Origin of the sequence: Streptomyces sp. NPDC053750 (genome assembly GCF_044544295.1) — a bacterium.
Lineage (GTDB): Bacteria > Actinomycetota > Actinomycetes > Streptomycetales > Streptomycetaceae > Streptomyces.
Genome location: NZ_JBITXB010000014.1, coordinates 57,672 through 115,342 on the forward strand (window position 1 = coordinate 57,672; position 57,671 = coordinate 115,342).

Genomic DNA, 57,671 nt, shown 5'->3' on the forward strand with positions numbered 1-57,671 from the left:
GTGATGAAACTCGTGCTGTCCATGCGGCACGGCGTCCTGCCCAGGACCCTGCACGTCGACGCCCCCTCACCGCACATCGATTGGGAGTCGGGCGACATCCGGCTGCTGACGGACGCCCGGCCCTGGGAACCCGGCGACGGACCGCGCCGCGCCGCGATCTCCTCGTTCGGGATCAGCGGCACCAACGCCCACCTCCTGCTGGAGGAACCCCCGGCGGCCGACCCGCCCGACACGCCCGAGCGGACCACGCCGTCCGCCGTCGTACCGTGGGTGCTGTCCGCCAGGACCGGCCAGGCCCTCGACGAGCAGCTCCAGCGGCTGCGGACCCGGCTCGCCGAACAGCCCGACCTCGATCCCTCCGACGTCGGCTATTCACTGGCCCACGGCAGGTCGGTGTTCGCCCACCGCGCCGTCCTTCTCGACCCCGACGGCACCACCGGACCCGACACCGTACGGGGCGTCGCCGCCGGCGAGGCACGGCCGGTGTTCGTCTTCCCCGGGCAGGGCGGCGAGTGGCCCGCCATGGGACGCGAACTCCTGGCGACCGCACCCGCCTTCCGGGAACAGGCCGAGGCGTGCGACGCGGAGATCCGCGCCCTGACCGGCTGGTCGGTGCTCGACGTGCTGAGCGGCGGCACCGACGTGCCCGGCGACAGCGTCGACGTACAGCAGCCGGTCCTGTTCACCATGATGGTGTCCCTGGCCGCGCTGTGGCGCTCCTACGGCGTGGAACCCGCGGCCGTGGTGGGGCACTCGCAGGGTGAGGTCGCCGCCGCGTACGTCGCGGGAGCCCTGTCCCTGAAGGACGCCGCGCGCATCATCGTCACCCGCAGCGACGCCTGGCTCGCCCTGTCCGGGCACGGCGGAATGACGGCTGTCCTGCTGCCGGCCGACGAGGCGGCGCGCCGTATCGAACCCTGGGGCGACGACCTGTCGGTGGCCGCCGTCAACGGGCCGGGCTCCTGCACGGTCTCCGGCGACCCCGTGGCCTGCGACGAGTTCGCGGCCGCGTGCACCGCCGACGGTGTCCGGGCCCGACGCGTGCCCGGCGTGACCGTGGCCGGGCACTCCGCCCAGGTCGACGCGCTGCGTGAGCGGCTGCTGCGCGACCTCGCGCCGATCACCCCGCAGCAGGGCAGGATCCCGCTGTACTCCACGGTGACCGGGGACACGGTCGACACCGCGACGCTCGACGCCGCCTACTGGTACCGCAACATCCGGGAGACCGTGGAGTTCGAGAGCGCGGTCCGCGCGACGACCCGTGACGGGTACCGCACGTTCATCGAAGTCGCCCCCCACCCGCTGCTGGCGCTCTCGATCCAGGAGACCGTCGAACAGCACGGAGCCGAACCGGTCGTCGTCCCCACGCTGCGCCGGGAGGAAGGCGGACAGCGGCGGTTCCTGACGTCGGCCGCCGAGGCGCATGTGAACGGCGTGACGGTCGACTGGAAGGCCGCGTTCCGCGGTACGGGCGCCCGCCGGGTCGATCTGCCGACGTATCCGTTCCAGCACGAGACCTTCTGGCTCGACACCCCCGTCGCCGGTACGGCCGTGGCCGGCGCGGCCACCTCGGCCGACGAGGCGTTCTGGGCCGCCGTCGAACGGCAGGACCTCACCGCGCTGACCTCGGCCCTCGAGGTCGGGGCCGACTCCGCGCCGGCCGTCCGTGAGGCGCTGCCCGTCCTGGCGGCCTGGCGTCGGAGCATCAGCCGGCGCTCCACCGTGGACTCCTGGACCTACCGGGTGACATGGCAGCCCCTCGCCGCCGCCCCCACGGCGGCGCCGGGCGGCACCTGGCTCGCCGTGGTGCCCGGGGCACGGGCGGAGCACCCCACCGTCACCGCACTCGTGCACGCCGTCGAACGATCCGGCGCCAAGGTCGTACGGATCGACGTCGATGCCGCCGACCTCGACCGGGGTGTCCTGTCGGAACGCCTGCGGGCCGCCGCCGACGGGAATCCGGTCGCGGGCGTGCTGTCCCTGCTGGCACTCGACGGCACCCCGAGCCCCGCCCACCCCGGCGTCGCCGCGGCCACCGTGGGCACCCTGGCCCTGGTCCAGGCGCTCGGCGACGCGGGAACGGCCGGACCGCTGTGGTGCGTCACCAGCGGAGCGGTGTCGGTGGACGACACGGACCCGCTCCGTGACCCGACCGCCGCTCAGGTGTGGGGCCTGGGCCGGGCCGCCGCGCTGGAACAGCCGGAACGCTGGGGCGGGCTGATCGACCTGCCGGAGGACGTGGACCGGCGGGCCCAGGACCGCTTCGTCGAGGCACTCGCCGGCACGGCAGGCCGAGAGGACCAACTGGCCGTCCGCCCCACCGGCGTCCACGCCTGCCGCCTCGTCCGCGCCGCCGCTTCGCCCGGCGCCACCCCGCCCGCCGACACCGCGTGGCGGCCCTCGGGCACCGTGCTCGTCACCGGCGGCACCGGGGCGCTCGGCAGGGACGTGGCCCGGTGGCTCGCGGGCGACGGTGCGGGACACCTCGTCCTCGCCAGCAGGCGGGCCACGAGCGCTCCGGGCGTGGACGAGCTCGTCGCCGAGCTGAGCGGCCTGGGCGCCCGGGTGACCATCGCGGACTGCGACGCGGCGGACCGCACGGCACTGGCGGAACTGCTGGCAACCGTGCCCGACGACGCCCCGCTGACCGCCGTGATGCACGTCGCCGGAGTGGTCGACGACGACCCGGTCGACGCGCTGACCCCGGAACGTCTCGAGCGGGTCTTCGCCTCCAAGGTCACCGCCGTCAACAACCTCCATGAGCTGACCGAACACCTGGACCTCACGGCCTTCGTGATGTTCTCCGCGTTCGGCGGCACCTTCGGCAGCATCGGACAGGCCAACTACGCCGCGGCCAACGCCTATCTGGACGCGTTCGCCCACCACCGCAGGGCGCGGGGGCTGACCGCCACGTCGGTGGCGTGGGGCGCATGGGGCGGCGGCAGCCTCGACTCGCGCGACCAGGCCGAGGCCAGGCTCCGCAGCCGCGGCGTCCGCGCGATGGACCCCCGGCTCGCGATGGACGCGCTCCGGCGTGCCGTACAGCAGGACGAGAGGTTCCTGCTGGTGGGCGACATCGAGTGGGACCGCTTCGCCAGGGGCCTCGCGTCCCTGCGGCCCAGCCCGCTGCTGACCACGGTGCCCGAAGCGCTGGCCGCCATGGAGGAGGCCGGAGCCGGCGACAACACCGACAGCCGGGACACGCTGTCCGCCCTGCGCGACCGGCTGGCCGCGCTCTCCGAACCGGAAGGCGACGACCACGTTCTGGGCCTGGTCCGTGGCGAACTCGCCGCGGTGCTCCGGCACGCCGACCCCGACGCCGTCGACGTGGACGGCCCGCTGACCGGGCTCGGCCTGGACTCGGTGCTGGCGGTCGAACTCCGCAACCGGCTCAGCCGGATCAGCGGACTGCGACTTCCCGTCACGCTCGTCTTCGACCACCCGACGGCACGCGCCGTCACCACTCACCTGCTGGAGCGGATCCGCCAGGACGCGGGCACCCCCGCCACGGGGTTGCTGGAAGAACTCGAAACGCGGTTGCCCGCAATCGCGTCCGACGGCCCGACCCGCGAGGTCGTCACCACCCGGTTGAGATCGCTGCTCGCGCAGCTCACCGACGAACAGCCGGAGCACGCGTCCGTCGAACTGACGGAGGCCACGGACGACGAGCTGATCGAGTACATCGGCAAGGAGCTCGGCATCTCCTGACCGTCCGGCCGACACGTTTTCGTTCTTCAAGGGGCACCCACCACATGGCGGACAAAGAGCGTCTCAGCTACTACCTCAAGCGCGTCACCACCGATCTGCAGGACACCCGCAGGCAGCTGCGGGAGATCCAGGAGGAACGGCGAGAGCCGATAGCGGTCGTCGGCATCGGATGCCGGTTCCCCGGCGGCGTGTCGTCGCCGGAGGACCTGTGGCGGCTGCTCGTGTCCGGCGAGGACGCCGTGGCCGACTTCCCCGCCGACCGGGGCTGGGACCTGGACTCGCTGTTCGACCCCGACCCGGACCGGCCGGGCACCAGCTACACCCGTCGCGGCGCGTTCCTCGCGGACGCCGCCGACTTCGACGCCGAGTTCTTCGGGATCTCCCCGCGCGAGGCGCTGGCGATGGATCCCCAGCAGCGGCATCTGCTGGAGGTCGCCTGGGAGACCCTGGAGCGGGCCGGCATCGACCCCGCGACGCTGCGCGGCAGCAGGACCGGCGTCTTCGCCGGCACGAACGGGCAGGACTACGTCCGCCTGCTGATGACCTCGCTGGAGTCCGAGGCGCTGGAAGGCCACCGCCTCACCGGCAACACCGCCAGCGTGCTCTCCGGCCGCGTGTCGTACACGCTCGGCCTGGAGGGACCCGCCGTCACCGTCGACACCGCCTGCTCGTCGTCGCTGGTGGCCCTGCATCTGGCCGTGCAGTCGCTGCGACAGGGAGAGTGCTCCCTCGCGCTCGCGGGCGGCGCGACGGTCATGTCGACACCGGGCGCCTTCATCGAGTTCAGCAGGCAGCGCGGCATGGCACCCGACGGGCTGTGCAAACCGTTCGCGAACGCGGCGGACGGCACCGGCTGGGGCGAGGGTGTCGGCCTGCTCCTGCTGGAGCGGCTGTCGGACGCGCTCGCCAACGACCACCAGGTACTGGCCGTGGTGCGCGGCAGCGCCGTGAACCAGGACGGGGCCAGCAATGGCCTGACCGCGCCGAACGGGCCGTCGCAGGAACGTGTCATCCGGGACGCCTTGTCCAACGCCGGACTCACCCCCGACGAGATCGACGCCGTCGAGGCGCACGGCACCGGCACCACCCTGGGCGACCCGATCGAGGCCAACGCGGTCCTCGCCACCTACGGCCGCCACCACACGGCGGGGCGGCCGCTGCTCCTGGGCTCGGTGAAGTCCAACCTCGGCCACACGCAGGCCGCCGCGGGCGTCGCCGGAGTCATCAAGGCGATCCTCGCGGTCCGGCACGGAGTGGTGCCGCCCACCCTCCACGTCGACCGGCCGACGCCCCACGTGGACTGGTCGTCCGGTGCCGTTCTGCTGCCGACCGAGCCGACGGACTGGCCCGTCACGGACCGGCCGCGCCGCGTCGGCGTCTCCTCGTTCGGAGTCAGCGGCACCAACGCCCACGTGATCATCGAGCAGCCGTCGGCCGCCGAGCCGGCCCCCGCCGCCACGCCGGCCGGTCCGCTCACCCACGGCACCCTGCCGCTGCTGCTGTCCGGCCACACTTCCCAGGCCCTGCGCGCCCAGGCCACCCGGCTCCTGGCGTGGCTGGACGAGCGCCCGGACGCCGACCTCCCGGACCTCGCGTACTCGCTGGCCACCGGCCGCGCGGCGCTGCCCTTCCGGGCCGCCGTCGTCTGCGACGACCGCGCGTCCGCGCTGCGCGGCCTCGACGCCCTGTCCCAGGGCACGGCCTCCCCGTACCTGTTCGGCGGCGAGACCCGGATCAAGGGCGGACGCACCGCCTTCCTGCTCGGCGGCCAGGGCGCGCAACGGCCCGGCATGGGGCGCGAACTCCACGACCGTGTACCCGGGTTCGCCGCGGCCCTGGACACCGTCGCAGCGACCCTCGACCCGCTCCTGGGCCGGCCGGTCCGCGACGTGATGTTCGGCGACGACGGACTGCTCGAACGCACGCAGTACGCGCAGCCCGCGCTGTTCGCGCTCGAAGTGGCGCTGTGCCGGCTGTGGGAGAGCTGGGGAGTGCGGCCGGACTACCTCCTCGGGCACTCCGTCGGCGAGGTCGCCGCCGCCCACGTGGCCGGCGTGCTGTCCCTGGAGGACGCCTGCGCCCTCGTCACGGCCCGCGGCCGGCTCATGCAGGCGATGGCACCGGGCGTCATGGTGTCCGTGGCCGCGTCCGAGACGGAGGTGACACCGCTGCTCACCGACCGCGTCTCGATCGCGGCGGTCAACGGCCCCGCTTCCGTGGTCCTCTCGGGCGACGAGGACGCGGTGTCGGCCGTGCTGTCGGCGCTGGGAGAGCGCAGGTCGAAGCGGCTGTCCACGAGCCACGCGTTCCACTCGCCGTCCATGGAACCGATGCTGGAGGAATTCCGCTCCGTCGTCGAAGGGCTGACGTTCCACCCGCCGCGGATCCCGGTCGTCTCCAACGTGAGCGGCAGGGTCGCCGCCGCGGACGACATCGCGACCGCCGCGTACTGGGTGCGCCACGTCCGGGAACCCGTCCGTTTCCACGCCGGAATGGAGGACCTGCTCACCCGCGGGGTGACCACGTTCCTCGAACTGGGACCGGGCGGCGTCCTCACCGGGCTGGGCCGCGACAGCGTGCCCGCCGACCGCACCGACGTACTCCTGACGCCCGCACTGCGCCATGGCAAGGACGAGACCGCCACCGCCGTGACCGCGCTGGCCGGCGCCCACGCCAACGGCACCCCCGTCGACTGGCCGGCGGTGTTCGCCGGCAGCGGCGCCGCCCCGACCGATCTGCCGACCTACGCGTTCCAGCGCGAGCGCCACTGGCTGAAGAATCCGTTCTCCGCGACCGGTGACGTGACCCGCGTCGGCGTCGGCACGGCGAACCACCCGCTGCTCGGCGCGGCCGTGGCACTCGCGGACGGCGACGGACTGCTGCTGACCGGCTTGCTGTCCCGGCACAGCCACCCCTGGCTCGCCGACCCGGCCGACGGCGTGCCCCGCCTGGCCGCCACCCTGCTGGAACTGGCGTTGCACGCGGGGGACCAGGTCGGCTGCGGCCGCATCGCCGAGTTCGCCGTGGACGAGCCGCTGACCCTGCCGGAACGGGGCGGCATCGTCGTACAGGTACGGGTGGGCGCGCCGGACGAGTCCGGCGGCCGGACCGTCACCGTCCACGCACGCGAGGACCACGACGACGCCCCGTGGACCCGGCACGGCGTCGGCGTCCTGGACCGAGCGCCGACGCCTCCGCCCGCGACGGACCGCGGCCTGCCGGACGAGGCCGCCGAGAGGATCGACGTCACCGCACTCCGCGCCGAGCGGGGAAGCGGCACGGGAGGCCCGGAGCTGCTCGCCGCGTGGCGCGACGGCGACACCCTGTACGCCGAAGTGGGGCCGCCCGCCGACGCGCCGGCCGACACCGCCCCCTTCGGCCTGCACCCCGCCCTCCTGGCCGCCGTCGTCCAAGCCGCCGGGACCCTGCTGCCGCCGGTGACCGACAACCGGCTCAGCCTGCTGCCCGTCCGGTGGGACGGGGTCGAACTCCACGCACCCGGTGCGACCGCGGCCCGCGCCGAGCTCACCCTGACCGGCGAGCACACCGTGGCCATGGCCCTCACCGACGACGCGGGGCGAACCATCGCCCGGGCGGACTCCGTGACCTTCCAGGAGACGGCCGTACGCGGCCGGCACGGCGACGCCCTGTTCCGGATCGCCTGGGACGAAGTGCCGCTCACGGGCGGGAACGCCCCCGCCGACGGGTGGGCGGTGCTCGGGGACGCCGACACCGACGCCCGGTTCGGCGACGCGGTGCCGTACGCCGACCTCACCGAACTGTCCCGAGCCGTGCGGGCCGGTGCCCCGGCGCCCGCCGTCGTCCTCGCGCCCGTGCCGCCCGGCGGCCACGGTGACCCCGATGCGCTCGGCGAGGACGTGCGCGCCGCGCTCCGGGGTGTTCTCGGACTGGCCCGGCAGTGGCTCGCGGACGACACCTTCGCCGCGTCCCGCCTCGTGGTGGTGACCCAAGGCGCCGTGACCACCGTGCCGGACGCCCAGCCGGACGACCTGGCCACGGCCCCGGTCTGGGGGCTCGTCCGGTCCGCGCAGTCCGAGCACCCCGACCGGTTCCTGCTCCTCGACGTGGACGGCACAGCCGCGTCGTACCGATCGGTCGCCCCGGCCCTGTCCGGCGACGAGCCGCAGCTGGCGCTGCGTGCCGGCACCGCCCACGCACCGCGGCTGGCCCGGCTGCGGCAGCCCGACGGGCCCGCCGCGGTGCGCCTCGACCCCGACGGGACCGTCCTGGTCACCGGCGCCACGAGCGGCGTCGGCCGGCTCGTCGCCCGGCACCTGGCGGAGCGGCACGGCGTACGGCACCTGCTGCTGGTCAGCCGACGCGGAGCGGCCGCCGACGGCGCGGCCTCGTTAAGCGCCGAACTGGCCGAACTGGGCGCCGACGCGACCATCGCCGCCTGCGACGTGGGAGACCGCGACGAGCTGGCGGCATGCCTGGCGGCGGTACCGGCCGCACACCCGCTCACGGCCATCGTGCACAGCGCCGGTGTCGTGCACGACGGACTGATCGGCTCACTGACCGAGGAACAGGTGGACCGCGTGCTGCGGCCCAAGGTCGACGCGGTGCTCCACCTCCACGACCTCACCCGCGACCTCGACCTCGCCGCCTTCGTCGTCTTCTCCTCGGCCGCCGCCACCATCGGCGCCGGAGGCCAGGGCAACTACGCGGCGGCGAACACCTTCCTCGACGCGTTCGCAGCCCACCGCAGGGCGCTGGGCCTGCCGATGACCTCCGTGCAGTGGGGCCTGTGGGCGGAGCGCAGCGGCATGACGCAAGAGCTCGGCGACGCCCACCACACACGGGCCAGGCGCGCCGGCATCATCCCGATGCCCACCGAGCAGGGCCTCGCCCTCTTCGACGCGGCGCTCGACGCCGACCGTCCCGTCGTGGTCGCCGCGCCGGTCGACCTGGCCGCCTGGCGGGCGCGAGCGGCGTCCGGCACCGTGCCGCCGCTTCTGCACGGACTCGTCCCGCCGGCATCGTCAGGCCCGGCGGCGACCGGCCGTCAGGCTTCCGGTGCACGGCTCGACCTGGCCGGCATGTCGGACACGGAACGGTCCAGGACGCTGCTGAACCTGGTCCGCACCCACACCGCCGCCGTGCTCGGGCACGACTCCGCCGAATCGGCCGGAGCCGACCGCCTCTTCAGCGAGCTGGGCATCGACTCCCTCACCGCCGTCGAACTGCGCAACCGTCTCACCCACGCCACCGGGATGCGCCTGCCCACCACACTCGTGTTCGACTATCCGACCCCGGTCGAGCTGGCCCGCTTCCTCGACGAGGGGCTGGCCGACACGGCGCGGCCGGCGACGCGGAAGGAGGCATCGTCCGCCACCGCGACGAGCGGCACGTCGGACGAGCCCATCGCGATCGTCGGCATGGCGTGCCGCTTCCCCGGCGGTGTGCGATCGCCGGAAGACCTCTGGCGGCTCGTCGCGGAGGGACAGGAGGGGATCGGCGCCTTCCCCGCCGACCGCGGCTGGGACCTGGAGCAGCTGCTCGGCGACGGACGATCGAGCGTCCGCAACGGCGGATTCCTGTCCGACGCGGCCGACTTCGACGCGGAGTTCTTCGGGATCTCGCCGCGTGAGGCGCTGGCGATGGACCCGCAGCAGCGGCTGCTGCTGGAGACGAGCTGGGAGGTCTTCGAGCGGGCCGGGATCGACCCGGCCACCCTGCGCGGCAGCGACACCGGCGTCTTCGCCGGCACCAACGGCCAGGACTACGCCCTGCTCCTCCAGGACCTCCCGGAGGAGCTGGAAGGTTTCGTCGGCATCGGCAACGGCGGCGCCGTCTTCTCGGGCCGGCTGTCGTACACGTTCGGCCTCGAGGGCCCCGCGGTGACGGTGGACACGGCGTGTTCGGCCTCGCTGGTGGCGCTGCACCTCGCGGCGCAGTCGCTGCGGCAGGGTGAGTGTTCGCTGGCCCTGGTCGGCGGTGCGACGGTGATGTCGACTCCGATGCAGTTCGTGGAGTTCAGCCGTCAGGGCGGGCTCTCGCCGGATGGGCGGTGCAAGGCGTTCGCGGCCGGTGCCGACGGTACGGGGTGGTCCGAGGGCGTCGGTGTGCTGCTGGTGGAGCGTCTGTCGGATGCCCGGCGCAAGGGGCATCGGGTGCTGGCGGTGGTGCGGGGCTCGGCGGTGAACCAGGACGGTGCCTCGAACGGGCTGACCGCGCCGAACGGCCCCTCCCAGCAGCGGGTGATCCGCCAGGCGTTGGCCAGTGCGCGGCTGACTGCGGCCGAGGTGGACGCGGTGGAGGCGCATGGCACCGGCACGAGGCTGGGTGACCCGATCGAGGCGCAGGCGTTGCTGGCCACGTACGGCCAGGACCGGGACACGGGGCGGCCGTTGCTGCTCGGTTCGGTGAAGTCGAACCTGGGACATACACAGGCGGCTGCGGGTGTGGCGGGTGTCATCAAGATGGTGATGGCGCTGCGGCACGGTGTGCTGCCCGCGACGCTTCATGTGGACGAGCCGTCGCCGCACGTGGACTGGTCTGCGGGTGAGGTGCGTCTGCTGACGGAGCAGACGGCGTGGCCCGAGGTGGACCGCCCGTGGCGGGCGGGTGTGTCGTCCTTCGGTGTCAGCGGGACCAACGCACACGTCATCCTCGAAGCCGCGAACGGCACGGAGACCGAACCCGGAACGGAGGCGGGGGACGACACCGACCCGGTTGTGCCCTGGGTTCTCTCCGCCGCCGACGGCCGGGCCCTGCGCGAGCAGGCGGGCCGGCTGCTGGAGCGGCTCGACGGTGAACCGGCCACCACGCCCGGCGACATGGCGTACTCCCTCGCCACCACCCGGTCGGCGCTGCGCCATCGTGCCGTGCTTGTCCCGCACGACCCCGCGGAACTGCCGGAACTCCTGCGGGCACTGGCCGACGACCGCCCCGCCACGGGAACGGTCCGCGGCACGGCACTCACCCCGCCGCAGATCGCGTTCGTCTTTCCCGGTCAGGGATCGCAGTGGATCGGCATGGCGAGGGAACTGCTCGACTCCGCGCCCGTGTTCGCCGAGCGCATGACCGCCTGCGCGGCTGCGATCGAACCCTTCGTCGACTGGTCGCTCCTGGACGTCGTCCGGGGCGAGCCGAGCGCTCCCGCCCTCGACCGCGTCGACGTGGTCCAGCCGGTGCTGTTCGCCGTCATGGTCTCGCTCGCCGAACTGTGGCGCGCGTACGGCGTCGAACCGGACGCCGTCCTCGGACACAGCCAGGGTGAGATCGCCGCCGCCCATGTCGCGGGTGGACTCTCGCTGCCCGACGCCGCCCGCGTGGTGACCCTCCGCAGTCAGGCCCTGACCGCCCTGTCCGGCCGAGGCGGTATGGTCTGGGTGCCCGAAGCCCCCGACCAGGTCACCGAGCGGCTCCGGAGCTGGGACGGACGACTCGCGATCGCCGCCGTCAACGGCCCCACGGCCGTGGTGGTCTCCGGGGAGAGCACGGCCCTGGACGAGTTCCTGACCACCTGCCTCGCCGCCGATGTACGGGCGAAGCGGATCGACGTCGACTACGCGTCGCACTCCCCGCAGGTCGAGGAGATCCGGGAACGGCTCGCCGACGTCCTCGCGCCGATCCGCCCCCGGTCCGGCCACACCCCGTTCTACTCCGCCGTGACCGGCGAACCGCTGGACACGGCCCGGCTGGACGCGGCCTACTGGTACGACAACCTCCGCCGCACCGTCGACTTCGAGCAAGCGACCCGGCAGGCCGTCGAGCACGGGCACACCGTGTTCATCGAGGTCAGCCCGCACCCCGTGCTCACCCCCGCCGTGCAGGAGACCGTCGAGGCACGGGAGCGGACCGTCTCCGTGCTGGGCACGCTGCACCGGGACGAGGGCGGCATGCCACGCTTCGTGACGGCACTGGCCGAGGCATACGTCCGCGGGGTCGCGGTGGACTGGGGGCCGGTCTTCCCTGCCGCCCGCCCGGTCGACCTGCCGACCTACGCCTTCCAGCGGCGCCGGTTCTGGCCCGACGACTACCTCGCCCGCGCAGGAGACGCCTCGGGCCTCGGCCTGGCCGACGCCGGGCACCCGCTGCTCGGCGCCGTCGTCACGCCGGCCGGGGCCGACACCTGCCTGCTGACCGGACGGCTGTCCACCCGGACCCATCCGTGGCTGACCGACCACCGTGTCCAGGACACGGTCGTCCTGCCCGGCACCGCCTACGTCGACATGGCGATACGCGCCGGCGACGAGGTGGGGTGCCCGCGGATCGAGGAACTCACGCTGCAGGCCCCGCTCGTGGTGCCCACGCACGGAGACGTCCACGTGCAGGTGACCGTCGCCGCCGCGGACGCGGACGGCCGACGCGAGATCACCGTCCATGCGCGGCGGGACGGCGACGCGGACTGGATCAGGCACGCCACCGGCGTCCTCAGCCCGGCGCAGGAGCGGTTTCCCCAGGGACAGCACCCGCAGGAACAGCGCCCGCAGGGACAGCTCCAGGACGGCCTGGCCGAGTGGCCGCCGCCGGGCGCGGTCCCCGTGCCGCTGGACGGCTTCTACCCGCGCTTCGCGGAGTCCGGACTGGACTACGGGCCCGCCTTCCAGGGCCTGCGGGCCGCCTGGCTGGACGGCACAGACGTACTCGCCGAAGTTCGCTTGCCCGAAGAACAGCACCACACGGCAGGCCGGTTCGGCCTCCACCCCGCCCTCCTCGACGCGGCCCTGCACGCGCTCGCCGTCGCGACCGCGCAGCCCGAGGAAGCGGCGCCGCGGCTGCCGTTCTCCTGGTCGGACGTCACCCTGTACGCCACGGGCGCGACTGCCCTGCGGGTCCGGCTCTCCCCGACCGGGACGGACACCGTGGCTCTCCTGGTCACGGACGAGACCGGAACCGCTGTCGCCTCGGTGGGGACCCTGGCGGTCCGGCCGCTCGCCGTGTCCCAGCCCGTCACCCGAAGCCCGCTCCACGGCCTCGACTGGGTCGACGCGCCCGTCCCGGCCACGACGCTCGCCGTCCGAACGGCGTGGATCGGCGACCCCGGACCGGAACCGGTCAGTGAGCACTACCCGGACCTCGCCGCCCTGCTCGCCGCCCTCGACACGGGCGCGGACCTTCCTGACGCCGTGTTCGCCGCCCTCCCGGCCCCGTCGCCCGACGACGACGTCGTCACGGCCGCGCACACGAGCGCGGGGACCACGCTGGACCTGCTGCGCGCCTGGCTCGCCGAGGACCGGCTCGCCGACAGCCGACTGGTGCTGGTGACACACGGCGCCGTCGGCGCGGCACCCACCGGCCCGGCCAATGCCACGGCCTGGGGGCTGGTGCGCTCCGCCCAGTCGGAGCACCCCGGAGTGTTCGGACTCCTCGACACGGACGGAGACACGGACGGAGACACGGACGGACACGCCGTACCGAAGGAGGTCCTCGACCTCGCTGCCGTCGGCGACGAACCCCAACTCGCCTGGCACGGCGGTGGTCTGCGGGTGCCGCGGTTGGCGCGGCTGGGGGCGGGTGCTGTGGGGGAGGGGTCGCGGTTCGGTCCTGAGGGGACGGTGGTGATCACTGGTGGTACGGGTGTGCTGGGGCGGTTGGTGGCGCGGCATCTGGTCGAGGTGCACGGGGTGCGGCGTCTGTTGTTGTTGAGCCGTGGTGGGGGGAGTGTTCCGGAGCTGTCGGCCGAGGTGACGGTGCGGGCGTGTGACGTTGCGGTGCGGGAGGAGTTGGTGGACGCGTTGGCGTCCGTGCCGGCGGAGCATCCGGTGCGGGCGGTGGTCCATGCGGCCGGTGTGCTCGACGACGCCCTGATCGGCTCCCTCACCCCGGACCGTGTGGACGAGGTCCTCCGTCCCAAGGTCGACGCGGCCTGGCACCTGCACGAGCTGACCCGCGACATGGACCTCACCGCGTTCGTCCTGTTCTCCTCGGCGGCCGGCACTCTGGGCAGCGCCGGCCAGGGCAACTACGCGGCGGCCAACGTCTTCCTTGACACACTCGCCGCGTACCGCAGGGCCCGGGGACTGCCGGCGCACTCGCTGGCCTGGGGCCTGTGGGAGGACCGCTCCACCCTCACCGGGCGGCTGGACGGCCACGACCTGGACCGCGTGTCCCGCAGCGGCATCCGCCCGCTGTCCGCGGCCGAGGGCCTGGCGATGTTCGACGACGCCCTCGGGCGCGACGAGCCGCTCGTCCTCCCGGTCGCCTTCACGGCCACCGGTCTCCGCGGCCGCGACCAGGCCGTACCGCCGCTTCTGCGCGGACTGATCCGCACTCCGGAGCGCCGGACGGTCGACACCGCGACCGCGGGCGGAGAGACGCTGCGCGACCGACTCGCCGGTCTCGGGGAGAGGGACCGCCACGAGATCGTCCTGAACCTGGTACGCGCCCATACGGGCGTCGTGCTCGGCCACGGCGCCGCCGACGCGGTCTCCGCCGAACGGGCCTTCACGGACATGGGTTTCAGCTCCCTGTCCGCCGTCGAACTGCGCAACCGGCTCGCTTCGGCCACCGGCCTCAGACTGCCCGCCACGCTGGTCTTCGACTATCCGAACGTGACGGCACTCACCGAGTTCCTGCTGACGAGACTCCTCGGCGAACGGTCCGCGGCTGCTTCGGCGGCCGTCGCCGCCCCCCGCGCCACGGCCGCGGCCGACGAACCCCTCGCGATCGTGGGCATGAGCTGCCGCTACCCGGGCGGTGTCCGGTCCCCCGAGGACCTGTGGCGGGTGGTGTCCGGCGGGCAGGACGTCATCTCCGCCTTCCCGACCGACCGTGGCTGGGACCTGAATCGCCTCTTCGACACGCGCCAGACCGTCAGGTCCTCCGCGCGCGAAGGCGGATTCCTGTACGACGTCGCTGACTTCGACGCGGAGTTCTTCGGGATCTCGCCGCGTGAGGCGCTGGCGATGGACCCGCAGCAGCGGCTGCTGCTGGAGACGTCCTGGGAGGCCGTCGAACGGGCCGGGATCGATCCGGCCACCCTGCGCGGCAGCGACACCGGCGTCTTCGCCGGCGTGATGTACCACGACTACGCGGCACGGCTCCACGATGTCGTCCCCGGTGACCTGGTGGGTTACCTGGGCAACGGCAGCGCGGGCAGCGTCGCCTCCGGTCGTCTGTCGTACACGTTCGGCCTCGAGGGGCCCGCGGTGACGGTGGACACGGCGTGTTCGTCGTCGCTGGTGGCGCTGCACCTCGCGGCGCAGTCGCTGCGGCAGGGTGAGTGTTCGCTGGCCCTGGTCGGGGGAGTGACGGTGATGTCGTCCCCCGCGGCCTTCATCGAGTTCAGCCGTCAGGGCGGGCTCTCGCACGACGGGCGGTGCAAGGCGTTCGCGGCCGGTGCCGACGGTACGGGGTGGTCCGAGGGCGTCGGTGTGCTGCTGGTGGAGCGTCTGTCGGATGCCCGGCGCAACGGTCATCGGGTGCTGGCGGTGGTGCGGGGCTCGGCGGTGAACCAGGACGGTGCGTCGAACGGGCTGACCGCGCCGAACGGCCCCTCCCAGCAGCGGGTGATCCGCCAGGCGTTGGCCAGTGCGCGGCTGACTGCGGCCGAGGTGGACGCGGTGGAGGCCCATGGCACCGGCACCAGGCTGGGTGACCCGATCGAGGCGCAGGCGTTGCTGGCCACGTACGGCCAGGACCGGGACACGGGGCGGCCGTTGCTGCTCGGCTCGGTGAAGTCGAACCTGGGGCACACGCAGGCGGCTGCGGGTGTGGCGGGTGTCATCAAGATGGTGATGGCGCTGCGGCACGGTGTGCTGCCCGCGACGCTCCACGTGGACGAGCCGTCGCCGCACGTCGACTGGTCTGCGGGTGAGGTGCGTCTGCTGACGGAGCAGACGGCGTGGCCCGAGGTGGACCGCCCGTGGCGGGCGGGTGTGTCGTCCTTCGGTGTTAGCGGGACCAACGCACACGTCATCCTCGAAGCCGCGAACGGCACGGAGACCGAACCCGGAACCGCCGCAGGGGAGGGCACCGAACCAGGCGACGGCACCCACCCGGTCGTCCCCTGGCTCCTCTCCGCCCGTGGCCCCGCCGCGCTCCAGGCCCGCGCCGCCCAGTTGGTGGCCCGCACCGAGCAGGACCCGGTGGACGTGGCCTACTCCCTGGCCACCACCCGCACGGCCCTGGAACACCGGGCGGTCGTCGTCGCCCCGGACCCCGAGGGGCGGGCCGCCGCCCTGTCCGCGCTCGCCACCGGTGACCGCGCACCGGGAGTCATCACCGGGACGGTGGTCCCCGACAACCGGCTCGCGTATCTGTTCTCCGGGCAGGGTGCCCAGTACGTCGGCATGGGACGCGCTCTGTACGCCGCGTACCCCGCGTTCGCCCGGGCCTTCGACGCCGTATGCGCGCGGTTCGACGAACACCTGGACGTCTCGCTGCGTGCGGTCGTCTTCGACGGCGCCGCGTCACTCGACGAGACCCTCTGGACCCAGCCGGCCCTGTTCGCCGTGGAGGTCGCGCTCGCCCGCCTCTTCGAGCACTGGGGCATCAGGCCCGACCGGCTGATCGGCCACTCCGTCGGCGAGATCGCCGCGGCCCACATCGCGGGCGTGTTCACACTGGAGGACGCGTGCACGCTGGTCGCCGCGCGCGGCCGCCTCATGCAGGAACTCCCGGCAGGCGGGGCGATGGTGTCGGTGCAGGCCACACCGGACGAGGTGCTGACGTCGCTGTCCGGGTCGGAGCACCTCGTCGGCATCGCCGCCGTGAACGGCCCGTCGGCGACCGTCGTCTCCGGCGACGGCGACACCGTCACCCGTATCGCGGCGTTCTGGGCCGATCAGGGCAGGAAGACCAGGCGACTGGCCGTCAGCCACGCCTTCCACTCGCCCCTGATGGAGCCGGTGCTCCAGGACTTCGCCCAGGTCGTCCGCGGGCTGCGCCCCGCGCCACCGCGGATTCCGATCGTGTCCACGGTGACCGGTGAGATCCTCACCGACGAGCAGGCGTGTTCTGCGGAGCACTGGGTCGACCACGTCCGGTCGACCGTGCGCTTCCTCGACGGTGCGCAGACCCTGCACCGGCTCGGTGTGACGACGTACGTCGAACTGGGGCCCGGCGGCATCCTGACGCCGATGACGCGGGACTGCCTCGCGGACCGGGCCGACGCCGCCGCCGTCGTACCCACCCTGCGCGCCGACCGGGACGACGTCACCGCCGTGCTCTCGGCCGTCGCCGCCCTGTACGTGCGGGGCACGGAAACGGACCACGCGTCGCTGTTCGCCGGTACGGGCGCGCGCCGCGTGGAGCTGCCCACCTATCCGTTCCAGCGCCGGAGGTACTGGCTGGACCCGGCCGAGACGTCCGTACCGGAGGCGGAGGCGGCCGACGCCGAGTTCTGGGCGGCGGTGGACCGCTCGGACGTCGACTCCCTCGCGGAGAAGCTGCTGGTCGACGCGGACACGCTCTCCGGAGTCGTCCCCGCGCTCGGCGCGTGGCGCCGGCACCGGAGCGACCGCTCCGCCGTCGACGCCCTGCGGTACCGGGAGTCCTGGCGCCCCCTGGCCGAACCGGCACCGGCCGTACTGACCGGGACCTGGCTCGTCGTCGCCCCCGCCAACGGCCTCGCCGGACCCGAGGAAGCCGGAATCGCCACGGCGCTGGCGGCTCATGGCGCACGGGTCCGCACCCTGACGCTCGACGGCGGACGGGCACGCGACGACGTCGCGGCGCTGCTGCGCGACGCGGCGGCGGACGGAGGCACGGTCGCCGGAGTGGTGTCGCTGGCCGCGCTCGACGACCGGCCGTCGGCCGGGCATCCGGACGTCCCGGTGGGGGTCGAGGCGACCTTGACGCTGCTCGCCGCTCTCGTCGAGACGGACGTGCGGGCGCCCCTGTGGTGTCTGACCAGGGGAGCCGTGTCCACGCACGCCGCGGACGGTCCGGTCAGCCCCGGACAGGCGCAGCTCTGGGGTCTGGGCCGGGTACTCGCCCTGGAACACCCCGATCGGTGGGGTGGACTCGTCGACCTGCCGGACGAGGTGGACGAGCGCTGCCGCACCCGCCTCGTCGGCGCCCTAGCGAGCCGTGCCGAGGACCAGATCGCGCTGCGGCCCGCCGGCGTCTTCGCCCGCAGGGTGATCCGGGCGCTGCCCCACGTCGGTGAACGCCGCCCGTGGACCCCGAACGGCACCGTGCTGATCACAGGAGGCAGCGGAGCCCTCGCCGGGCACGTCGCACGGCACCTCGCACGACAGGGCGCCGACCACCTCCTGCTGGTCAGCCGCCGCGGCCCGGACGCACCCGGGGCGGAGGCGCTCACGGCCGAACTCACCGCCCTCGGCGCCACGGTGACCACCGTCGCCTGCGACGTACGCGACCGGGACGCGCTCGCCGAAGTGCTGACGGCCGTACCGGCGGAACACCCGCTCACGGCGGTCGTGCACACAGCGGGCGTCAGCGAGGTGCGCGCGGCGGCCGACACGGAACCGGCCGACTACGCCGCCGTCACCTCGGCGAAGGTCGCGGGCGCCGCCCACCTGGACGCGCTGCTCGCCGACCGGCCGCTCGACGCCTTCGTCCTGTTCTCCTCGATAGCCGCCACCTGGGGCGCGGGCGGCCAGGGCGCGTACGCGGCGGGCAACGCCTTCCTCGACGCACTGGCACGGAGCCGGGCGGCGCGCGGGCTCGCCGCGTCCTCGATCGCCTGGGGAGCGTGGGACAGCGACGGAATGGCCGACCCCGACGGCCTGACCCGGCGCGGCGTCCTGCCGATGGACCCGGCCCTCGCCCTCGAAGCCATGACGGAGGCCGTGGAGTCCGCGCGGACCACGGTCACCGTCGCCGACGTCGACTGGTCCCGGCTCGCCCCGCTGTTCGCCGCGGTCCGGCCGGCCCCGCTGCTCGCGGAACTGCCGGACGTCCGCGAGGCGTTGGCCGCGAACGAGGACGAGACGCCGTCTCCGGGCGGGCCGGTGGCCGAACTCGCCGGTCTCGGCGCTCTCGCCGGACCGCAGCGGCGCCGGATCGTGCTCGATCTGGTCCGGGACGCGGCCGGCGAGGTGCTCGGGTACACCGCATCCGACTCCGTCGCGGCGGACCGGGCGTTCCAGGACCTCGGGTTCGACTCGCTGACCGCCATGGAACTGCGGGACCGGCTCGCGACGGCCACCGGACTGCGGCTGCCGGCGACGCTGGTCTTCGACTACCCGTCGCCCGCCGCGCTCGCGGACCACATGGCGGCGCTCCTGGCCGGTGATGCCGAGCCGGACAGCGGCTCGGTCGACCACGGTGTGCCGCAGGCCGCTGCGGCCGCGGACGAGCCCATCGCGATCGTGGGCATGGCCTGCCGCTTCCCCGGCGGCGTGCGCACCCCGGACGACCTGTGGCGGCTGGTGCGCGACGGCGGCGACGCGATCACCGAGTTCCCGGACGACCGCGGCTGGGACCTTGCCGCGCTGCACGCCCCCGACCCCGAGCAGCCGGGTACGTCGTACACGAAGGAGGGCGGATTCCTCACCGGCGCCGGGGACTTCGACGCGGCGTTCTTCCGGATCAGCCCCCGTGAGGCGCTGGCGATGGACCCGCAGCAGCGGCTGCTGCTGGAAACCTCCTGGGAGGCCGTCGAACGCGCGGGCATCGCACCCGACGCGCTGCGCGGCAGCCGTACCGGCGTGTTCGTCGGCACGAACGGCCAGGACTACTCGCTGCTCCTGCACGCCGCGGCCGAGGACCTCGGCGGGTACGTCGGCACCGGCAACAGCGCCGCCGCCGTGTCCGGCCGTATCGCCTACAGCTTCGGCCTCGAAGGCCCCGCGATCACTGTCGACACCGCCTGTTCCTCGTCGCTGGTGTCCCTGCACCTGGCCTGCAGGGCGCTGCTGCGGTCGGAGTGCTCCCTCGCGCTGGCCGGTGGCGCCGCCGTGATGGCGACACCGGCGGCCTTCGTCGAGTTCAGCCGCCAGCGCGCCCTGGCGCCGGACGGCCGCTGCAAGCCGTTCGCCGACGGCGCGGACGGCACCGGCTGGGGCGAGGGCGTCGGCGTGCTCCTCCTGGAACGGCTGTCCGACGCCCGCCGCAACGGCCACCGGGTCCTCGCCGTGGTGCGCGGCACCGCCGTCAACCAGGACGGCGCGAGCAGCGGCTTCTCGGCCCCCAACGGCCCCGCTCAGCAGAGGGTCATCCGGTCGGCGCTGGCCGAAGCCGGGCTCTCGGGGCACGACGTGGACGCCGTGGAGGCCCACGGCACCGGCACGTCGCTCGGCGACCCGATCGAGGCGCAGGCGCTGCTGGCCACGTACGGGCGCGACCGTGACACCGAGCGGCCGCTGCTGCTCGGCTCGGTCAAGTCCAACATCGGGCACACGCAGGCGGCCGCCGGCGTGGCCGGGGTGATCAAGATGGTGGAGTCGATGCGCCACGGCCTGCTGCCCGCCACCCTGCACGTCGACGCGCCCACCACCCACGTCGACTGGTCGACGGGCGCGGTCCGGGTCCTGGCCGACGCGGTCGAGTGGCCCGAGACGGGCCGGGCACGCCGCGCGGCTGTGTCCGCGTTCGGCGTGACCGGGACGAACGCGCACGTCATCCTGGAGCAGACACCCGAACTCGAAGTCGCAGCCGAAGCCGTGTCCGGCGGAGACGACGGCGACGACGGCGAGCCCCGCGCCCTGCCCGTCATCCCCTGGGTGCTCTCGGCACGCACCGAGGACGCACTGCGCGACCAGGCCGGGCGGCTGCTGACCGCCCTGACGGACGGTTCCGCGGACGGCCCCGCCGGCACCCCCGGCGCCGTGGACATCGGCCACACGCTGGCGACGGCCCGGGCGGCCCTGGAGCACCGTGCGGTGCTGCTCGGCACCGATCGGACGGAGCTGCTGCGCGGCCTGGCCGAGGGCGGCGCCGTGACCGGTCGCGCCACGACCGACCCGAGAGCCGTGTTCGTCTTCCCGGGGCAGGGAGCCCAATGGGTGGGCATGGCCGACGCGTTGATGGCCGAGTCGCCGCTCTTCGCCGCCCGGATGCGCGAGTGCGCGGCCGCGCTGAGCCCGTACGTGGAGTGGTCGCTGCTCGAGGTGCTCGGTGACGCCGACGCGCTGGCCCGGGTCGACGTGGTGCAGCCCGCGCTCTTCGCGGTGATGGTGTCGCTGGCGGAGGTGTGGCGCTCGCTCGGCGCCGAACCCACCGCGGTGGTGGGCCATTCGCAGGGCGAGATAGCCGCCGCGTGCGTCGCGGGGGCGCTGTCCCTGCAGGACGCCGCCCGGGTGGTGGCCCTGCGCAGCCGCGCCCTCGTCCGGCTCGCCGGCAGCGGCGGCATGGTGTCGCTGGCCCTGCCCGCCGAGCGCGCCGAAGCGCTGCTGGCCGGCCACGGCGGCCGACTGTCCCTCGCGGCGGTCAACGGTCCGTCCTCGGTGGTCGTCTCGGGCGGCCGGCGGGAACTGGACGAGCTGCTCACCGACGCCGAGCGCCAGGGCGTCCGGGCACGCAGGATCGAGGTGGACTACGCCTCCCACTCGGCCGAGGTCGAAAGCGTCCGGGACGAACTGGTCGACGCACTCAGGGGAATCCGCCCCCGCGCCGCGAGCGTGCCGGTGTACTCCACCGTGACCGGTGAAGCCATGGACACCACGGCCTGGGGGCCCGACTACTGGTATCGCAACCTGCGCGGCACGGTCCGGTTCGACACGGCGGTGCGGACCGCACTGGCCGCGGGTGCCACCTGTTTCGTCGAGGTCAGCCCGCACCCCGTGCTCTCGGCCGGCGTGCAGGAGACCATCGACGACACCGGACGCACCGCGGTCGCCCTCGGCACCCTGCGCCGCGACGAGGGAGACACGCGCCGCCTGCTCACCTCCGTGGCCGAGGCGTTCACGCACGGCGTTCCGGTGCGCTGGCAGAAGCTGTTCGAGGGGACCGGTGCCCGCCGGACCGACCTGCCGACCTACGCGTTCCAGCACGAGCGGTACTGGCTGCGCCCCGCCGCGCAGCCCGCGACCGCCCCGGCGGGGCTCGGCACGGCCGTCCCCGCCCACCCGTTCCTCAGCGCGGCCGTGGAGCTCCCCGGCACGGACGGGTACGTGTGCGTCGGCCGGATCGCACGCCACAGCGCGGCGTGGCTCGCCGACCACGAACTGCGCGGGGACACGGTGCTGCCGGACAGCGCCCTCGTCGAGATCGCCCTCTGCGCGGGCGCCGATGTGGGAGCCGACCACCTGCGGGAGTTCACCGTCGAGGCACCGCCGGTCCTGCCGGACGACGGAGCCGTACGCCTCCAGGTCACCGTCGGAGGCCCGGACGACACCGGCGCCCGCACCGTCACCGTGCACACGCGGCCGGACACGGACTCCGCGGAGTGGACATTGCACGCCCGGGGTCTGCTGGCCACTGCGTCGCACGGTGGCGTCCCCCGGGTGCGGACCCAGCCGCCCGCCGACGCCGTGACCGTCGAACCGGCCGACCTCTACGACCGGTTCGCGTCCCTCGGTGTGGCATACGGGCCCGCGTTCCAGGCCCTGCGGTCGGTGCGGCGGGACGGCGCCGAGGTGTTCGCGGAGGTCGCCCTGCCCGACGACGTCGACGCCGACGCGTCCGGGACGCACCCCGTCCTGCTGGACGCCGCGCTTCAGGCCGTACGGCTCACGGACACCGGCTCCGGCGCCCTGACGCCCGTGTCGTGGCGCGGAGTGACACGCCACGCGGTCGGCGCCTCCGCGCTGCGCGTGCGATGGACGCCCACCGGATCGGACGCGTACGCCCTGGTGGCCGCCGACGAGTCGGGCGACACCGTCCTGACCGTCGAGGAGATCACCCTGCGGCCGCTGCCGGACGCCCGTCCGGACACCGGACGCGCACTGCGGCGCGACGGCCTGTTCCACGTCGAATGGGTCCCCGTGGTCGCGCCCGCCGCGGCCCCGCCCCGCGACTGGGCCGTGCTGGGCGACGACGCCCGTGCCCTCCTGCCGGACTGTGCGGACCTCGTCACCCACCAGGACGTGGCGGCGCTCGGCACGGCTCCCGCCGTACCCGACGTCGTGCTGGCGCCCTGGGAGCCGCACACCGACGTCCACGCGGCCACCGAGCGGGCGCTGGAACTCGTACGGTCCTGGCTGGCCGACGACCGCGCGGCGGGCGCGAAGCTCGTCCTGATCACCCGCGGAGCGGTCGCGGCCGCGCCGGACGAGGAGGTGACGGACCTGGCGGGCGCCGCGGTCTGGGGCCTGGTGCGCTCCGCACAGTCCGAGGATCCCGAACGGATCGTGCTCGTCGACGCCACGGAACCACCGACCCGGGACGTCCTCGCCGCGGCACTCGCCTCCGGAGAGCCCCAGATCGCCGTACGTGACGGTGGTCTGCGGGTGCCGCGGTTGGCGCGGCTGGGGGCGGGTGCTGTGGGGGAGGGGTCGCGGTTCGGTCCTGAGGGGACGGTGGTGATCACTGGTGGTACGGGTGTGCTGGGGCGGTTGGTGGCGCGGCATCTGGTCGAGGTGCACGGGGTGCGGCGTCTGTTGTTGTTGAGCCGTGGTGGGGGGAGTGTTCCGGAGCTGTCGGCCGAGGTGACGGTGCGGGCGTGTGACGTTGCGGTGCGGGAGGAGTTGGTGGACGCGTTGGCGTCCGTGCCGGCGGAGCATCCGGTGCGGGCGGTGGTCCATGCGGCCGGTGTGCTCGACGACGCCCTGATCGGCTCCCTCACCCCGGATCAGCTCACCCGGGTCCTGCGGCCGAAGGTCGACGCGGCCTGGCACCTGCACGAGCTGACCCGCGACATGGACCTCACCGCGTTCGTCCTGTTCTCCGCCGCGGCCGGCACCCTGGGCAACCCGGGCCAGGCCAACTACGCCGCGGCCAACGCCCATCTGGACGCGCTGGCCCGGCACCGCAGGGCGCACGGACTGCCCGCGCAGTCCCTGGCCTGGGGGCTGTGGGCGGAGGCCACCGGCATGACCGGGCACCTCGACGCCGCCGAAGTGCAGCGGATCGCGCGTTCCGGGGTCCTCCCGCTCTCCGCCGAGCAGGGTCTGCGCCTGTTCGACCTGGCCTGTGCGGTCGATGCTCCTGCCGTGGTGCCGATGCTGCTGGACCTGCCCGCGCTGCGGGCCCGGGCACTCCACGAGCCGCTCCACCCGCTGTTCGGCGGCCTCGTCCGCCGGCCCGCCCGGCGCGTGACCGGCCCGGAGCGGTCCCGGAGCGGCGCATCCCTCGCCGAGCGCCTGGCCGAGGTGCCGGAGGAGCAGCGTGACCAGGTCGTGTTCGAGGTCGTACGGTCGGCGACGTCGGCGCTGCTCGGCCACACAGACCCGGAGAAGGTCGAGGGGGACCGCACGTTCGTCGAGCTGGGCATGGACTCGCTCGGCTCGGTACGGCTGCGCAACCACCTGGCGGCGGTCTCCGGCGTACGACTGCCCGCGGGCCTGATCTTCGACCATCCGACGCCGATGGACCTGGCGGTCCACCTGCGTTCGCTGATCATGCCGGCGACCGGCGACGACGTACCCGAGGACGTGGCCACCGCACTCCTGGTGCTGGAGGAGCTGAACAAGTTGCGGGGCACCATCGCGACGCTGCCGGCCGACAGTGCGCCGCGCGTCCGGATCAACACACTGCTACGCACCCTCACGTCCAAGTGGGGGACCGACTGACATGGAGGGAGAACACGTGTCCGCGCAGGAGACGTCCCGGATTCTCGACGTGGCCGGGATCGGCTTCGGCCCGTCCAACCTGGCCCTGGCCATCGCGCTGCGGGAACGGGGCGAGGAGGCGCCGAGCGCGGCCTTCTTCGAACGCAGCACGTCCTTCGGCTGGCATCGCGGGATGCTGATCGACGACGCGACGATGCAGATCTCGTTCCTCAAGGACCTCGTCACGATGCGCGATCCGACGAGCCCGTTCAGCTTCCTGTGCTACCTCCAGGAACGCGGGCGGCTCACGGACTTCATCAACCATCAGATCCTCGTGCCGTCCCGGATCGAGTTCCACGACTACCTCGCCTGGGCGGCGGCCAAGGTCCCCGAGGACGTGAGCTACGGCAGCGAGGTGATCGCCGTCCGCGCCGTGCAGGGCGACGGTGTCATCGACTGCCTCGAACTGCTGATCCGTGATGTCGCCGAGCCGAGCCGTACGCGGACCTGCCTGGCCCGCAACCTCGTGGTGGCCACCGGCCTGCGGCCCGCCGTGCCGGAGGGCGTCGAACTCTCCGAACGTGTCTGGCACAGCTCCGACTTCCTGCACCGGCTCGCCGAACTGCCCTCGGCGCCGGGGCGCACCTTCACGGTGGTGGGAGCCGGGCAGAGCGCGGCGGAGATCACCAACCACCTCCTGGGCAGGTTCCCCGACGCCCGCGTGCACGCGGTCTTCTCGCGCTACGGCTACAGCGTCGCCGACGACAGCCCGTTCGCCAACCGCATCTTCGACCCCGCCGCGGTGGACGACTACTACCTGGCATCGCCCGAGGTGCGGCAGTCCCTGATGCGGTATCACGGCAACGCGAACTACTCGGTCGTCGATCTCGACCTCATCCAGGAGATCTACCGCCGCCAGTACCAGGAGAAGGTGGCCGGCGTCGACCGGCTGCGGATCGCGAACGTGTCCCGGGTCCGCGCGGTCACCCCGTCCGCCGACGCCGTGGAGGTACAGATCGAATTCCTTCCCAACGGCAGGACGGAGTACGTGCATTCCGATGTCGTCATCTTCGCCACGGGCTACCGTCCGGCAGATCCACTGCCGTTGCTCGGAGATGTGAACGACTTCATCGAACTGGACGATGACGGTATGCTGCGAATCGACCGCGACTATCGAGTCAGCACGTCCGAAAAACTCACTTGCGGTATCTATCTGCAGGGCGCGACCGAGCACACCCACGGCATCTCGTCGAGCCTGCTCTCCATGACCGCCGTGCGCTCCGGAGAAATCGCCGAATCCCTGTGCGCGGAGCGCCGGCGCACCACACGACCCTGAAACCCAGAACACGGAAGAACACGGAAGAGGAGACCGACATGCAGTCGGACGAGATGGTTCCCGGCACCAGCCTGCCCCAACTGGACTACTACGAACTGGTCGGCCCGATGCTGCGCCGGGAGTGGGACGACAACTTCCACTTCGCCTACTGGCTCGGGCCGGACGACGACGCCACCGTCGAGGCGGCGACCGACCGGTTCACCGACCTGCTGATACCGAAGCTCGACGTCGGCGCCGGAAAGCGGGTGCTCGACGTGGGCTGCGGTCTCGGAAAGCCCGCCGTACGCGTGGCCAGGGCGACCGGCGCCGCCGTGCTCGGCATCACGATCAGCACCTACCAGATCGGGCTCGCCACGGAGCGGGCGGCTGCCGAAGGGCTCGCCGAGCAGGTGCGGTTCCAGCAGGCGGACGGCACGGACATGCCCTTCGACGAGGGCTCGTTCGACGCCGTGCTCGCCTTCGAGTCGATCGTCCACATGGACCGCCGCCGCGCACTCGCCGAAATGGGCCGGGTCGTCGTGCCGGGTGGCCGAGTGGTGCTGACCGACCTGTTCGACCGGGAGGACATCACGGACCAGGAGGCCGCCGAAAGGGCCGCACAGCCTGGCGCGCTGCCGCGCCTCGCGGACTACCGGGCGCTGCTCGAAGAGGCCGGACTGGTGGCCGACGAGATCACCGACATCTCGGAGAACGTGAGCCCCTCGTTCGCGATGATGAATGACATCACCCTGGCGAACAAGGACGAACTGGCCAAGCTCTTCAATTTCACGCCGGAGCAGTCCGCGGAGGCGGAGAGCATGGTCGGCCAGATGACCGGAGAACTCGGCTGCGTGCTGATCGTGGCCCACCGGAAGTCCTGAATTCCAGTTTGGGCCGAACGGGAAACGGAGCGGGATCAATGACACAACAGGAAAGCCATCGCCTGCGCAGAATATCCATCTTCGACGCCACCTTACGAGACGGTGAACAGGCGCCGGGAAACGCCATGACCACCGAGCAGAAGAGAATGCTCGCGCTGGAGGCCGAGGCATACGGAGCCGACACCATCGAAGCGGGTTTCCCCGGCTCTTCCCCGGAGGACTTCGAGGCCACCCGCCTCATCGCCGAGGCATTGGCCCCCACCACACGGTTCGCCACCTTCAACCGGGCCTCCCGGGACGACGTACGGCTGTCCATGCAGGCGGGGGGAACACGCCCGAACCACCAGGTGCAGATCTGCGGCACCGGCAGTGACCTCCACCTGAAGTACAAGCGCGGCATCACGCGCCAGGAGGCGGTGAGGGAGGCCGGAGACGCGATCCGGTACGCCCACTCCCTCGGGGCGCAGGACATCTCCTTCGGCGTCGAGGACGCCAGCCGTGGCGAGAAGGACCTGATCGAGGCGCTCGTCACCGAGGCGCTGGAGGCCGGTGTCAGCACCGTGATCCTCGCCGACACGACCGGCTGCGCCACCCCGCAGGAGTACGGCGACCTGTGCGCGATGGTCCGCTCCTGGCTCCCGGACGACGTCACGCTCGCCACGCACTGCCACGACGACCTCGGACTGTCGCTGGCCAACGCCCTGGCGGGTGTCCAGGCAGGTGCGAACGAGGTCCAGGCCACACTCGCCGGCATCGGAGAGCGTGCGGGCAACACCCCGCTGGAGGAGATGGCGGCGACGCTGGCGTACAAGGGCGAGCAGTTCGGCGCCACGACCGGCATCCGACTGGACCGCCTCTACGGCGCCTTCCAGCGGCTGTCGACGGCGATCTCCATGGCACCGCCCCGCAACAAGGCGATCTTCGGCGACAACGCCTTCGCCACCGAGGCGGGCATCCACCAGGACGGCATCCTCAAGAACCCGGCGACGTACGAGTTCATCAACCCGTACCGGTTCGCCCGGGAACGCTCGCTGCTGGTCGGCCGCCACTCCGGCCGCGCCGTCTTCCGTCACGTACTGGAGCAGCTCGGCATGGAGCCCGCCGACGACCTGGTGGAGCGGCTGTACCAGGAGTACGTCACGGAACGCCCCGACGGCCGGTGCGACGAACTCGACGTGGTGCGGGAACGGCTGGCCGCCGAATTCGGACCGGCCGGCGGCGAGCACATATCGACGGCGGAGGGCCGATTGCGATGACGGACCCGACGACAGCACCGAGGACCCTGGTCGAGAAGGTCTGGGACCGCCACCGCGTCGGCGGCACCACGGACGGGCCCGACCTGCTCTACATCGACCTGCACCTGGTCCACGAGGCGACCTCCGCTCAGGCGTTCGACGGCCTGCGTCTGGCCCGGCGCCCCGTGCGCAGACCCGATCTGACCCTGGCCGTCGAGGACCACAACGTCCCCACCGACAGCCTCGTCATCACCGACCCGGTCAGCGTGGAACAGGTCACCACCCTGCGGGGCAACTGCGCCGAGCACGGCATCGAACTGTTCCGCCACGGCGACGGGCAGCAGGGCATCGTCCATGTCGTCGGCCCCGAACTCGGCGCCGTGCAACCGGGGATGACCGTGGTGTGCGGCGACAGCCACACCTCGACGCACGGCGCGTTCGGCGCCCTCGCCTTCGGCATCGGCACCAGCGACGTGGAGCACGTGCTCGCCACCCAGACCCTGGCCCTGCAACGGCCCCGGACGATGGCGGTCGAGTTCACCGGCGAGCCCGCACCCGGCGTGACCGCCAAGGACCTCATGCTCACCCTGCTCGCCCGCATCGGCGCCAACGGCGCCAACGGCCACGTCCTGGAGTACCGCGGCGAAGCGGTCCGCCGGCTCTCCATGGAGGGCCGGATGACCATGTGCAACCTCAGCATCGAAGCCGGCGCCCGAGCCGGACTCGTCGCACCGGACGAGACCACCGTCGCCTACCTCGCCGACCGCCCGAGGCGGCCGACCGGCCGGGCATGGCAGAACGCGCTCGCCCACTGGGAGACGCTGCGCTCCGACCCCGGGGCGGTGTTCGACCGCACCGTCACCATCGACGTGGGCGACCTCACGCCTGTGGTGACCTGGGGAACCAACCCGGGGCAGGCGGTGCCCCTCCATGACAGCGTGCCCGACCCGGACACGTACACCGACCCCGTGGAACAGGCCGCGGCCCGCCGGGCCCTGGACTACATGGGCCTGACCCCGGGCACCCCGATGCGTGACATCGAGGTCGACACCGTGTTCCTCGGCTCCTGCACCAACGGCCGTGTAGAGGACCTCCGTTCGGCGGCCGAGGTCCTCCGCGGCCGCAAGGTCGCACCGGACGTCCGCATGCTCGTCGTACCCGGCTCCATGCAGGTCCGCGAGCAGGCCGAGAAAGAAGGGCTGCACGAGGTGTTCCTGGCCGCCGGCGCCGAGTGGCGGTTCTCCGGCTGCTCGATGTGCCTCGGCATGAACTCCGACCGGCTCCCCGGCCGCCAGCGCTGCGCCTCGACGTCCAACCGCAACTACGAGGGACGGCAGGGGCGCACCGCACGCACGCACCTCGTCTCCCCGGCCGTCGCGGCGGCGACCGCGGTCGCCGGGCGTCTCGCCGCGCCGACCGACCTGGACCGCGGGTGACCGAACAGACCGAGGAGGTGCGGGCATGGAACCGCTGACCAGCCACACCGGCACGGTGCTGCCACTGCGCCGCAGCGACGTGGACACCGACCAGATCATCCCCAGCGAGTACTGCCGCCGGCTGACCAGGACAGGGTACGAGGACGCCCTGTTCGCCCGCTGGCGGGAACAGCCCGACTTCGTCCTCAACGATCCCCTGCGCGCCCGGAGCACGGTGCTCGTGGCCGGAGCGAACTTCGGCACGGGAAGCTCCCGCGAGCACGCCGTGTGGGCGCTCAGGGACTGGGGCGTCGCCGCAGTGATCGCCCCGAGCTTCGGCGACATCTTCCGCCGCAACGCCCTGAAGAACGGTCTGCTGGTGGCCCAGCTGCCCGATGAGGACGTGGCGCACCTGATGGCCCAGGCCGAGCAGGACGCGTCGTACGAGATCACCGTCGATCTCGTCCGGTGCGTCGTGAGCTGGCCCGGGGGCAGCCGCCCCTTCGACGTCGACAGCAGGGCCCGCCGCCTGCTCCTCGACGGCCTGGACGACATCGCCGTGACCCTGGAGAGACAGGACGACATCATCGCCTACGAACAGGGGCGGCCCGACTGGCTGCCCACCTTCTCGCCGACGGGCGGGGTGAACTGACGACGATGCCCCTCATCACCGTCATCCCCGGCGACGGAATCGGCCCCGAGGTCACGGAGCAGGCCCTCGCCCTCCTCGACGGACTCGGCCTGGACCTCGCCTTCGACGTGCTCGACCACGTCAACGCCGACACGTTCCTCGCCACGGGGACCGCCCTGACCGACGACGACCTCGCCAGGATCCGCCGCAGCTCCGGCACCCTCCTCGGCGCGATCGGCGACCCGCGTGCCGCGGGCACCCGGTACGCCCGGGACGTACTGCTGCGGCTGCGGTTCGAACTCGACCTGTACGCCAACTACCGTCCGGCGAGGCTCCTGCACGACCGGCTCAGCCCGCTGCGGGACCCGGGACGACGGTCCATCGACTGCGTGATCGTCCGGGAGAACACCGAGGGCCTCTACACCGACATCGGCGGCGCGCTGCGGCAGGGCTCCACGGCGGAGGTGGCCGTCGACACCGAGGTGAGCACCCATCTCGGCGTCACCCGCGTGATCGACTTCGCGCTGGCGTCGGCGACGCGCGCGGTCTGCATGGTCGACAAGTCCAACGCCGTGCCCAACGGCGGACGGCTGTGGCAGCAGTGCTGGCGGGACGCCACCGCGGCCCGCCCCGACCTGGCCACCTCGCACCTCTACGTGGACGTCGCCGCCATGCGCCTGGTCTCCGACCCGACCGCGTTCGACGTCATCGTCACCAACAACTCCTACGGCGACATCCTGTCCGACCTCGCCGCGGAGCTGGCCGGCGGCCTCGGCACCGCCGCCTCGGTCAATCTCAACCCGGACACGGGATTCGGGCTGTACGAACCGGTCCACGGCAGCGCACCGGACATCGCCGGCACGGACACCGCCAACCCCGTCGGGGCGATCCTGTCCGCCGCGCTGCTCCTGGAGCGGATCGGGCACCCGACGGAGGCCGCCGCCGTCCGTACGGCCGTGGAGGCGGCCGTCGCCGAGCAGCGCTGCACCGGCGACATCGGCGGCCGACTCGGTACCAAGGCGGCGGGGGAGGCGATCCGTGCGGCACTCCTGTGAACCACGCGGCGAAAGGCGGTCGTCGAGGCTCTCCCGCCGCGTGTCGGGAATCGGCGCGATGGAGCTGGCCGGTCTGATGCGGCTGGCGCACGACGCCGGCGCGATCGACATCGCCCTCGGCATCCCGCCGGGCGACCCGCCCGCCGCGGCGATCGAGGCGGCGACGGCCGCACTCGGCACCGCACACAACCAGTACGCACCGCCGGAGGGTCTCCTGTCGCTGCGGCAGCTGATCGCCGCAGAACAGCTGCGAACCCGGGGCGTCGTGGTCGACCCCGTCGACGGGATCACGGTCACCTGCGGCGCGACCGAGGGCGTCCTGGACGCCGTCCTCACCGTCACCGACCCCGGCGACGAGGTGATCCTGCCCGAGCCGTTCTACGAGAACTATCCGGGCGTGATCACACTGGCCGGAGCGGTGCCCCGCCCCGTCCCGCTCGCCGGCCCCGACTGGCGCCTCGACCTGGCCGCGGTGCGGGCCGCGATCACGGGCCGTACCCGCGCGGTGCTGCTCAACACCCCGCACAACCCGACGGGCCGCGCCTTCGACGAGACCGAGGTGTCGGGGCTGCTCGAACTGTGCGCCGAGCACGATCTGGTCCTCATCACCGACGAGGTCTACGAGCGCTACGTCTACGACGGCCGGGCGCACGTCTCGCCGCTGGGCATGCCCCTCGCGGCGGACCGCGTGATCACCGTGGGCAGCCTGTCGAAGTCGCTGCACATGTCCGGCTGGCGCGTGGGCTACTGCATCGCCTCCCCGGAACTCACCGCCGGACTCCGGCGGGTGCACGAGCGCACCACCGTGGGCGCCGCCCGTCCCCTGCAAGAGGGCGTGTCGGCGCTCGGCCCCGCCGACTTCACCGACGACCGGGAGCTGTTCCAGGAGCGTCGCGACCACCTCGTGGCACACCTGGACGCCCTGGGCTTCGACGTGTTCACGCCGGAGGGCGGCTGGTTCGTCCTGGCCGGTACGTCCCGCCTGGCGGCCCGCAGCGACAAGCTGGCCGCCGAGCTGGTGGAGTCGGCCGGGGTACTGCTCGCCCCCGCCACGAGCTTCTTCACCGACCGCGAGGACGGCCTGACCTGGGCACGCGCCACGTTCGTCCGCGACCGGGACCGCACGGTCGAAGCCTTGGAGCGGATGCGCCGATTCTTCACCCGAGCGACCTGAATCGACCGGTCGTTCCGATCGATCCGATCGATCCGAACCACCTGTTCGAACAGTAGAACCGGTTGAACCGACCGGACTCACAGGAGGAGAGCGAGAAGTGACAGCTGACAGCAAGTCCGTGGAAGTCCTCGACGACGAGGTCCAGCACACCTGGAAGTCCGTGGCCGAGGCCGGCGCCGGCGAGCTGGCGTCGTCGTACGTCCTGAGCACCGCGATCGTCGGACTCGCCAACTCCGGTGTCGCCGACCGCCTCTCGGGCGACTGGACACCGCTCGCGGACCTGGCCCCCAAGCCCGAACTGGCCGACCGGATCGGCAAGGTCCTGCGCTTCCTGGAGCTGCGCGGCGTCGTGGAGTCCCAGGGCGACGCGTGGCGCACCACCCAGCGCGGGGCCCGGCTCCTCGACGAGGTCGCGGAGTCGCTCCTCGGCTACTACGTCGATGCCTACGGACCGGTCCTGCACGACATCGGGGGACTGCTGAACGGCAGCAAGACGTACGGCACGGACGTCAGCCGTGACACGGAGGCCCTCGGGCTGCGCTGCGAGGTCCTGTTCCGCAGTTTCGGCGGCAACCTGGTGCGCGACCTGGTCCGCGAGCGCGGCGCCCGCGGCGTCCTCGACCTCGGCTGCGGCACCGGTGGCCTCCTGCTCGACCTGGTGCGCGACAACCCCGAACTGCGCGGCTTCGGACTGGACATCGCCGAGGACGCGATCACCTACGCCGGGCGGCGAGCGGCCGAACAGGGCGTCGCCGACCGGCTCTCGTTCCTCGTCGGTGACGCCTTCCGCCCGCAGGAATGGCCGGCCGAGGTGGTCGACGGAGCCGACTTCTACGTGGCGGTAGGGGCCCTGCACGAGCACTTCCGGGACGGTGAGGCGGCGGTGGTCGACATGCTCGGGCGGTACGCCGAGCTGCTGCGCGCCGACCGGAACCGGACGCTGCTGCTGTGCGAGCCGGAACTGTTCGTGGACACCGAGGACGCCAACTTCTATCTGATCCACGTACTGACCGAGCAGGGCTTCCCGCAGCCGCGGGAGGGCTGGCTGAAGGTGATCGAGGCGGCCGGTCTCACCTGCAAGCGCGTCTTCTCCGCGCCCAACACCGCCTTCCGGTTCGCCTATTACGAGATCGTCGCCGACCAGTCGTCCTGACCGGGCCCGGACCACCACCGACCACACAAGGAGACCCACCATGCCGACCACGCCGGACGGCCAGTCCGACCCGCGTCCCGGTCTCGAGATGCTCGACCTCTGTCGCACCATGCGCGACACCAGCCCGGTGGTACGCGATCCCGCGAGCGGCGCCTACCAGGTCTTCCGGTACGACGACGCGGTCTCCGTGCTTTCGGACCACGACACGTTCTCCTCGGACTTCAGTGCCGTCTTTCCCGATGCCACCCAGCTCATGGAGGGGCACATCGGGACCCTCGACCCGCCGCGGCACCAGCAGCTGCGCAGGCTCGTCAGCCAGGCGTTCACCCCGCGTGCCGTCGCCCAGCTGGAGGACAGGGTGGAGCAGCTCGCCGACGAGCTGCTGGATCGTGTGCCGAAGAAGACCGAGCTCGAACTCGTCGAGGACATCGCCTACTCACTGCCGCTGACCGTCATCACGGAGATGCTCGGTGTCCCCGCCGAGGACCGGCGGCTGTTCAAGGAATGGGCCGACCAGCTGTACGCGAACGGCGCGTTCGACCCGAACAACGAGTCGTCCGCCGGCGCGGCGAAGTCGTTCCACGACTACCTGCTCGACCTGGTCGTGCAGCGCAGGAAGCACCCGCACCCGGGACTGCTCGCCGACCTGCTGGCGGCCGAGGTGGACGGCGAGCGGCTGACCGACCGGGAGATCGCCGGATTCGCGACCGTGCTCCTGCTCGCCGGGCATGTGACGGTGACCCTCTGGCTCGGGAACACCTTCCTGTGCCTCCAGGAACACCCGGAGGCCGAGCGGGCGCTCCGTGCCGACCCCGACGCCATTCCCGGCGCGCTGGAAGAGGTGCTCCGATACCGCAGCCCCGTGGGCATCGTGCCGCGCGTCACGAAGAAGGAGGTCGAACTCCGCGGCACCACCATCGAGGCCGGGCAGATCGTGGTGTGCTCGGTCCTTTCGGCCAATCACGACGAGCGGCAGTTCGACCGGCCCGACGCATTCCTGATCAACCGGAATCCGAATCCTCATATCGCGTTCAGCAAGGGAATTCACTTCTGCTTCGGCGCTCCGCTGGCCCGTCTGGAGGCGCGTGTCGCGCTCCGCGTCCTGCTGCGCCGGTTCAACAGCTTCCGAATCGACCCGGACCGTCCGATGCAGTGGCACCCGGACCCGACGATGAGCGGTCCGAAGAGTCTCCATCTCCTTGTCGAACCCGCCTGATACCTCTTGAAAGGCAGCCCGATGTCCACGCACGAAGCATCCGGCACGGAGCTCTTCCGCGTGCTCGTCAACGCCGAAGGACAGCATTCGATCTGGCCGGCCGCCCTGGAGGTGCCCGCGGGCTGGAACGCCGTGGGACCCACGGGGAACAAGGCCGAGTGCATGACCTACGTCGATGAGCACTGGACGGACATGCGTCCGCTGAGCCTGCAGCGGGCGATGAAACAGAACTAGCCGGCCCCGGAACCCAGGCGCGGCGGTCACTCACGCCACCGGCCCCTGACGGACGCTCAGCGCGCCTGTCAGGGGCCGGTGGTGTGGTGCCGTGGTGCCGGTGCCCGGTCACGCCGAGGCGGGAACCACCTCGGCGGAGTTGATCACGATCTGCTGCCGGGGCACGTCCTGGGCCCCCGTCTGGACCTGCGCGATCCGGTCGACGACGTCGTGCCCCTCCACGACCTGACCGAAGACCGCGTAGCCCCAGCCGTCCTGCCCCGGGTGGTTGAGGAAGTCGTTGTCGTTCACGTTGATGTAGAACTGCGCATTGGCCGAATGCGGATCGGACGTCCGCGCCATGGCCAGGCTGTACTTGACATTCTTGAGCCCGTTGCGCGCCTCGTTCTCCACGGTGCGGGGAGCGGGCTTGATGCGCATTTTCGTGTCGACGCCGCCACCCTGAATCATGAAACCGCTGATGACACGGTGGAACACCGTTCCCGCATAGTGTCCGCTGTTGAGGTATTCCATGAAGTTCGCAACGGACTTCGGTGCATTGACATCGTCAAGAGCGAGGACGATGTCGCCCATCGTCGTCGAAAGGCGGACGTTGGTCATGACTTCTCCACTCGGCGTATGCCATCGATTCCTTACGGTGAGAGAGTCTCTCACAGCCGCCTCAGGGGTCCCGCTCGACCACCATCGCCGCAGGCAAGCAGCGGCGGGGCCCGAAGGCCCCGCCCGCATGCCCGCCGGGACGGTGTGTCAGACCACGGCGAGCCGGTCCACCAGCAGCGCCGTCCTCCGCTCGGCGTCCTCCGGCGGCAGCCGTCCCGCGCGGGTCAAGGTGGCGAGGCCGTGCAGGGCCCCCCAGAACGTCTCCGTGAACAGTCCCGGGTGGACGCCGTCCCCGGCGACCTCGCCGAGGCTCTCCAGCAGGGCGGCGAAGGCGTCCTTCAGCGGCTCCGGGGTGTCCTCCTGTGCGTACGCCAGGCCGCCGTCGAGCTGGAACAAGGCGTCGTAGACCGCCGGGTTGCGGGAGGCGAAGTCGAGGTAGGCGCGGGCGAGCGCGGCGACCCGCTCGCGCGGGCCGTCCGCGGCGGAGGTCGCGGCACGCACCGCCGCGGCCAGCTCGGCGGCGCCCTCCAGGGCGACGGCGCCGATGATCTCCCGCTTGCCGCGGAAGTGGCTGTAGAGGACCGGCTGGCTGTACTCGATGCGCTCGGCGAGCCGGCGGGTGGTGACCGCGTCCCAGCCCTGCTGCTCGGCGAGTTCGCGGGCTGTCGCCACGATGAGACGCTCGCGCTCCGCCCGTTCCCGCTGCTTGCGTTCTTGTACCGACATGACGCGAATCCTAGCACCGCTAGACAATCGAGCGGCAGTAGCGCTAGCGTTGACTCATCAGCTAGCAGCGCTAGATCGATCTCCCTGGAGGGGTCATCATGCTCAACGCACTCGAGGTGTTCACCACCGTGATCGTCGGCCTGATGGTGGGGGTGGAGTTCTCCGTCGCCTTCGTCATGAACCGGATCTTCAACGCCCTTCCCGAGGACAGTGACCAGCTCGCCCGCGCCCACGGGGGCCGGATGCTCGGCGCCCTGATGCCGTTCTGGTACGTCGGCTCGCTCGTCCTCAGCGCGGTCTGGGCGATCGCCCGATGGGACCGCCCCGGCACCGGCCTCGTTGTCATCGCCGCCGCGCTCCTGATCGTGAGCGTGATCATGTCGCTCCTGCTGCTCGTCCCGATCAACAACCGGGGCAAGACGTGGACCCCCGAGAACCGGCCCGCGGACTGGAAGGAGCAGATGAACCGCTGGGACCGCTACCACTACGTCCGCGTCGCTGTCATCGTCGCCGCCTTCACCTTCCTGGTCACCGCCCTCGTCTGAGCCCGATACCCCGTCTCACCGCACTGGACCGCACCGCCCGCCCCAGGAGGGCCGGTCATGCGGGGGGTCTAGGTGGCCACCACCGCGGCCGACCGACCGTCTACTTCAGTGCCACGTCGTTGAGTCCGCGCTGGTGGGGACCTGTACGCATACCGTCACTCCGGCCTCACCCTCCCGGGCGAGGCCGTCTGCTATGAGGTGGTGTCGGCCCACAGGTCGGTGCTGTGGGCCTCGATGAGGGCGCTGATGTGGGTGAGTGCGTCGCTGATCGGCTGTGGGTCGAGTCGGCGTCCGTCGCGCAGGCGCAGTGCGACGTGATCGTCAGCGGCCTCTTTGGCGCCGATGACGGCTTGGTAGGGAACCAGGCGGGCCTCTCGGATTCGGGCGCCCAGGCTGCCGCGGTCCGGTCCCGCGAGCTGGGCACGCAGTCCGAGACGGGTGCAGCGTTGGGCGAGGGCTGCGGCGTTCGGCAGTTCGGTGTCGGAGATGGGGAGAATGGCCAGCTGAGTGGGGGCGAGCCAGGCGGGGAAGGCACCGCCGTGCTGTTCGATGAGATGGGCGACGGCTCGTTCCACGCTGCCGATGATGCTGCGGTGGACCATGACCGGGCGGTGCTTGGCGCCGTCCGCGCCGATGTAGTGCAGGTCGAACTGCTCCGGCTGGTGGAAGTCGACCTGGACGGTGGACAGGGTGGACTCCCGGCCGGCGCCGTCGGTCACCTGGACGTCGATCTTGGGGCCGTAGAACGCGGCCTCTCCCTCGGCCGCCTCGTAGGGCAGGCCCGAGCGGTCGAGGACGTCGGTCAGCAGGGCGGTGGACCGCTGCCACTTCTCCGGTGCGGCGACGTACTTGCCGCCAGGGCCCGGGAGAGAGAGCCGGTACCGGGTCGGGGTGATGCCGAGCGCCTCGTAAGCCCGGCGGATCATCTCCAGCGCCGCCCGTGCCTCCTCGGCGACCTGGTCCAGGGTGCAGAAGATGTGTGCGTCGTTGAGCTGGATGGCCCGCACCCGGGTCAGTCCGCCGAGCACGCCGGAGAGTTCGGAGCGGTACATGCCGCCCAGTTCGGCCATCCGCAGGGGCAGTTCGCGGTAGCTGTGGGAGCGGGAGCGGTAGATCACCGCGTGATGGGGGCACAGGCTCGGCCGCAGGACGACCTGCTCACCGCCGAGGTCCATCGGGGGGAACATGTCGTCGCTGTAGTGCGCCCAGTGCCCGGAGATCTCGTACAACTCCCGCTTGCCGAGGACCGGTGAGTACACGTGCTGGTAGCCCGCCCGCCGCTCGGCGGCACGGATGTACTCCTCCAGGGTGTGCCTCACGGCCGCGCCGTCGGGCAGCCAGTACGGCAGGCCGGCGCCGATCAGCGGATCGGTGCCGAACAGGCCCAGTTCACGGCCGAGCCTGCGGTGGTCGTTCACGGTGGTCATCGCGGTCTCCTTGCTGGTCGCGGAGCAAGTGACCGGGCCTACGACGAAGCCCCGGGGCACTTGCCCCGGGGCTTCGGATCAGATCGTCTGTCAGCGCGCCGGGACACTCTCCGGCGTCGTCGTCATGGCAGCGCGCTTCATGCCGTAGACGTTAGCAGGACTCCGCGATGACGCCTACAAGAGGTGAGAGGCGGGCCGCGTCCTCGTCACGGACCTCGAAGCCGTCCGTGCACAGCTGGTTGACCGCGGCGTCCCTGTACCTGGTGTTGAACAGCGGAGTGACGGCCCTCCTGGAAGGTGGCCCGGCTCTCGGATCTGCCGTGGAACGACTTCTTCACTCACCGTGCTCACCTGTGGCTTTCGGGAGTGCGAGCATCACGAGGGCCGTGACCAGGTAGAGCGCGGCCGAGACGATCAGGACGATGCCGAGCGCGTGACCGTAGTCGGGCAGCGCCGGTGCTCCGCCGACGGCCGAACCGGTGACGGAGGTGAAGCGTTCACCGTCTCCTCGGCCCGCAACTACTGGGAGTTTCCCGCGCCACCGATCGACGCCGAGACCGTCCGCGCCGTGGGCGGCGCGATCAACCGGCAGCACCTCGTCCGCGTGGACTACACCGGGGACGGCGAACCCGTCACCCTCACGTTGGAGCCGCACGGCCTCGTGGTCTGGGCCGCACGCCGGTACCTGGTCGCCTTCGACCCGGACGCGGACCGATGGCGCGCGATGCGCATGGACCGGATCCAACCCCACCTGCCGACACACGAGGCCGCCTGGAGAAGGCAGCGATGGAGCTCTACAACGACAAGGGCTTCGACGCCATCACCGTGGCGGAGATCGCCGCCAGGGCCGAGGTCACCGAACGCACCTTCTACCGGCACTTCGTCGACAAACGGGAGGTCCTCTTCCAGCCCAACGCCCTGGCTGACGTCCTCGCGCACGCCACGGCCACCGCCGCCGACCGTCTGACGCCACTGGAGGTGATCACCCACACCCTGACGGAAGCCGCTCCCGTCTTCGAAGAACGCGCGGAACTGGTACGGCAGCGCCAGGCCGTCATCGCCGCCAATCCCGAACTGCAGGAACGTGAACTGGCCAAACTGGCCTCACTCGTCTCCACCCTCGCCCACGCGCTTCGCGAACGCGGTCTGGATTCCACCACCGCGGCACTGGCGGCCGAAATCGGGATCGCCGCTTTCAAGGTCGCCTTCGAACGCTGGATCGACGACCCCGACCAGCACAACCTCCCCTGGCTGATCCGTGAAACCCTGGACGCCACCAGGCACCTCACCGCACCGGCCTAGAGTCTCTCTGTGAGAGGTCTTGCCCCATTGCCCGAGGCACGCCTGCACACCCAACTGGAAAGCGGGGAAGGTGCCGCATGGCCCACTCCAGGTCGTCACGGGCATCGTTTGCTCGCCTTGTCGGCACGGGCTGCGGCCTCACCGCCCATGTGGGCGCGTCCGGCGTCACCGGGGCCGTACACACCCTCGACCGTCCGGATAAACGGATGGTCGGGAGCGAGCATGACGCGGCAGGATGCTCCGCATGACATTGCCCACCCCCGAGCTGTACACCGCCCGCCTGCGACTGCGGCCGTTCACCGACGCCGACGCGGCGCCGCTCTACGCGCTGCACAGCAGCGCGCACGTGCTGCGCTACTGGGACTCCCCGCCGTGGACCGACCCGGCCCGCGCCCAGCGCTTCATCACGATCTGCCGGACGATCGAGGAGGAAGGCACGGGAGCGCGGGTGGCCGTCGACCGCGTCTCCGACGGCGCGTTCATCGGCTGGTGCGGCCTGACCAGCTGGAACCCGGACTTCCGCAGCGCTTCCCTGGGCTACGTCCTGGACGCCGCCGCGTGGGGCCACGGTTACGCCACGGAGACCGCGCACGCCGTCCTGCGGTGGGCGTTCGACACCCTGGACCTGAACCGCGTCCAGGCCGAGACCGACACCCGCAACGTGGCGTCCGCCCGGGTCCTGGAGAAGCTCGGCTTTGTCCGCGAAGGCACCCTCCGCGAGGACTGCGTCGTCAACGGCGACGTCTCCGACTCCTGGGTCTTCGGCCTCCTCCGCCGCGAGTGGCACCCGACGGCCACGCCGACGGTCGGCCGCGTATGACGACTTGAAGAGCACCGGCCGGGCGGCGGCACTGGGTCAAGGTCGCGACCTGGGACACGGTCAGGGACGGTGACCGCCGAATCTGTGCTGCCTGGGGGACAGCAGTCTGCTCCTGCCAAGTTCCGTGTCCATCCGAACTTCACCTCGCTGCAACGCAGTCGAACAGCCTCGTGCTCGGGCAGCGACCCCAGTGCGTCGATGAGGACATGCGTTCGGGGAGTGTGGACCATCGCACCGGAGTAGATCCGGCACCCTGAGCACCATGCCAAGTCAACGCACCGCTCAAACATCGAGGACTCAGGCGGGCTCCTTCTTCGCCTGCTGCTTGGCCTTGGTCTGGGCGAGGCGGTGGGGCGCGGTGCCGGGTCAGTGAACGTCTTGGAGGAAGTCGCGGATGAGGGTGGCCCATTGTTCGGGCTGCTCGACGAACGGGAGGTGCCCGGTGGCGATCTCGGCGTAGCGCGCCCCGGGGATGGCTTCGGCGAGCTGCCGGTGATGGTGTGGGGTCACGAGCTGATCGAGCGTGGTGGAGATGACGAGGGTCGGCACGGTCAGCGCGGCGAGGTCGGCGCGGACGTCGACGTGGTCGATGAGCAGGTCGAGGTGCTCCGGCGTGCCGGGCGGGATGGTGGCCGCAGTGGTTTTCAGGGCGGTGTCCAGGTCGTCCTGGCCCATGGTGTCCAGGGCCGGTGCGCTCAGTCCGACCAGCGAGACGAAGGCGGCCAGCTGCTCCGGATGCCCGGCGGACAGCAGGTCGCGCCACAGTTCGGCGGCGAGGAGAAGTCGGGGGTTGGGGTGGGCGAAGCCGGCGGTCAGGACGAGGGCGGTGACGCGGTCGGGGTGGCGGGTGGCGGCTCGGACGGCGACCGGACTGCCGAGTGAATACCCGGCGATGGCGAAGGTGTCCTGGCCCTCTTCGACGGCGGTGGCGACCAGTTCGTCGGCGAGGCCGTCGAGGGTGAGCGGCGCCTCGGCGCGTTCGGTGCGGCCGGTGCCCGGGTAGTCGGGGCCGATCACGGTGTGCTGGGCGGTCAAGGCGTCCATGACGGGACCGTAGTTGGCGTCGATGCCGCCGCCGGCGCCGTGGGCCAGGAGCAGGCCGGGGCCGGTGCCGCGTACGATGCGGCCGAGGCGGGAGGTCGGCAGAGCAGGGGACATGTTCGTTCTTCTCCTTGGGCGATGAGCAGGGTCAGCGGCGCGCCGAGGACCAGGGGCACCAGCAGCGCACGGGGACGGTGACCACCAGGGCGTACCAGGTCACCAGGTCACCAGGGAACCGGCCACGGGCAGCGGACGGTGCCAGTCGGCCGACAGTTGCGGCAGCAGCCCGACCATGACCCACTCGGCCGTCCCCACGACGAACACGCACGCGGTCAGCACCGCCAGAGCAGGGCTACGGCGCCATACAGGTGGGCGGGGAGTCTTTGTTGCCGGAGGCGCGGTGCTGGTGGTCATGACCGCGACGCTAGAGTCTCACATCAGTGTGAGAGTCAATGTGGTGAGGTGCAGATCACATGCGCATCGGGGAGATGGTCCGCCGGACCGGGGTCAGTGAGCGGCTGCTGCGCTACTACGAGGAGCAAGGCCTGCTGACGCCGACGAGGTTGCCCAGCGGCTACCGCGTCTACACCGACGCGGACGCGGACACCGTCCGACGCATCCGCGCCCTGCTCGCCGCCGGACTGTCGACCGCCACCATCGCCCAGGTCCTGCCGTGCATCCGTGACGACGGGACGACCCTCGTGCCAGTGTGTTCCGACCTGGTGGCACAACTTCGCCGCGAGCGCGAACGCATCACCGACGTGATCAAGGACCTGCAGACGTCGCAAGGTCTGCTCGATACGGTCATCGCGGCAGGCCCGACCGACGACGGGACGCCCTTTCAGCCGCAGCCGGCTTCGGTACTGCGCCTGAACGGGCGGTCCTGAGAGCCGTGTACTTCAGGTTCGGCCGAGCCGGAGTCTCAGCTGTTGCCCAGGGTGCGGTCCAAGAGAGGGAGCAGGCGGTCCCAGTGGCGCTGCAGCCCGGAGGCGTTGAAAGCGTCGGTGTCGGACATGGTGAAGCCGTGGATGGTGCCGGGGTAGATCTCGGAGGTGTGACCGACACCTGCGGCGTCCAGGGCCTGGTTGAGTTCGCCGAGGGCCTCGGGTGTCATGTCGCCTTCGGCGTGGCCGAGGTGGACCTGGGCGGTGAGCTTGGAGAAGAGGTCGGGCCCGTCGGCGCCCACGGGGCCGTGGAATGCGGCGACGGCTGCCACCTGGCCGGGGTGCGCCGCGGCGGTGCGCATCGCCAGGAGGCCGCCTATGCAGTAGCCGGTCACTGCGACCGGACCGGCGCCGACCTCGGGCTGGGCGGTGAGGAAACCGAGGTAGGCGTCGGCGTCACTCAGCACACGTTCTGCGGTGTGCGCCTCGATCAAGGGCATCAACTGGGCGAAGATCGCGGGCCGGTCCTCCTCTCCGATGTGCTCGGGCAGCTCGACCACCGGTGCCGGGCCGTGCCGGTAGAAGAGGTTGGGGACGAGTACGTAGTACCCGTGCCCGGCCAGTTCGCGGGCCATCTGCCTCAGCACGGGCCGGATGCCGAAGCCGTCCGCGTACAGCAGTACCCCCGGGTGCTGCTCGCCGCGATCGGGGAAGGCAGCGAACGCATCGGCTTGCCCGTCTGCGGTGGGAATCTGCAACGTCTTGGTGGGCATGAATTCTCCTGTCGTGGTTGATGTGTTGCGCATGAGATCAACACGACGGAGGCGGAGCCCGCGCAGCAGCGGAAGATGCCCGGTCGAGCAGCGGGCCCGCACCGGCCCGTACGGCGCTCAGAAGAGCACCGGGTCACCGATCCGTGTGTGGCGCAATGCCGTCCCGGTAGTCATCCCCACAACATAGCCCACAGCCTGATCCTCTGGTGCGACAACAGGTTGAGTGCCTGGTCGGGTCGGGTCCCGTGTGTGTCGGGGGCTCATCCGGGGGCGTGAGAATGGGCGACATGACGGAGACGCGTGAATGGACGTACGACGGTACGGAGCTGGCTTGGCTTCGGGACCGGCTTGGCCGCTCGGAGGCCGGGCCTGGGCACGTGGTGTCCGAGCTCGTTCCGAGCGGGTACGAGGCATACGTGCGGGTCTTTCACCGCTTCGAGTCCGCGGACGGGGCGGGCCGTAGCCGGACGTGGCAAGCGTGGGCCAAGGACTCGGGCGTCCCCTTCCATGCCGAGCTGTCCCACTGGTGGCTGCGGGACGAAGACCGCAGTCCGGGACGCTCGCTGTGGCAGGCCGAAGAGGGGGCTCTCGACGACGGCAGCCGACGGGCGCTGGCTCGTGTGCTTGCCGGGGTATCCGGCGATCAGGCCGCCTACTTCGCCTACGATCTCGTGGCCCTGCTCTGGGGCGAGGACGAACCGCTCATTCGTCGCGCTTCTCTGGCCGACCTGGAGGCCGTGAGGGAAGCGGTGAGGGACGTGGTGGGGGACAGCGGCCCGGAGTTCTGGTGGCCGCAGGATCGCAGCTGGGTGGTCACCACCGACTACGACCTGTTGTCGACCTACGTTGGATGCTCGGCGGAGACCGCGGAGCTACTCCTGGGTGACGATGAGCTCGAAACTCTGCCGGTCACCCTTCAGACCCGCGTCGACTGGGGAACCAACCCGCCACAACACCCCTGACCACACTGACCAAGATCCCGCGAGCTGTCCGCCGACCCCGGGTGGCCCTGAGGACCCGGCCCGTCGCGGAGAACCTCGACGTGTTCGACGTCGCCCTCACCGGCGACGGACTCACCGCGATCGACGCGCTCGACACCGGCCACCGCGGCGGGCCGGACCCCGAGTTGATCACCTCGCCGAGCACGGCGCGGAGGTCCCAAGGCCTGACCGGCGCACCCACTGAGGGGCCGCACGGGCCACGCGACTCGTGCGGCCCCGCCTCACCGCCCTCCCCGCCCACGCAAGGAGGGCTGATGCACCACGGTTCATGCCCCACGGGCCGCTCACCGGCGTCAGAGTGAACGGCGGGCGGCCCGGTCGTGGACCCGGAGCTTGCCGGCATCCATCTTGGCGACCAGCTCGGTCAGCTGGGCTCCGTCGCTGCGGACCCACAGGCTCGCGCTGCGCACCCCCCGAGCGGGGTATGTTCTTCAGCCGGTAGCCGGGTCCGTTGATGGAGATCGCTTCGTAGTGATGGAGTGCCTGGTGCCAGACGCGCTGTGGGAGTTGTGCCCCGGCTGGGCCTCGGCGGCGTACAGGTCGGCGCCGTATCCGGGGGCGGAGCCGATGGTGAAGACGTCGTGCGTCTCGCTCAGGCCGTCGCCGTGGGCTTCGACGGGGCGATCTCGGCGATCAGACCCTCGACGAGGGTCTTGATCTCGTCGCGGATCGGGCGGACGGCTTCGACGCCCCGACCGGCCGGGTCGTCGAGGTTCCAGTCGAGGTAGCGCTTGCCGGGGAAGACGGGGCAGGTGTCGCCGCAGCCCATGGTGATGCAGACGTCCGATGCGCGGACCGCGTCGGCGGTGAGGATCTTCGGCGTCTCTTCGGAGATGTCGATGCCGGCTTCGGCCATCGCCTCGACGGCGGCGGGGTTGACCTGGTCGCCGGGGTGGGAGCCGGCGGAGCGGACCTCGATGCGATCTCCGGCCAGGTGGGTGAGCCAGGCGGCGGCCATCTGGGAGCGGCCGGCGTTGTGGACGCAGACGAAGAGGACGGACGGCTTCTTTCCAGGGCTTTCGGGCATGACGGGCTCTTTCGGCTCACGGTGGCGGAGGGCCACCCACGACATCAGCATCCGCTGGTATCACCGAATGCTGATGTGAAAGTATCAGTGCATGCTGACTTCAGTCGACCCTGATGTGATCCGAGTGCTGGGCGATCCGCTCCGCCTGAAGATCGTGACCCTGCTGGCGCGCGAGACGCTCTGTACGACGCACCTGGTCGAGGAGACCGGAGCCAAGCAGACCAACCTGTCCAACCATATGAAGGTGCTGCGCGAGGCCGGGATCGTGGAGACCGAGCCGTGCGGCCGCTTCACCTACTACAAGCTCAGGCCCGAGGTCTTGGCCGGACTGTCCGAGCAGTTCGCCGCGCTGGCCGCCTCCGCCCGCATTGCTGCCGAGAGCAAGAGGGCCTGTCCGTGACCTCCATCGAGCCCACCACCGCCCCTGCTCAGGGCGCCGGCCCGGCGGGGGACGACTCGATCGTCAAGAAGCTCTCCGTCCTCGACCGCTACCTCGCGGTGTGGATCCTGCTCGCCATGGCAGTCGGTCTGGGCCTGGGCCGGATCGTGCCGGGCATGAACGACGCGCTCGCCAAGGTCGAGATCGGCGGGATTTCCCTGCCGATCGCGCTCGGCCTGCTGGTCATGATGTACCCGGTCCTGGCCAAGGTCCGCTACGACAGGCTCGACGCCGTCACCGGCGACAAGAAGCTGCTGATCTCCTCACTGGTCATCAACTGGATCGTCGGACCTGCGGTGATGTTCGCGCTGGCGTGGACCTTCCTGCCGGACCTGCCCGAGTACCGCACCGGGTTGATCATCGTCGGCCTGGCCCGGTGCATTGCCATGGTCATCATCTGGAACGACCTCGCCTGCGGTGACCGCGAGGCGGCGGCCGTCCTGGTCGCACTGAACTCGGTATTCCAGGTCCTGGCCTTTGGCCTGCTGGGCTGGTTCTACCTCGACCTGCTGCCCGGCCGGCTGGGCCTCGGCGACGGCGAGCACCTGGACATCTCCATGGGGAAGATCGCCCTGAACGTCGTCGTCTTCCTGGGCGTCCCGCTGCTGGCCGGCTTCCTCACCCGCCGGATCGGCGAGCAGAGGATGGGCCGCGACGGCTACGAGCAGCGCTTCCTGCCGAGGACCGGGCCGTGGGCGCTGTACGGGCTGCTGTTCACGATCGTCATCCTCTTCGCCCTGCAGGGCAGGACCATCACCTCCCAGCCCCTGGACGTCGCCCGCATCGCGCTGCCGCTGTTGGTGTACTTCGCGGTGATGTGGTTCGGCACCTTCGCCCTCGGCAAGGCCATCGGACTCTCCTACGACCGCACCGCCACCCTTGCCTTCACTGCCGCCGGCAACAACTTCGAACTGGCCATCGCGGTCGCCATTGCCACCTTCGGCGTCACCTCCGGCCAGGCCCTGTCCGGCGTTGTCGGCCCACTCATCGAGGTACCCGTCCTGGTGGCGCTGGTCTACGTCTCCCTCGCCTGGCGCCGGAAATTCAACGCCCCCGACGGGGCGCCGACCCGCTGACGTGCTCCCGGCCGACAGCGACTCACCGCGCGCCTCGCTGTCGGCGGTGGCGTTCTCGCCCACAGAGATGCGTGGCGGGGACGACTCCGCCGCCCGCGAGACGCCACCGCGCGGTCTGCAGCATGCCGCTGGTGTCAGTGTGGGAGTGCGGCGTGGGTGACGCGCCGGATCGTGGCGTGGAGGCAAGCATGACAAGGCTGACCGGGCGCGCGCTGCGCGTGACGATCTTCATCGGCGAGAACGACGTCTGGCGCCACAAGCCGCTGTACACCGAGATCGTGCACCGGGCCCACCGGGCCGGACTCGCCGGGGCGTCGGTATTCCGCGGGATCGAGGGGTTCGGTGCCTCGTCGCTGATCCACACCACCCGGCTGCTGTCGCTGAGCGAGGACCTGCCCGTCGCCGTCGTCGTCGTCGACGACGAGCAGCGCATCCGCGCCTTCCTGCCGCAACTCGACGAGCTGGTCACCGAGGGCCTGGTGATCCTCGACGACTGCGAGGTCATCCGCTACGTCGGCCGGACCGAGGAGCGCGCGACGTGACCCGGCTGCTGGTCGCCGCCGGCGCCGCCGTCGGCGCGCGTCGTTGGAGGAGGCGAAGAACAGCTCGTCACTGACCTGCTCCTCCGTCGTTCGCGTCAGGCCGGGGTGGGCAGCGTCAGCAGCTTGCCCATCGCGGCGAGAACCGACGGCTCGACCCGGTAGTAGACCCAGGTGCCGCGCCGTTCGGAGGTCAGCAGTCCGGCCTCCTTGAGCTTCTTCAGGTGGTGGGAGACGGTCGGCTGGGAGACGCCGACGTCGGAGATGTCGCACACGCACGCCTCACCGCCCTCGTGCGAGGCCACGGCTGAGAAGAGGCGCAGCCGCACCGGATCGCCGAGCGCCTTGAACATCCGCGCGGCCGTCTCGGCCTCCTGGGCGGTCATCGGGCGCTCGGTCAGCGGCGGACAGCACGGCGCCCCACCCTGGCCGTCGGCCGGCTCGAGCAGCGGCAGCACCTTCGCATTCGACATGCGTCTATGTTGACACATGTCGAAGCAGCTGGGAGAGGACGGCGTGAGGCTGCCGTAGTGACGCGGCCGCGATCGGGTCCCTGCGGAACCGGTTGCTTCGATGAATGTCTATGTTGACGCTTGTCAATGCAGGTGCCATGCTGGGCGCAAGACATCGACAGATGTCGAAACAAGCAGAAGAGCAAGGAGTCGCCGTGAACGCGCCCACCACCACCGAGTTGCCCGTCGTCGTGATCGGAGCCGGTCCCGCCGGTCTGGCCGCCGCTGCCCACCTGGTCGACCAGGGCATCGAACCCCTGGTCCTGGAGGCCGGGCCCGCCGCCGGCGCGGCGGTGCGCGAGTGGTCGCACGTGCGTCTGTTCTCCCCCTGGGGCGAGGTCGTCGACCCGGCCGCCGAGAAGCTCCTGGCCCCCACCGGCTGGACACGGCCCGACCCGGCCACCTACCCCTCCGGCGGCGACTGGGCCGACCTGTACCTGCAGCCGCTCGCCGACGTCCTCGGCGACCGCGTCCGCCTCGGTGTGACGGTCACCGGTGTCTCCCGGGCCGGCCGGGACCGGATCGTGGACGCCGACCGCGAGCAGCAGCCCTTCGTCGTCCACGTCGCCCACGCCGACGGCCGTGAGGAGCGCGTCTTCGCCCGCGCGGTCGTCGACGCCTCCGGCACCTGGGCCACGCCCCGCCCGGCCGGCGGCAGCGGCCTTGCCGCCCTCGGCGAGAAGGCCGCCGCGGACCGGATCACCTACCGCGTCCCGGACATGAAGAACCCGGCCGTCCGCATCCGATACGCGGGCAGGCGCACCGCGGTCATCGGCTCCGGCGCCTCCGCCTTCACCGCCCTCGCCCACCTCGCCGACCTCGCCAAGTCCGACGACGGCGCGGGAACGAAGGGAGTGTGGATCCTGCGCCGAGGCATTTCGGGCTCCACCTTCGGCGGCGGTGAAGCCGACCAGCTCCCGGCGCGTGGCGCGCTGGGCCTGGCGGCGAAGGCCGCCGTCGACGACGGTCACGCGGACGCGGTCACCGGCTTCCGCACCGAGGCGATCGAGCGGGCGGACGACGGCCGCCTGGTTCTGGTCGGCGAGGACGGGCGCCGCCTGGACGCGGTCGACCAGGTGATCGTGCTGACCGGTTTCCGCCCCGACCTGTCCTTCCTCGACGAGCTGCGCCTGGGCCTCGACGAGCGCCTCCAGGCGCCCGTCGAACTGGCTCCGCTGATCGACCCCAACCAGCACTCGTGCGGCACCGTCCCTCCCCACGGCCACCGCGAGCTCTCCCACCCCGAGCCGGGCGTGTACCTGGTCGGTATGAAGTCCTACGGCCGCGCCCCGACCTTCCTCGCGATGACCGGCTACGAGCAGGTCCGCTCCGTCGCCGCGGTGATCGCCGGCGACCCCGAGACCGCCGACCGGGTCGAACTCACCCTCCCCGAGACCGGAGTCTGCGGCGGCGCCGGCCTGTTCGACGCCCCCACTGCGGTCGGGACGGCTGCCGAACAGGCTCCGGCGGGCGGCTGCTGCGGCTCGTGACCGACCTGAGCAAGATCGTGACCCCCGCCGCTCCCAGGGCACATGCTTCAACCATCAAGAACCACGGTTCCCGTGTCTGTTCGGCCCGGCGCCATGGCAGGTAGCTTGGTGGAGAAGGCCTCTGCAAGGAGGGCGATTTGATGCCGTGGCTCGCATGGCTGCTCGCCGCCGGAGTGCTGGGTGTCGCGGAGTTCTTCACCCTGACACTGGTCTTCGGGCTGCTGGCGGGCGCAGCGCTCGTGGCCGCCGTGGTCGCTGGTGTGGGAATCGGCTTTGTCGGCCAGCTCGTCGCCTTCGGGGCAGCAACGGCAGCGGGTCTCGTCCTCGTCCGCCCCGTCGCGCTGCGGCACATGGCACAGCAACCCCTCACACGCGAGGGCAGTGATGCGTTGATCGGCAAGCGGGCCGAGGTCATGCAGGAGGTCACCGCGACCCACGGCCTGATCAAACTCTGTGGCGAGGAGTGGTCCGCCCGGGCCCTCGACGAGAGCCTGGTCATCCCGGTGGGCGCGCTGGTGGACGTCATGGAGATCGAAGGCGCCACAGCCATCGTCTACCCCCGCGAGCTCCTTCCGTGAACGGCTGAGCACACAGCAACGGAGGCACACTGTGGATCCAGTTGTCATCCCCATTCTTGTGGCGGCCATCGTCGTCGTCTTCCTCGTGGCCTCCACGGTGCGGATCGTCCCGCAGGCGCGCCGCTACAACATCGAGCGGTTCGGCCGATACCGCCGGACGCTGCAACCCGGCCTGAACTTCGTCGTACCGGTGGCGGACCGCGTCAACACCAAACTCGACGTGCGTGAGCAGGTCTATTCCTCCGATCCCAGGCCGGTGATCACCGAGGACAACCTCGTGGTGAACATCGACACCGTGCTCTACTACCAGATCACGGACCCGAGGGCGGCGGCCTACGAGGTCGCCGACTACCTGCAGGCGATCGATCAGCTCACCGTGACCACGCTGCGCAACGTCATCGGCAGCATGGACCTGGAGGAGACGCTGACCTCGCGCGAGGAGATCAACTCCCGGCTCCGCGCCGTCCTCGACGACGCCACCGGCAAGTGGGGCATCCGGGTCAACCGCGTCGAGATCAAGGCCATCGATCCACCGCACACCATCAAGGAAGCGATGGAGAAGCAGATGCGGGCCGAGCGCGACAAGCGAGCGGCCATCCTGCACGCGGAAGGGGAGCGGCAAGCCAAGATCCTCACCGCGGAAGGCACGAAGCAGAAGGACATCCTGGAGGCACAGGGCACGCAACAGGCCATGATCTTGCGGGCGGACGGCGAGGCCAAGGCGGTGGAACTCGTCTTCCAGGCCGTCCATCGCAACAATGCCGACCCGAAGGTCCTGGCCTACAAGTACCTGGAGACGCTCCCACACCTGGCGAGCAGCGACAACAACACGTTCTGGGTGATCCCGGGGGAGCTGACCGAGGCGGTCCGGACCGTCACCCGTGCGTTCGGTGACCAGCCGGTGGCGGGTGCGCACACCCCCGCGCAACCCGAGGAAGCGGCCACTGCCGGCGTCGACGACGCATCGCCCGAAAGCCGGGTTCCAGAGCTCGATGCGGGCTCGCCGGTTTCGTTGGACGCCGCGGCTGCCGCTGACGAGGCCGAGAAGCAGGCCGCCGCGGCAGTGAGCGACGCCAAGGCGGAGGCAGCGGCCGCGATGTCGCCCAAGGCGCCGCACCGGGGACAGACGTCCGGCGACTGAGCCCACCCCCGCTCCAAGGGACCACGCACTGCGGTGCGGTGCCGAGGCCGCGGGTCGCACCAGAGCACCTGGTTCCGTCGGCGTCCATCACGCCGTGGTGAAACCGCCGTCCGCGACCCGGGCGGCCTCTGTCAAGGCGACTTCTGCTCCCGGTAGAGCACGAGGTGCTCGTGGTAGAGCACTCCGTCCCGGATGTCGCCGGTCGCGGTGAACCCGGTGTCGTCGACGTAGTCCAGGTGGCTGCCGGTCACCGTGTACCGGCCCGTGTACGCGCTGCGCCGCTCGCCGCGGGCTTCGTCGTAGCGGCCGTCCGGCAGCAGCTCCTGACGGATATGACCGTCTGCGGTCACCCACATCCCGACAACGTCGGCGTCGTCGTCACCGGTGGTCGTGGCCATGGCGGACTCTCTCCTCGGTTGGTGCGGTTCGTTCCTGCTCCACCGAGTCTGGGCAGGTCAGCGGTCATCAACCAGGACGCGTGCTGCCTGGGTGCGGCACACCCAGGCAGTACACCGGGGCGCCGCCTAGCCTGAGCACATGGACGACAACCACCTGGGAGACTTCCTGCGCACACGCCGCGCCGGCCTGCAACCGGAGGACGTCGGCATGGCGAGCCACGGGGCCCGCAGAGTCGCCGGACTGCGCCGCGAGGAGGTCGCCGTCCTGGCCGGAGTGAACGCCGACTACTACACCCGCCTGGAACAAGGGCGCGAGCGCCACCCTTCCCCCCAGGTGCTCGAAGCACTCACCCACGCGCTGCGCCTCGACGCGGATGCCCGCGCGCACCTGTACCGCCTGGCCGGGGCCACACCGAACGACCGGCCTGCCGCCCACGCCGCCGAGCGGGTCAGTCCCGCGCTGCGCCAGTTGATGGACGGCTACCCGAACACTCCGGCGTTCGTCATGAGCCGGACCCTGGACCTCCTGGCCACCAACGCGCTGACCGATGCCCTGTATGCCCCGTTCGCGCCGGCGGACAACCTGGCCCGTATGACCTTCATCGACCCCGCAGGCCGTCATTTCTACTCGGACTGGGATCGGGCGGCCCAGGCGACCGTCGCCAATCTGCGCCAGGCAGTCGGCTTCGACCCGGACAACCCACGGCTGCGCGAACTCGTGCGCACCCTCACCGAGCACAGCGCGGAGTTCTCCCGGCTCTGGAGCTCCCACACCGTGCGCGGCAAGACCCAGGACGCCAAGCAGTTCCTGCACCCGGACGTCGGTCCCCTCACCCTCACCTACCAGGCCTTCGACGTACGCAACGCACCCGGCCAGCAGCTCGTCATCTACCACGCCGAACCAGGCAGCCCCAGCGCCCAGGCCCTCGATCTCCTCGGCTCCCTCCACGCCACCCGGCGCCGGGCCCAGCCCCGGCCCCACCACCGCTGAGCCGACGCACACAGAGATCGGCTCCGAACAGGCCTCGTCGATACGGTCGTTGATTTCGCCGTCGACCGACGTGAACGCCACCTCGGCGTCGACGCCACCGGCACGGACGTCCGGCGTCACTTGCCGCTGTAGACGGGGAACGGGCGGCTCAGGAGCCGGCGAGTTCGTCGAGCAGGGAAAAGACCAGCATGTCGAATGGGCGTGCGACATCGCTGTAAGTGTTCACCATCATCATCACCGCCGTTCCGTTCTTCCGGTCGAACGCCGCACAGGTGCTGAAGCCGTAGGTGCCACCGTTGTGCCAGGTCATCGTCCGGCCGTCGGACAGCGCGCCGAAGTGCCAGCCGAGCCCCAGCCGGAGGCCCGTGGCGGGGTCGGTGAAGTGGTGTCGCTGCGACAGCTCGATCGCGTTCCGCAGTGGCGAGCGTTCCGGGCGCAGTTGGGCATCCAGGTAGCGGAGCATGTCGTCGACGGTGCTGTACATCGAGGTGCCCGCACCGCTGAGGACACGATCGCGCCAGTCGGGAACGGCCTCCCCGGCCATATGGCCGACGGCCTTGCGGGAAGCCATGTCCGGCCGAAGGGCCGTGGTCGTGTCCCACAGGCCCAGTGGTGCGGCCACCCGGCGCTGCAGCATGGCGTCCACGCCGTCGAAGGCCAGCGCCTGGCCGAGCAGCCCGAATCCCAGGTTGGAGTATGCGTACGCGCTGCCCGGCTCGTTGTCCAGAGAGGTCTGGCGCAGACCGGCGGCCAAGTCCTCCAACGTGTAGTGCGCGTACGGGTTGTACGGGTCCGCCTCGGCCAGGAGGTTGGCGGGAAGGGAGGGCAGACCGGAGGAGTGGGTCGCCAGGTCGCGCAGGGTGATCCGCCGGGTTTTCCCACGGGGGACGGTGAACCCGGACGGCCGGCTGAGCGGCGTGTCCAGGCGCGCCGTACCCGCACCCACCGCGCGCGCCAGCGCGGTGGCGGTGAGCGTCTTGCCGATCGAGCCGAGCTGGAACACGGTCCTACCGTCGGGGGCGGGGCCCTCCTGGCCGGCACCAGCCACATACCGTCGGCCACCGCGGATGACACCGAATACCGCGCTCGGAGCGCCGGCAGCCAGCGCGCGGTCGAGGTAGGGCCGCACCCGTGCGGCCAAGCCCTCTCCGGCCGCCGTGGCCTTGCCCGGTAACAGTGCCACACCGGCCGCGGCCGCCGCCGTGCCCAGCAGCCTTCGTCGATCCACGGTCCACTCCTTCGTCGTCCGTTACGGCGTGCGAATGCGCAAGCCGAGAATGAGTCAAGCGGCTTCGGCCGCCAACATCAACAGGGCCCCAGACCCACCAACCCGACTCCCGCCGTCCGGGACCCGCGTCACCAGCCGCCGCCCCCTGCCCGCCGCCCCAGACAGCCCCGACCGATGGCGACGATGACACAGCCGGCACAGCAACAGGAGCCGTTGTGGCGGCGCTACCAGGAACCGGACGACCGAGGCCTGGTGGATGACGTGTGCGAGGGGATACCTGATCGCCGAGCCGGGTGCCGACGATCCGAGTCGGCTTCGCAAGGGGGTGTCGATTCTGGCGTGTCCCGTTCGACGTCCTGGTGTGCGGCGCCTCGCCGCACCACGACGGCAGGAACGAACAGGACGAGGTGATCGCGTGGATCAACTGCTGAGGGTCATGAACTTCAATGTCACGCGCGACGGAGTCGGCGCCGGTGAGCACCAGAGTCTGGACAGACCGTTCGGGCTCGACCACGCCGAGAGGTTGTTCGCCTGGGCCGGAGCCACGGCGAGCTGGCCCATGCGTACGGATCCCGGCGGCAGCCGGGGCCTGGACGACTACTTCACCCGGGACTTCTCCCGCAACATCGGCGCGGAGATCATGGGCCGCAACAAGTTCGGGCCGCAACGCGGGCCCTGGCCGGACGAGGAGTGGCGCGGCTGGTGGGGTGAGGAACCGCCGTTCCGCACGCCGGTCTTCGTCCTGACGCATCACAGGCGTCCGTCGTTCACGCTCGGCGGCACCACGTTCCACTTCGTCGAGGGGGAGCCGGCCACGATCCTCCAGCGGGCACGGGAGGCGGCGCGAGGCAAGGACGTCCGGCTCGGGGGCGGAGTCACCACCATCAGGCAGTTCCTGGACGCCGATCTGGTGGACACCCTTCATGTGGCCGTCTCGCCGGTGACGCTCGGCTCCGGGCTGCGGCTCTGGGAGTCCCCGCAGGAGCTGCTGGACCGGTTCCACCTCGAGGTCGTGCCCAGCCCGAGCGGCGTGACGCACCACCTGTTCTGGCGAAGGTGAGGTGAGGCCCGACACCGCACTCGCCTTCGTCAAGCGGTTCACCGGCTGACGGACGGCGCTGCCGCGCGGACAACAGGGGGTGCCCGGGCCGTCGTCCCGGGCACCCCCACCCATCACACAGGCCGGTGAAACAGGCAACACCCACTGCGACGCCCGGGGCATTGAAATCCAGGCGGGCCGGCATGTTGAGTCCTACGTCATGAGCCACTACGTGAAGACGTTCCACGCCGTCGAGATCGGTGACGGCGGCGACGGGCGATGGGCCGAGCGGGTGCGGCCTGCGATGGAGGATGCGGAGCACTGGCTGACCGAGGAGGGCCGGACACCCGAGGGCGCGGCCCGTGCCCGCCGGCTTTTCGAGGAGCACATGCCCGAACTGATCCCGACCCTGGACCGGCTCTCCGCCCAACTGGCCTCACCCCGTGCCGGAACGCTTCTCACTCTGGCAGCGGTGCGGCCGTTCTTCTCCGGCTGTACCCAGATCGGCACCAACGGCACGCTGCTCAGGAACTACGACTTCGCTCCCGAACACTGCGAAGGCACCATCGTCTCCTCCCACTTCCTCCGTCCCGTGATCGGTATGCAGGAAGCCGGATGGGGCCTGCTCGACGGCATGAACGACGCCGGCCTCGCGGTGTCGCTCACCTTCGGCGGACGGTATGTCCACGGGCGCGGCTTCGCCCTCCCCATCGTGCTGCGCTGTCTGCTGGAGACCTGCCGGACCGTCGACGAAGCCGTGGCCAGGCTACGCACCCTGCCCATCGCGATACCGCAGAACGTCACCCTCGTCGACCCGCACCGGACCGTGACGGTCCACGTCGGCCCGGACATCCCGCTCACCGAGACGCCGGACTCCTGCGCCGCCAACCACCAGCACCTCCCCGTCCCGGACGAGCAGGAACGAGTCACCCGCACACGGACTCGGCTGGCCGCCGTACAGGCGGCGGGCGCCGACGTCGCGGCGATGCTGCGACCGCCGCTGTACCAGTACGCGTACGACGCGTGGCTGGGCACGGTGTACACGGCCCAGTACCTCCCCGGCGAGGGCCGTGTGACCTACTACTGGCCGGGGCAGGACTGGGCGCACTCCTTCGCTCATTTCGCTCCGGGCACCCGCACCATCACCCTGGGGCGTCCGTCCGAGCCCGACGACCGCCGGCACACTCCCGCCCTCACCTGAACCGGCCCCCCGTCGGCACACATCAGCGCCGCCCGTTCCGCCGCCCGGGTTCGTCCCGTGGCGGCGGAGCAGACGGCGCACGCCCGACGGACATCACAGAGGTCACAGACGTCACAGGACATTCAGGCGGCACAGGCGCCGCTGACTACCCACGGCGACCGCCCGCTGGTCGTGCCCCTCTGGTCGGGCCCCTCGCGCTCAGCCAGGCGTGATGCGGCCGCGCCAGCCCCCGGACTCACCCCCCTGGTGCTCGATGAAGTCCTTGAATCGCCGCATGTCGCCCTTCACGCGCCGGTCTATCGTCCCCATCATGTCCGCGGCCTTCTCCGCGACTCCGCCGGGCTCCACGTCCATCACGAGTTCCACCCGGGTGTGGGTGTCGTCCACGCGCTGGAAGCGGACCGTGCCCTTCTGCTGGACGTCGCCGCTGATGGTGCGCCACGTGATCCGCTCGTCAGGGAGCTGGTCGACGATCTCGGTGTCGAACTCCCGCCGTACTCCGCCGATCTTGGTGGTCCAGTGGTTGTGGCGGTCGTCGATCTGTGTGATCTCGTCGACGCCCTCCATGAACTGCGGGAACTCCTCGAACTGGGTCCACTGGTTGTAGGCGGTGCGGACCGGGACCTCGACTTCCACTGCTTCCTTGACGGTGCTCATAGCGGTCCTCCTCTCTCGCAGCGGCGAGTACCCGAGTGGGCCGATGCCTACCTCAGTGATGCGCCCGTACATTTCCGTACTTCTTCGCCCTGAGGTGACACGCGTAACACCTCGGTGATCCCCAGCTCTTGACTCCGTAATGCGGGCAGTGGATCGTACGCGGAACGCCCGTATGCATGTACATACCAAGCGAACCGGAGGCGCCTCCGTGTGCGACCTGCACGATCCCAATGAGCACAGCCATGAAGCCACCGCAGCGTCCGGCCTCAGCCGACGTCAGATCGTCCAGCTGCTGAGCGCCGCGGGGATCGCCACCACTGCGGTGACAGCGACGGCCGATCCGGCGGTTGCGGCCACGGCCGACGGCCCCCTGGGCGTGACCGAGGCGGAGACTGCCGCGTACACCCCGCCCAAGGGCCTCGCCGAGGACTCGGAGGCCAAGCGCACCGCACTCGGCTGGATCGAGCAGAACGCCTCCCGGATCACGGACCTCAACGACGAGATCTGGGAGCACGCCGAACTGAGTCTCCGGGAGTGGAACTCCTCCCTCGCCCAGGCCGACTTCCTGCGCAAGGCCGGTTTCGACATCGAGTTCGGCACGGCGGGTTTCCCGACCGCCTTCACCGCGACCTACCGGCGGGGCGAGGGCGGCCCGGTGATCGGGTTCAGCGGCGAGTACGACGCGCTGCCCGGCCTGTCGCAGAAGGCCGGCGCCGGGGAGCACGACCCGAGGGAGTACGTCCACGACCCCTTCGCCCCGGGGTACGGTCCCGGTCACGGCTGCGGCCACTGCGCGCTCGGCACCGCTGCCGCCGCCGCAGCCGCAGCGGTCGCGGCGGCGGCCCGTCGCCACAACCTCGACGTGACGGTCAAGTTCTTCGGCTCCACCGCCGAGGAACAGCTCATCGGCAAGACGTACGCGGTCAGCCAGGGCGTGTACGACGGCCTGGACGCGTTCCTCGACTGGCACCCCTCGACCGGCAACGCGACCGGCTGGGGCACGTCCAACGCGATGACCGCCATCACCTTCACCTTCCTCGGGGTCGCGGGCCACGGCGGCACCCCGCTCGGCAACAAGAGCGCGCTGGACGCGGCCGTCATGATGGCGTCCATGTCGGAGTTCCTCCGCGAGGAGAGCATGGGTCCCGCCGCCCGGCTGCACTGGGTGATCAACAACGGCGGCGACATACCGAACGTCACCCCGGAGATCGCGCAGATCTCGTACTACGTCCGTGAGGGCAGCGTCGAGCGGGTCGACTCCCTGCTGGAGAAGGTGATCGCCGTCTCCGAGGCCGCCGCCAAGGCCAGCCGCACCTCCGTGCAGCACAAGATCACCTCCGCCTGCTGGAACCAGCTCCCCTCCAAGGCGTTCGCCGAGCTGATGTACGACAACATGCGGCAGCTCGGCCCGCCGGAGTTCTCCGCCGAGGCACAGCGGCTGGCCAAGGAGTTGCAGAAGTCGCTGGGGCTGCCGCAGTCGGGCCTGCACGACAAGATCAGCGAGCTGGCCCCGCCCAACCCGGTCTTCCTCGGCGGCGGGTCCACCGATGTCGCCGACATCAGCTGGCAGGTGCCCACCGTCTCCATGGGCGCGGCACTGGCACCCATCGGCACGAAGATGCACACCTGGTCCACCGCCTCGTGCGCGGGTTCGTCACCCGGACACGCCGCGATCCGTGCGGCGGCCCAGT

The 57,671-nt window shown here is 71.4% G+C and carries 39 protein-coding genes and 1 pseudogene (2 of these 40 cut by a window edge); 28 read left to right on the forward strand and 12 right to left on the reverse strand.

Annotation, left to right across the window (positions count from 1 at the left end; genetic code table 11):
- The 12 genes from ACIGO6_RS31190 to ACIGO6_RS31245 all read left to right on the forward strand — a co-directional run.
- Window positions 1-3,708, forward strand: the end of a protein-coding gene (locus ACIGO6_RS31190) for a type I polyketide synthase (RefSeq protein WP_399882217.1). It extends 5,694 nt beyond the left edge of the window; the window shows 3,708 of its 9,402 coding nt (coding positions 5,695-9,402); its start codon lies off the left edge, out of view; it ends in the stop codon at window positions 3,706-3,708.
- Between the two features lie 44 nt (window positions 3,709-3,752).
- Window positions 3,753-24,257, forward strand: a complete 20,505-nt coding sequence (locus ACIGO6_RS31195) for a type I polyketide synthase (RefSeq protein ID WP_399882219.1) — start codon at window positions 3,753-3,755, stop codon at window positions 24,255-24,257.
- 1 nt (window position 24,258) lies between these two features.
- Entirely contained in the window at window positions 24,259-25,572 is a 1,314-nt protein-coding gene (locus ACIGO6_RS31200; protein ID WP_399882221.1) for a lysine N(6)-hydroxylase/L-ornithine N(5)-oxygenase family protein, read from the forward strand.
- A 38-nt stretch (window positions 25,573-25,610) separates the two neighbouring features.
- Window positions 25,611-26,432 carry an SAM-dependent methyltransferase gene (locus ACIGO6_RS31205; RefSeq protein WP_399882223.1) on the forward strand — a complete coding sequence of 274 codons (822 nt, stop codon included), beginning with the start codon at window positions 25,611-25,613 and terminating at the stop codon, window positions 26,430-26,432.
- A 38-nt stretch (window positions 26,433-26,470) separates the two neighbouring features.
- A complete protein-coding gene (locus ACIGO6_RS31210) occupies window positions 26,471-27,688 on the forward strand; it encodes a LeuA family protein (protein WP_399882225.1) in 1,218 nt (405 codons plus the stop codon).
- Complete coding sequence (leuC, locus tag ACIGO6_RS31215; protein WP_399882227.1) at window positions 27,685-29,103, forward strand: 3-isopropylmalate dehydratase large subunit; 1,419 nt, start codon at window positions 27,685-27,687, stop codon at window positions 29,101-29,103. Before ACIGO6_RS31210 ends, leuC begins: the two co-directional genes overlap by 4 nt.
- Before the next feature lie 25 nt (window positions 29,104-29,128).
- Window positions 29,129-29,734, forward strand: coding sequence for a 3-isopropylmalate dehydratase small subunit (leuD, locus tag ACIGO6_RS31220; protein ID WP_399882229.1), 606 nt, complete (start codon window positions 29,129-29,131; stop codon window positions 29,732-29,734).
- 5 nt (window positions 29,735-29,739) lie between these two features.
- Window positions 29,740-30,768, forward strand: a complete 1,029-nt coding sequence (locus ACIGO6_RS31225) for an isocitrate/isopropylmalate dehydrogenase family protein (protein ID WP_399882231.1) — start codon at window positions 29,740-29,742, stop codon at window positions 30,766-30,768.
- Between the two features lie 40 nt (window positions 30,769-30,808).
- Entirely contained in the window at window positions 30,809-31,942 is a 1,134-nt protein-coding gene (locus tag ACIGO6_RS31230; protein ID WP_399882233.1) for a pyridoxal phosphate-dependent aminotransferase, read from the forward strand.
- Between the two features lie 97 nt (window positions 31,943-32,039).
- Window positions 32,040-33,095 (forward strand): SAM-dependent methyltransferase, encoded by a 1,056-nt coding sequence (locus tag ACIGO6_RS31235; RefSeq protein ID WP_399882235.1) that lies wholly within the window; start codon window positions 32,040-32,042, stop codon window positions 33,093-33,095.
- Between the two features lie 40 nt (window positions 33,096-33,135).
- Complete coding sequence (locus ACIGO6_RS31240) at window positions 33,136-34,311, forward strand: cytochrome P450 (protein WP_399882237.1); 1,176 nt, start codon at window positions 33,136-33,138, stop codon at window positions 34,309-34,311.
- A gap of 21 nt (window positions 34,312-34,332) precedes the next feature.
- Complete coding sequence (locus ACIGO6_RS31245; RefSeq protein ID WP_399882239.1) at window positions 34,333-34,545, forward strand: MbtH family protein; 213 nt, start codon at window positions 34,333-34,335, stop codon at window positions 34,543-34,545.
- A 108-nt stretch (window positions 34,546-34,653) separates the two neighbouring features.
- On the opposite strand, the gene ACIGO6_RS31250 is transcribed toward ACIGO6_RS31245, so the two are convergent.
- Both ACIGO6_RS31250 and ACIGO6_RS31255 read right to left on the reverse strand, forming a co-directional pair.
- A complete protein-coding gene (locus ACIGO6_RS31250; RefSeq protein WP_399882241.1) occupies window positions 34,654-35,145 on the reverse strand; it encodes a peptidylprolyl isomerase in 492 nt (163 codons plus the stop codon).
- A gap of 147 nt (window positions 35,146-35,292) precedes the next feature.
- On the reverse strand, window positions 35,293-35,871 hold the full coding sequence (locus ACIGO6_RS31255; protein ID WP_399882243.1) for a TetR/AcrR family transcriptional regulator: 579 nt from the start codon (window positions 35,869-35,871) through the stop codon (window positions 35,293-35,295).
- A gap of 98 nt (window positions 35,872-35,969) precedes the next feature.
- Between ACIGO6_RS31255 and ACIGO6_RS31260 the strand changes: the two genes are divergently transcribed.
- Entirely contained in the window at window positions 35,970-36,416 is a 447-nt protein-coding gene (locus ACIGO6_RS31260; RefSeq protein ID WP_399882245.1) for an anthrone oxygenase family protein, read from the forward strand.
- 191 nt (window positions 36,417-36,607) lie between these two features.
- On the opposite strand, the gene thrS is transcribed toward ACIGO6_RS31260, so the two are convergent.
- Both thrS and ACIGO6_RS31270 read right to left on the reverse strand, forming a co-directional pair.
- Complete coding sequence (gene thrS, locus ACIGO6_RS31265; RefSeq protein WP_399882400.1) at window positions 36,608-37,834, reverse strand: threonine--tRNA ligase; 1,227 nt, start codon at window positions 37,832-37,834, stop codon at window positions 36,608-36,610.
- Window positions 37,835-38,177: 343 nt separating this feature from the next.
- Window positions 38,178-38,498, reverse strand: coding sequence for a hypothetical protein (locus ACIGO6_RS31270; RefSeq protein ID WP_399882402.1), 321 nt, complete (start codon window positions 38,496-38,498; stop codon window positions 38,178-38,180).
- Between ACIGO6_RS31270 and ACIGO6_RS31275 the strand changes: the two are divergent.
- The 3 genes and pseudogenes from ACIGO6_RS31275 to ACIGO6_RS31285 all read left to right on the forward strand — a co-directional run.
- Window positions 38,448-38,555 (forward strand): annotated as a pseudogene (locus tag ACIGO6_RS31275) (hypothetical protein); the annotation flags it as partial. The gene ACIGO6_RS31270 and the pseudogene ACIGO6_RS31275 overlap by 51 nt on opposite strands.
- Before the next feature lie 74 nt (window positions 38,556-38,629).
- Window positions 38,630-39,145, forward strand: a complete 516-nt coding sequence (locus tag ACIGO6_RS31280; RefSeq protein ID WP_399882247.1) for a TetR family transcriptional regulator — start codon at window positions 38,630-38,632, stop codon at window positions 39,143-39,145.
- A gap of 244 nt (window positions 39,146-39,389) precedes the next feature.
- The gene (locus ACIGO6_RS31285) at window positions 39,390-39,965 is read left to right on the forward strand and encodes a GNAT family N-acetyltransferase (protein WP_399882249.1); all 576 of its coding nucleotides are present in this window, start codon (window positions 39,390-39,392) and stop codon (window positions 39,963-39,965) included.
- Window positions 39,966-40,331: 366 nt separating this feature from the next.
- Here the strand turns inward: ACIGO6_RS31285 and ACIGO6_RS31290 are convergent, their stop codons facing one another.
- On the reverse strand, window positions 40,332-41,123 hold the full coding sequence (locus tag ACIGO6_RS31290) for an alpha/beta fold hydrolase (protein WP_399882251.1): 792 nt from the start codon (window positions 41,121-41,123) through the stop codon (window positions 40,332-40,334).
- 99 nt (window positions 41,124-41,222) lie between these two features.
- Window positions 41,223-41,420 (reverse strand): hypothetical protein, encoded by a 198-nt coding sequence (locus ACIGO6_RS31295; protein WP_399882253.1) that lies wholly within the window; start codon window positions 41,418-41,420, stop codon window positions 41,223-41,225.
- Window positions 41,421-41,479: 59 nt separating this feature from the next.
- Between ACIGO6_RS31295 and ACIGO6_RS31300 the strand changes: the two genes are divergently transcribed.
- Window positions 41,480-41,893 (forward strand): MerR family transcriptional regulator, encoded by a 414-nt coding sequence (locus ACIGO6_RS31300; RefSeq protein WP_399882255.1) that lies wholly within the window; start codon window positions 41,480-41,482, stop codon window positions 41,891-41,893.
- Between the two features lie 35 nt (window positions 41,894-41,928).
- Here the strand turns inward: ACIGO6_RS31300 and ACIGO6_RS31305 are convergent, their stop codons facing one another.
- Complete coding sequence (locus ACIGO6_RS31305) at window positions 41,929-42,663, reverse strand: dienelactone hydrolase family protein (RefSeq protein WP_399882257.1); 735 nt, start codon at window positions 42,661-42,663, stop codon at window positions 41,929-41,931.
- Window positions 42,664-42,950: 287 nt separating this feature from the next.
- Here ACIGO6_RS31305 and ACIGO6_RS31310 point away from each other — a divergent pair, with 287 nt between their 5' ends.
- Window positions 42,951-43,625 (forward strand): hypothetical protein, encoded by a 675-nt coding sequence (locus ACIGO6_RS31310; protein ID WP_399882259.1) that lies wholly within the window; start codon window positions 42,951-42,953, stop codon window positions 43,623-43,625.
- Window positions 43,626-44,256: 631 nt separating this feature from the next.
- On the opposite strand, the gene ACIGO6_RS31315 is transcribed toward ACIGO6_RS31310, so the two are convergent.
- Complete coding sequence (locus ACIGO6_RS31315; protein WP_399882261.1) at window positions 44,257-44,691, reverse strand: arsenate reductase ArsC; 435 nt, start codon at window positions 44,689-44,691, stop codon at window positions 44,257-44,259.
- 91 nt (window positions 44,692-44,782) lie between these two features.
- Here ACIGO6_RS31315 and ACIGO6_RS31320 point away from each other — a divergent pair, with 91 nt between their 5' ends.
- The 3 genes from ACIGO6_RS31320 (at window position 44,783) to ACIGO6_RS31330 (ending at window position 46,748) form a co-directional block, all read left to right on the forward strand.
- Window positions 44,783-45,091 carry an ArsR/SmtB family transcription factor gene (locus ACIGO6_RS31320; RefSeq protein WP_399882263.1) on the forward strand — a complete coding sequence of 103 codons (309 nt, stop codon included), beginning with the start codon at window positions 44,783-44,785 and terminating at the stop codon, window positions 45,089-45,091.
- A complete protein-coding gene (arsB, locus tag ACIGO6_RS31325) occupies window positions 45,088-46,206 on the forward strand; it encodes an ACR3 family arsenite efflux transporter (protein ID WP_399882265.1) in 1,119 nt (372 codons plus the stop codon). Before ACIGO6_RS31320 ends, arsB begins: the two co-directional genes overlap by 4 nt.
- Window positions 46,207-46,394: 188 nt before the next feature.
- The gene (locus ACIGO6_RS31330) at window positions 46,395-46,748 is read left to right on the forward strand and encodes a DUF190 domain-containing protein (protein ID WP_399882267.1); all 354 of its coding nucleotides are present in this window, start codon (window positions 46,395-46,397) and stop codon (window positions 46,746-46,748) included.
- 95 nt (window positions 46,749-46,843) lie between these two features.
- Here the strand turns inward: ACIGO6_RS31330 and ACIGO6_RS31335 are convergent, their stop codons facing one another.
- On the reverse strand, window positions 46,844-47,218 hold the full coding sequence (locus ACIGO6_RS31335; protein WP_399882269.1) for an ArsR/SmtB family transcription factor: 375 nt from the start codon (window positions 47,216-47,218) through the stop codon (window positions 46,844-46,846).
- 194 nt (window positions 47,219-47,412) lie between these two features.
- Here ACIGO6_RS31335 and ACIGO6_RS31340 point away from each other — a divergent pair, with 194 nt between their 5' ends.
- From ACIGO6_RS31340 to ACIGO6_RS31350, 3 genes are all read left to right on the forward strand, one after another.
- Window positions 47,413-48,747: an NAD(P)-binding domain-containing protein gene (locus tag ACIGO6_RS31340; protein ID WP_399882271.1), complete on the forward strand. Its 1,335-nt coding sequence runs from the start codon at window positions 47,413-47,415 to the stop codon at window positions 48,745-48,747.
- Between the two features lie 140 nt (window positions 48,748-48,887).
- Window positions 48,888-49,325 carry an NfeD family protein gene (locus tag ACIGO6_RS31345; RefSeq protein WP_399882273.1) on the forward strand — a complete coding sequence of 146 codons (438 nt, stop codon included), beginning with the start codon at window positions 48,888-48,890 and terminating at the stop codon, window positions 49,323-49,325.
- 31 nt (window positions 49,326-49,356) lie between these two features.
- Window positions 49,357-50,466, forward strand: a complete 1,110-nt coding sequence (locus tag ACIGO6_RS31350; protein WP_399882275.1) for an SPFH domain-containing protein — start codon at window positions 49,357-49,359, stop codon at window positions 50,464-50,466.
- A 131-nt stretch (window positions 50,467-50,597) separates the two neighbouring features.
- Here the strand turns inward: ACIGO6_RS31350 and ACIGO6_RS31355 are convergent, their stop codons facing one another.
- Window positions 50,598-50,864: an Atu4866 domain-containing protein gene (locus tag ACIGO6_RS31355; protein WP_399882277.1), complete on the reverse strand. Its 267-nt coding sequence runs from the start codon at window positions 50,862-50,864 to the stop codon at window positions 50,598-50,600.
- A 139-nt stretch (window positions 50,865-51,003) separates the two neighbouring features.
- Here ACIGO6_RS31355 and ACIGO6_RS31360 point away from each other — a divergent pair, with 139 nt between their 5' ends.
- Window positions 51,004-51,855: a helix-turn-helix transcriptional regulator gene (locus ACIGO6_RS31360; protein WP_399882279.1), complete on the forward strand. Its 852-nt coding sequence runs from the start codon at window positions 51,004-51,006 to the stop codon at window positions 51,853-51,855.
- Window positions 51,856-52,003: 148 nt separating this feature from the next.
- Here ACIGO6_RS31360 and ACIGO6_RS31365 read toward each other — a convergent pair whose 3' ends face one another.
- A complete protein-coding gene (locus ACIGO6_RS31365; protein ID WP_399882281.1) occupies window positions 52,004-53,083 on the reverse strand; it encodes a serine hydrolase domain-containing protein in 1,080 nt (359 codons plus the stop codon).
- Between the two features lie 415 nt (window positions 53,084-53,498).
- Between ACIGO6_RS31365 and ACIGO6_RS31370 the strand changes: the two genes are divergently transcribed.
- Together ACIGO6_RS31370 and ACIGO6_RS31375 are read left to right on the forward strand one after the other, a co-directional pair.
- Window positions 53,499-54,143: a dihydrofolate reductase family protein gene (locus ACIGO6_RS31370; protein WP_399882283.1), complete on the forward strand. Its 645-nt coding sequence runs from the start codon at window positions 53,499-53,501 to the stop codon at window positions 54,141-54,143.
- A gap of 199 nt (window positions 54,144-54,342) precedes the next feature.
- Window positions 54,343-55,323 (forward strand): C45 family autoproteolytic acyltransferase/hydolase, encoded by a 981-nt coding sequence (locus ACIGO6_RS31375; RefSeq protein ID WP_399882285.1) that lies wholly within the window; start codon window positions 54,343-54,345, stop codon window positions 55,321-55,323.
- Window positions 55,324-55,521: 198 nt separating this feature from the next.
- Here the strand turns inward: ACIGO6_RS31375 and ACIGO6_RS31380 are convergent, their stop codons facing one another.
- The gene (locus tag ACIGO6_RS31380) at window positions 55,522-55,980 is read right to left on the reverse strand and encodes an SRPBCC family protein (RefSeq protein ID WP_399882287.1); all 459 of its coding nucleotides are present in this window, start codon (window positions 55,978-55,980) and stop codon (window positions 55,522-55,524) included.
- A 208-nt stretch (window positions 55,981-56,188) separates the two neighbouring features.
- On the opposite strand from ACIGO6_RS31380, the gene ACIGO6_RS31385 reads away from it, so the two are divergent.
- Window positions 56,189-57,671, forward strand: the 5' portion of a protein-coding gene (locus ACIGO6_RS31385; RefSeq protein WP_399882289.1) for an amidohydrolase. 266 nt of this gene lie beyond the right edge of the window; 1,483 of the gene's 1,749 nt are visible here — the first part of the coding sequence; its start codon is at window positions 56,189-56,191; its stop codon lies off the right edge, out of view.

Excerpts from the sequence above, each read along its gene's own strand:
- ACIGO6_RS31195 (WP_399882219.1), top strand. The coding sequence starts at position 3,753 with ATGGCGGACAAAGAGCGTCTCAGCTACTACCTCAAGCGCGTCACCACC.
- ACIGO6_RS31200 (WP_399882221.1), top strand. The coding sequence starts at position 24,259 with ATGGAGGGAGAACACGTGTCCGCGCAGGAGACGTCCCGGATTCTCGAC.
- ACIGO6_RS31205 (WP_399882223.1), top strand. The coding sequence starts at position 25,611 with ATGCAGTCGGACGAGATGGTTCCCGGCACCAGCCTGCCCCAACTGGAC.
- ACIGO6_RS31210 (WP_399882225.1), top strand. The coding sequence starts at position 26,471 with ATGACACAACAGGAAAGCCATCGCCTGCGCAGAATATCCATCTTCGAC.
- leuC (WP_399882227.1), top strand. The coding sequence starts at position 27,685 with ATGACGGACCCGACGACAGCACCGAGGACCCTGGTCGAGAAGGTCTGG.
- leuD (WP_399882229.1), top strand. The coding sequence starts at position 29,129 with ATGGAACCGCTGACCAGCCACACCGGCACGGTGCTGCCACTGCGCCGC.
- ACIGO6_RS31225 (WP_399882231.1), top strand. The coding sequence starts at position 29,740 with ATGCCCCTCATCACCGTCATCCCCGGCGACGGAATCGGCCCCGAGGTC.
- ACIGO6_RS31240 (WP_399882237.1), top strand. The coding sequence starts at position 33,136 with ATGCCGACCACGCCGGACGGCCAGTCCGACCCGCGTCCCGGTCTCGAG.
- ACIGO6_RS31245 (WP_399882239.1), top strand. The coding sequence starts at position 34,333 with ATGTCCACGCACGAAGCATCCGGCACGGAGCTCTTCCGCGTGCTCGTC.
- ACIGO6_RS31250 (WP_399882241.1), bottom strand. The coding sequence starts at position 35,145 with ATGACCAACGTCCGCCTTTCGACGACGATGGGCGACATCGTCCTCGCT.
- ACIGO6_RS31255 (WP_399882243.1), bottom strand. The coding sequence starts at position 35,871 with ATGTCGGTACAAGAACGCAAGCAGCGGGAACGGGCGGAGCGCGAGCGT.
- ACIGO6_RS31260 (WP_399882245.1), top strand. The coding sequence starts at position 35,970 with ATGCTCAACGCACTCGAGGTGTTCACCACCGTGATCGTCGGCCTGATG.
- ACIGO6_RS31280 (WP_399882247.1), top strand. The coding sequence starts at position 38,630 with ATGGAGCTCTACAACGACAAGGGCTTCGACGCCATCACCGTGGCGGAG.
- ACIGO6_RS31285 (WP_399882249.1), top strand. The coding sequence starts at position 39,390 with ATGACATTGCCCACCCCCGAGCTGTACACCGCCCGCCTGCGACTGCGG.
- ACIGO6_RS31290 (WP_399882251.1), bottom strand. The coding sequence starts at position 41,123 with ATGTCCCCTGCTCTGCCGACCTCCCGCCTCGGCCGCATCGTACGCGGC.
- ACIGO6_RS31295 (WP_399882253.1), bottom strand. The coding sequence starts at position 41,420 with ATGACCACCAGCACCGCGCCTCCGGCAACAAAGACTCCCCGCCCACCT.
- ACIGO6_RS31300 (WP_399882255.1), top strand. The coding sequence starts at position 41,480 with ATGCGCATCGGGGAGATGGTCCGCCGGACCGGGGTCAGTGAGCGGCTG.
- ACIGO6_RS31305 (WP_399882257.1), bottom strand. The coding sequence starts at position 42,663 with ATGCCCACCAAGACGTTGCAGATTCCCACCGCAGACGGGCAAGCCGAT.
- ACIGO6_RS31310 (WP_399882259.1), top strand. The coding sequence starts at position 42,951 with ATGACGGAGACGCGTGAATGGACGTACGACGGTACGGAGCTGGCTTGG.
- ACIGO6_RS31315 (WP_399882261.1), bottom strand. The coding sequence starts at position 44,691 with ATGCCCGAAAGCCCTGGAAAGAAGCCGTCCGTCCTCTTCGTCTGCGTC.
- ACIGO6_RS31320 (WP_399882263.1), top strand. The coding sequence starts at position 44,783 with ATGCTGACTTCAGTCGACCCTGATGTGATCCGAGTGCTGGGCGATCCG.
- ACIGO6_RS31330 (WP_399882267.1), top strand. The coding sequence starts at position 46,395 with ATGACAAGGCTGACCGGGCGCGCGCTGCGCGTGACGATCTTCATCGGC.
- ACIGO6_RS31335 (WP_399882269.1), bottom strand. The coding sequence starts at position 47,218 with ATGTCGAATGCGAAGGTGCTGCCGCTGCTCGAGCCGGCCGACGGCCAG.
- ACIGO6_RS31345 (WP_399882273.1), top strand. The coding sequence starts at position 48,888 with ATGCCGTGGCTCGCATGGCTGCTCGCCGCCGGAGTGCTGGGTGTCGCG.
- ACIGO6_RS31355 (WP_399882277.1), bottom strand. The coding sequence starts at position 50,864 with ATGGCCACGACCACCGGTGACGACGACGCCGACGTTGTCGGGATGTGG.
- ACIGO6_RS31360 (WP_399882279.1), top strand. The coding sequence starts at position 51,004 with ATGGACGACAACCACCTGGGAGACTTCCTGCGCACACGCCGCGCCGGC.
- ACIGO6_RS31375 (WP_399882285.1), top strand. The coding sequence starts at position 54,343 with ATGAGCCACTACGTGAAGACGTTCCACGCCGTCGAGATCGGTGACGGC.
- ACIGO6_RS31380 (WP_399882287.1), bottom strand. The coding sequence starts at position 55,980 with ATGAGCACCGTCAAGGAAGCAGTGGAAGTCGAGGTCCCGGTCCGCACC.